This is a genomic window from Micromonospora sp. NPDC047644, assembly GCF_040704315.1.
Classification (GTDB): domain Bacteria; phylum Actinomycetota; class Actinomycetes; order Mycobacteriales; family Micromonosporaceae; genus Micromonospora.
Genome location: NZ_JBEYSY010000005.1, coordinates 1 through 57,671, shown reverse-complemented (window position 1 = coordinate 57,671; position 57,671 = coordinate 1). Strand labels below are relative to the sequence as shown.

The following is a 57,671-nucleotide window of genomic DNA, read 5'->3' as shown; positions in this document are numbered from 1 at the left end:
GGCCACCGACGGGTGGTTCGACGCCTGGGCGGTGCCCGGCGGCTTCGACCCGAGCGGCCTGCTCGGCGGTTGGGCCGTGGAACGGGCCGCCGAGCGACTGCGCAACGCCGGCATCCACGACTACGCCGTCCTCGCCGGCGCTGACCTCGTCGTCCGGGGCCGCGCGCCGCACGGCGGTCCCTGGCGGGTCGCGGTGCACCACCCGACCGCACCCGAACGGGCGCCGCTGGTGCTGGAGATGACCGCCGGCGCGGTCGGCACCTCCGGGGTGAGCGGACGGCAGGGGCACGTGGTCGACCCACACACCGGCGAGCCGGCCGGTCACCTCGTCGCCGCCACAGTGGTGGGCCCCGACCTGGCGATCGCCGACGCCTACGCCACAGCGCTCTACGCCGCCGGCCCCACCGGCCTGGCGTGGTTCCGGGGCAACTCCGGCTATCGCGCGCTCTTCGCCCACCGTCGCTGAGCGGATCGAAGTAGCGATCGGCCCCCACGGTCTCGGCAACGACAGTGGGGGCCGATCAGCGACGAGTGCGCGTGGCTCGCACAACCGAGGGGTGCGGACCGGTCGGGCCGGACGTCGACCGCGCCACCCGAAGACGGGCCGGCGCCTCGAACTCGGCCAGTGACCGCAGTGCGTACGCTAGCGAATCGACGCAACTCGACGCAAGAGTCTCCACACCGGACCGTCTTGACCGGGGACTGCGGCAATCGATGGTTGACCGGCGGCGAGGCAGTTTCGACATGATGAACGACGGATGGCACGCTATCCGCCGTGAGTTTCGATCTGAGCGTGTGGGCCCTGGAGGACGGGGCGACACCCGACGACGTGCGGACAGCGGTCAACGGTTGCCGGCAGGGACGGCACGTGGACCGCTACCCCGATCCGCGGGTGGTCAGCTTCTACCGGGCGATCACAGCCTCCTATCCGGACCGTCACCCCGGCCCGAACAGCCCCTGGGCGGTGGCACCGCTGCACGCGGCCCACGACCACGTCGAGCTGAACCTGCACCCGACCTGCGCGGACCAGGTGCTACTGGACATCGAGCGGCTGGCCGGCGAGCACGGGCTGATGCTCTTCGACCCACAGGATGGCTCGGTCTACCCGCCGCCGGCGCGGCTGCCCGGCTGACCTGACCGGCGGCACGAACGGGAAATGACGAGGGGCCCGGCGAATCGCCAGGCCCCCCACGGTGTTCGTCGGCTACTACTCGTCGCGCAGGTCGGCGGCGCTGGCCGCCGTGGCGCCGATCGACTCGGCGGCCGAGGTGAGCAGGTCGGCGCCGAGCGCCTGGTCGACGGTGAGCGTCATCAGCGTCTCACCGCCCGCCTCCCGACGAGCCACCTGCATGGCCGCGATGTTGATGCCGGACTCGCCGAGCAGGGTACCGACCGTGCCGACCACACCGGGCCGGTCGGCGTAGCGCAGGAAGAGCAGGATGCCCTCCGCACCGATCTCCACGTCGAAGCCGTCCACCTCGGTCAGCTTCAGCACGTCCCGAGCGCCGGAGTGGGTGACAGTGCCGGAGACACTGACCGTCCGGCCGTCCGGCAGCGCGCCGCGCACCGTGACCAGGGTCGGCTGCTCGGCCGTCTCGGCCAGCGTGGCCAGGGTGACCTCGACGCCACGCTCGGCCGCCAGGTGCGGGGCGTTGACATAGGTGACCTGCTCCTCGACCACGGAGCTGAACAGGCCCTTGGTGGCGGCGAGCTTGAGCACCGACACGTCGTGGCTGACGATCTCACCGCGAACCTCGACCGTGACGCTGGCGGCTACCCCACCGGCGACCGCGGTGAACGCCCGGCCGAGCTTCTCCGCCAGCGGCAGCAACGGCCGAACGTCCTCGGCGACCACACCGCCGGCCTGCACGTTCACCGCGTCCGGAACGAACTCGCCCTGCAACGCCAGCTTGACGCTCTTGGCCACGGCGAGACCGGCCTTGTCCTGCGCCTCGTGGGTGGAGGCGCCCAGGTGCGGGGTGGCCACCACGTTGTCGAAGGCGAACAGCGGCGACGACGTGCACGGCTCCTTGCTGTAGACGTCGACGCCGGCGCCGGCGACCCGACCCTCGGCGATCGCGTCCGCGAGCGCCTGCTCGTCGACCAGCCCACCACGGGCGGCGTTGATGATTCGGACGCCGGGCTTGACGAGCGCCAGCTCCTTCTCACCGATCAGCCCCACCGTCTCCGGCGTCTTCGGCAGGTGGATGGAGATGAAGTCGCTCTCCCGCAGCAGCTCCTCCAGGCCGACCAGGCGGACGCCGAGCTGCGCCGCGCGGGCCGGCTGGATGTACGGGTCGTACGCGATCAGCCGGGTGCCGAACGCGGCGATGCGAGACGCGAAGAGCACCCCGATACGTCCGAGCCCGACCACGCCCACCGTCTTGCCCTGTACCTCGACGCCGGTGTACTTCGACCGCTTCCACTCCCCCGCCTTGAGCGCGGAACTGGCGCTCGCGGTGTTACGGGCGACGGCGAGCAGCAGCGCGACGGCCTGCTCGGCGGCGGAGACGATGTTGGAGGTGGGCGCGTTGACGACCATGACGCCCCGCGCGGTGGCGGCCGGCACCTCGACGTTGTCCAGCCCGACGCCCGCCCGGGCGACCACCTTGAGGCGCGGCGCGGCGGCGACCGCCTCGGCGTCGATCTGGGTCGCGCTGCGCACGATGACGGCGTCGGCCTCGGAGAGCGCCGAGAGCAGGGCCGGACGGTCGGTGCCGTCGACGTGACGGACGTCGAAGTCGTGGGCGAGCACCTCGATGGCGGCGGGGGCGAGTTCTTCGGCGATCAGTACGACAGGATTCATCGGTCCTCGTAGAGGTCGTGTATGCGATCGGCCCGGGCGGCGGGGCGCCGCACTGCGCCCTGCGCTGATCCGTGCCGTGGCCGTCAGGTGCCGGCTGCTGCACCTACAGGCGATCGTAGGGGCCTCGCTGGTCGGCGTGTTCCGGTCTTCGGGGTGAGTGCCCTCACAGCCCGGCCATCGGCCGTTCATCGCACCGAAACGCGCCCCTCCCCGCGATCTTGCACTTTCTGTCGCGACCTGAGGGGCACCGCCCCGCAAATCGACATGCGGAAGTGCAAGATCGACGGGGGTGAGGGTGAGGGTCAGAGTGAGGGCACTGTTGACGGCCCCGGGTTGCGCTGGGGAGAGCGCGACCCGGGGCCGTCGGAGAGAAAGCGTGGGCGTGCTGTCAGGCGGTTTCGGTGATCGGGCGGTCGACCCAGCTCATCATGCCGCGCAGCTTCCTGCCGGTCTCCTCGATCGGGTGCGCCGCACCCTCGGCCTGCCACTTGGTGAAGTTGGGCCGGCCGGCCTCGTCCTCGGCGACCCACTCGCGGGCGAACTCGCCGGACTGGATCTCACCCAGGATCTTGCGCATCTCGTCCTTGACGCGGGAGTCGATGATGCGCGAGCCGCGGGAGAGGTCGCCGTACTCGGCGGTGTCGGAGATGCTGTAGCGCATCTTCGCGATGCCGCCCTCGTACATGAGGTCGACGATCAGCTTCAGCTCGTGCAGGCACTCGAAGTAGGCGACCTCCGGGGCGTAGCCCGCCTCGGTGAGCACCTCGAAACCGGTCTGCACCAGCGCCGAGGCACCGCCGCAGAGCACCGCCTGCTCGCCGAAGAGGTCGGTCTCGGTCTCCTCGGTGAAGGTGGTCTTGATCGCGCCGGCCCGGGTGCCGCCGATGCCCTTGGCGTACGCGAGGGCGAGCGCGAGCGCGTTGCCGCTGGCGTCCTGCTCGACGGCGACGAGACAGGGCACGCCCTTGCCGTCGCTGTACTGGCGGCGGACCAGGTGGCCGGGGCCCTTCGGCGCGACCATCGCCACGTCCACTTCGGCCGGCGGCTTGATCAGGCCGTACCGGATGTTGAAGCCGTGGCCGAAGAAGATCGCCTTGCCGGGGGCCAGGTGCGGCTCGATCGACTCGGCATAGATCTTGCGCTGGGCGGTGTCCGGTGCGAGCACCATGATCACGTCCGCCTCGGCCGATGCCTCGGCCGGCGTGAGCACCCGAAGGCCCTGCTCCTCGGCCTTGGGGCGGCTCTTCGAGCCCTCCGGCAGACCGATCACCACGTCGACGCCGGAGTCGCGCAGCGACAGCGCGTGGGCGTGGCCCTGGCTGCCGTAGCCGATCACCGCGACCTTCTTGGCCTGGATCAGGCCGAGGTCGGCATCGTCGTCGTAGTACACCTCAACGCTCATGAGAACTTCCCTTTCGTACGACGGCCGGGGCGGCCCGTCGTGGTCTGTGCGGATGAATTCGCCGTACGGCCGGCCGAGGGCCGACCGGTGGCGGGTCAGGCGGCCCGCAGCGCGGGACCGGCGGTGATCGAACGCGAGCCGCGCCCGATGGCCACCAGCCCGGACTGGACCATCTCCTTGATGCCGAAGGCTTCGAGGTCGCGCAGGAGCGCGTCGAGCTTGTCCGGGGTGCCGGTGGCCTCGATGGTCAGTGTGTCCGGTGCGACGTCGACCACGCGGGCGCGGAAGAGGTTGACGGTCTCCAGCACCTGCGACCGCGCGGCCCGGTCGGCGCGCACCTTCACCAGCAGCAACTCCCGGGCGACCGAGACCTGGGGATCCAGCTCAACGATCTTGAGGACGTTGACGAGCTTGTTCAGCTGCTTGGTGACCTGCTCCAGCGGGGACGACTCCGCGTTGACCACGATGGTGATCCGGGAGACGTCCGGGTTCTCGGTCTCGCCGACCGCGAGGCTGTCGATGTTGAACCCGCGCCGGGAGAACAGGCCGGAGACCCGGGCGAGCACGCCCGGCTTGTTCTCCACCAGCACGGACAGGGTGTGCATGGTCATGCCACGGCCTCGCTTCGCTCGGTCGCGTCACGACCATCGGTAAGGCTGAGCTTGCTGGTTCGTTCGCTGCGCTCACTCATGTCAGATGTCATCCTCGTCGAAGACCGGGCGGACGCCACGGGCGAACATGATCTCGTCGTTGCTGGTACCGGCGGCGACCATCGGCCAGACCATCGCGTCCTTGCCGACCACGAAGTCGATCACCACGGGGGCGTCGTTGATCTCCATGGCGGCGGCGATCGTCTTGTCCACGTCATCGGCGCTCTCGCACCGCAGCCCGACGCAGCCCAGGGCCTCGGCAAGCTTGACGAAGTCCGGGATGCGGTGCTTGTGGGTGCCGAGTTCGGTGTTGGAGTAACGCTCGTTGTAGAAGAGCGTCTGCCACTGCCGGACCATGCCGAGATTGCCGTTGTTGATGACGGCGATCTTGACCGGGATGCCCTCCAACGCGCAGGTGGCCAACTCCTGGTTGGTCATCTGGAAGCAGCCGTCTCCGTCCACCGCCCAGACCACGGTGTCCGGCTTGCCGACCTTGGCGCCCATCGCCGCCGGCACCGCGTAGCCCATCGTGCCGAGGCCGCCGGAATTCAACCAGGTGTACGGCTTCTCGTAGGAGATGAACTGCGACGCCCACATCTGGTGCTGGCCCACCCCGGCCACGAAGATCGCGTCCGGGCCGACGATCTCGCCCAGCCGCTTGATCACGTACTGCGGGGACAGGGTTCCGTCGACCGGCTCGTCGTAGCCCAGCGGGTAACGGTCACGCAGGTCGTTCAGCTGCGTCCACCAGTCACCGAGGTCGGCGGCGCGCCCCGCCGACCGCTCGGCGGTGACCGCGGCGATCAACTCGTCGATGACGTGCTTGGCGTCGCCGACGATCGGGACGTCCACGTGCCGGTTCTTGCCGATCTCGGCCGGGTCGATGTCCGCGTGCACCACCGCCGCGTCCGGGGCGAACGAGTCCAGTTTTCCGGTGACCCGGTCGTCGAAGCGTGCGCCGAGCGCGACGATCAGATCCGCCTTCTGCAGGCCGTAGACCGCCGCGACGGTGCCGTGCATGCCGGGCATCCCCAGGTGCTGCTGATGCGAGTCGGGGAACGCGCCGAGCGCCATCAGCGTGGTGACGACCGGAATGCCGGTCAGCTCGGCCAGCCGGCGCAGCCCGTCGGTGGCACCGGCCTTGAGGACCCCACCGCCGACGTAGAGCACCGGCCGTCGGGCTGCGGCCATCAGCCGCGCCGCCTCCCGGATCTGCTTGCCGTGCGGGTGCAGGGTCGGCCGGTAGCCGGGCAGGTCCAGGGTGGGCGGCCAGGAGAAGGTGGTCGGCGCCTGGAGCACGTCCTTGGGGATGTCGACCAGCACCGGGCCGGGTCGACCGCTGCTGGCCAGGTGGAACGCCTCGGCCAGCACCCGGGGGATCTCCTCGGCGTTCTGCACGAGGAAGTTGTGCTTGGTGATCGGCAGGGTGATGCCCTGGATGTCCGCTTCCTGGAAGCCGTCGGTGCCGATCAGCGGGCTGGCCACCTGCCCGGTGATGGCCACCATGGCCACCGAGTCCATGTACGCGTCCGCGATCGGGGTGACCAGGTTCGTCGCGCCGGGGCCGGAGGTGGCGATGCAGACCCCGACCTTGCCGGTGGCCTGCGCGTAGCCGGTCGCCGCGTGCCCCGCGCCCTGCTCGTGCCGCACCAGGATGTGCCGGACCGTCGAGTCGTACAGCGGGTCGTACGCCGGCAGGATCGCGCCGCCCGGAATGCCGAAGACGACGTCGACCTCAAGCGCCTCGAGGGACCGCACGAGCGAGCCGGCCCCGGAGATCGGGGTCGCGGCGGCGGGCCGTACCGCCGGGGGGGCCGGGGTGGCCGTGCGCGTGGCGGCCTGGTCGACGTCGACGGTCGGGTCGGCGGCCGCGCGGGCTCGGCGGGCGGTGTGGGCGAGGGTCTCGGGCGTGGGTCTCGTCATGGCGGTTCTGGCCTTCGGCTGGAGTGGCTGGTGGCTAGTCAAGCGATGCGACGCGGGCGGGGCCCGCCTCGCCAGGTTCCGATGGCAATAAAAACGGCCCTCGTGCAGATGCACGGGGCCAGCGCACTCTCGGTGAGGGAGAGTGCGCTCAGGTAAGTACTCGCAGCGACCGGTACGACGACATGCGGCTAAGCCTGACGCATCTCACGCGATGAGTCAACTGATCCCACATGTTGGTTAACGGAGGTCGGCGCGTCGGCCGGCGACGCGCCATCGGCGGGCGGGGTGAGCTGCCCGGACATGCCCGGAGGACGGCGTTGCGCTGGCACCGGGGCGGGACGCGCACCCGGTGACGTGGCCGCCTCCAGCATCGCCTCCAGATGCTCGGCCGGCACCCCCCAGCCGAAGAGCGCACCCTGACCGAAGCGGCAACCGGCCGCCACCACCGCGGCCAACTCGGTCGGGGTGGTCACCCCCTCGGCGATCACCTCCAGCCCCAACTGGTGACCCAGGCGCATGACGATGTCGACCATCGGGGCGAACGCCGGGCCGTCCTGACCGACCGGGCGGACCGGCTCGTGCTCGGCGACCAGGCTGTGGTCGATCTTGAGGATGTCGATCGGCAACCGGCGCAGCTGCCCCAGCGACGAGTAGCCGGCCCCGAAGTCGTCGAGCGCGATCCGGACACCGGTCAACCGCAGCGCGGTCAGCCGCCGGATCAGCTCGTCCAGGTCGGTGGCGACCGCGTGCTCGGTGACCTCCAGCACCAGCCGCTGCGGCGGCACGTGGTGGGCGCGCAGCGCCTCGGCGACCTGGACCACGTACTCCGGGGCGTGCAGCTCGCGCGGGGAGACGTTGACCGACACCCAGACGTCGTGCCCGTCCGCCAGCCACCGGGAGAGCTGGTAGCAGGCCTGATGCAGCACCCAGGCACCGAGAGGGGCGATCATGCCGCACTCCTCGGCCAGCGGGATGAACTCGTCCGGACGCACGTTGCCCAGCTCGGGATGGTGCCAGCGGAGCAGCGCCTCGGCGCCGACCGGCCGCACCGACGGCAGGGACGCCACCGGCTGGAACGCCAACCGCAGCTCGTCGCGGTCGATCGCGCCGCGCAGCTCGTGCTCCACCGTCGTACGCCGGCGCAGCAGTTGGTCGTACGCGGCGTCGTACCGCTCGATCCGGTTCTTGCCACGCTGCTTGGCGTAGCGCAACGCCAGGTCGGCGTGGCGCAGCAGCAGCTCCACGTCCGGCTCGTCGGCCCAGTCGGCCACCCCGATGCTCACCGACAGGAAGACCGGCCCCTCCGGCTGGTCGTAGGGGCGGTTGATCACCCCGAGGAGCCGCTCGGCGACCCGGTCCGCCTCGACCGGCCGGCCCTGCATGAGGACGGCGAACTCGTCGCCACCCAGCCGGGCGGCCACGTCGCCGGGGCGAAGGTTGCCGCGCAGCCGCCGGCCCACCTCGGCGAGCACGGCGTCGCCCACGTCGTGGCCTCGCATGTCGTTGACGTTCTTGAAGCCGTCCAGGTCCAGGCCGAGCAGCACACACGGGTTGTGGTCGGCGGCGTTGCGGTGCAGCGCCCGGAGCAGCCCGCGCCGGTTGGCCAACGACGTCAGCGGATCGGTGTGCGCCAGCTCACGGAAGTGCGCTTCCCGCTCGGCCAGGCGGCTCGCGTACCCCCGGACGTCGCGAAGGGTGAGGTACTGCCGTGCCACCAGGGCGAAGCCCTCCACGCTGCCGGCCACGATGCCCGCCGCGGTGAACCGGCCGTCCTGGGCGAGGTGGTACATGGCCGAGGCGGCCATCGCCAGCATCGGGGCGATCGCGTACTCGCCGTCGCTACCGACCAGGTCCAGATCGACCTGCCCCGGCCGGTCGGCCCGGTGGACGGTGAGCGCCACCGTCAGCAGGCCGGCGGCGAGCACCACCGCACCGGTCAGCGCCATCGTCGGCCCGGCCTGGCAGAGCCCGGCGCTCAGACCCAACCCGCCGCAGGTCACCGCGCTGATGCCGACGCCCAGCGCGGCGAGCCGTCGACGTGGGGTGGCGGCCCGGAAGACGACGATCACGACGAGCCCGGCGCTGAGCGCGGCGCTCACGGTGGCCACCAGGATCGCCGGGCAGGCCATCGGGGTGGCGGCACCGAGCAACCGGGTGGGCTCGGAGAAGAGCACCCAACCGACGAACCACAGCGCCGCCGCCATGACCAGACCGTCCAGGGCGAGCCGGGTCGTTCCGGCCGCGGTGGCGGCCACCCCGGGCAACCGGAGCAGACCAGCAGCGAAGGCCAGCCCGCTCACCGCCGTGCCGATCGCCACCATCGTCGCCCAACCGGTGCGCTGCCCCTGCTCGTGGGCCCAGTGGTCGTTCGCGCTGAGCGCGGCGGCCATCCCGGCCAGGAGGCTGAGCAGGGCAACTCCGGCGGCCGCCGCGAGCAGCACATGTGCCGGTCGACGCGGCACCGCCCGCCGCCGGGCGACGACGGTCAGCAGCACGACGGCCACCGTGGCGACGAGCCCGCTGAGCGCCGCGACAGCGACCATGCCCGGTGGAAAATGCACGCCTCCAAGAGTGCCGGATGGGCGCACGTCATGGGGGGCTGAGTGTGCATCTGTTGGGACACGGCAGACACGGGGGTGGGCCGGCGCGTCGACGGTGTCATGCTGGTATGCATGCCTGAGCTGCGGTCGAGGACTTCCACACACGGTCGGACGATGGCCGGCGCCCGGGCCCTCTGGCGGGCCACCGGGATGACCGACGACGATTTCGGCAAGCCGATCGTCGCCATCGCCAACAGTTTCACCCAGTTCGTGCCTGGTCACGTACACCTCAAGGACATGGGTGGCCTGGTCGCCGACGCGGTCGCCGAGGCCGGTGGGGTGGGCCGGGAGTTCAACACCATCGCCGTCGACGACGGCATCGCCATGGGCCACGGCGGCATGCTCTACTCGCTGCCCAGCCGTGAGCTGATCGCCGACGCGGTCGAATACATGGTCAACGCGCACTGCGCGGACGCCCTGGTCTGCATCTCCAACTGCGACAAGATCACTCCCGGGATGCTGCTGGCCGCGTTGCGGCTCAACATCCCGACCGTCTTCGTCTCCGGCGGCCCGATGGAGGCCGGCAAGACGATGGCGATCGAGGGCGTCGTGCACAGCAAGATCGACCTGATCGACGCGATGATCGCCTCCTCCAACGAGGCGGTCACCGACGAGCAGCTCGGTGAGATCGAACGCTCCGCCTGCCCGACCTGCGGTTCCTGCTCCGGCATGTTCACCGCCAACTCGATGAACTGCCTCACCGAGGCGATCGGCTTGGCGCTGCCCGGCAACGGTTCGACGCTTGCCACCCACGCCGCCCGCCGGTCACTGTTCGTCGAGGCCGGCCGGACCGTCGTGGAGATCTCCAAGCGGTGGTACGAGAGCGACGACGACTCGGTGCTGCCGCGTACCGTCGCCTCCAAGGCCGCCTTCGAGAACGCCGTCGCCCTGGACGTGGCGATGGGCGGCTCCACCAACACGGTGCTGCACCTGCTGGCTGCCGCCCGCGAGGCGGAGATGGACTTCGGCGTGACCGACATCGACGCGATCTCCCGCCGGGTGCCGTGCCTGGCCAAGGTCGCACCGAACTCGCCGAACTACCACATGGAGGACGTGCACCGGGCCGGTGGCATCCCGGCGATCCTCGGCGAACTCGACCGGGCCGGGCAGCTCAACCGGAACGTGCACGCCGTGCACTCCCCCTCGCTGGCGCAGTGGTTGACCGACTGGGACGTGCGCGGCGGCTCCCCCACCCCGACGGCTGTCGAGCTGTTCCACGCCGCGCCGGGCGGGGTGCGTACCGTCGAACCGTTCTCCACCACCAACCGGTGGTCCTCGCTGGACACCGACGCGGCCGGCGGCTGCATCCGGGACCGCGAGCACGCCTACTCCGCCGACGGCGGGCTGGCCATCCTGCACGGCAACCTGGCACCCGAGGGCAGCGTGGTGAAGACCGCCGGCGTGCCCGACGACTGCCTGACCTTCCGCGGCCCGGCGAAGGTCTACGAGTCGCAGGACGACGCGGTGACCGCGATCCTCGCCAAGCAGGTGGTCGCCGGGGACGTCGTGGTGATCCGGTACGAGGGGCCCAAGGGCGGCCCCGGCATGCAGGAGATGCTCTACCCCACCTCGTTCCTCAAGGGCCGCGGGCTCGGCCGCTCCTGTGCGCTGCTCACCGACGGCCGTTTCTCCGGTGGCACCTCGGGGCTCTCCATCGGGCACGTCTCACCCGAGGCGGCCTCCGGCGGGCTGATCGCCCTGGTCCGCGACGGCGACGAGGTCGTCATCGACATCCCGGCCCGCTCGATCGAGCTGAACGTGCCCGCCGAGGAGCTGGAGGCTCGCCGGGTGGCCGAGGAGAAGCGCGACAAGCCGTACACCCCGACCGATCGGCAGCGGCCGGTGTCGGCGGCGCTTCGCGCGTACGCCTCGATGGCCACCTCGGCCAGCGACGGCGCCTACCGCCGCGTCCCGGAGTAACCACCCGCCCGCACCGCCGCGCCGCCACTGCGACAAGATCAACACGAGTTCTGCGATATTGGGGTGTCCCGTCGACCGGGACACCCCGATTTCTGCAATCTCGTGTCGATCACCGCTGCATGGCAACCCTCAGGTCAACCGAAGGTCGCGCAGATCGGGACCTTCGGCGAGGAGGCGTAGGCCCTCGTCGTCGTGGCGGTGGACGGTGCAGCCGGCGCGGGTGAAGCGAACGCTGACCACGTGTCCGGCGTGCCGGGCCGCCAGGCGCACCAGGTCCTGCTCGGGGTCGACGACGTCACGCGCCCCCGAGCAGGGCACCGGAATGGACGCCCTCGGCTCGGTTGGGGCGGCCCCGGCGACGGCGTCGGGCAGGCACTCGACGCACCAGGAGAGCGCGGCGGCAAGACTCGGTCGGTAGGGGAAGTCGTCGGGACGGACAGGCGCATCGATCGGCTTCACCTCGACCGACCAGCGCAACCCGTCGGCCAGCAGTGGGTCTGCGGCGTTGTGCCGCAGGTCGCACAAGGCCACCACGAGAGCCAGGTCAAGGCCGAGGGCGAGCCGCAGCAACTCGGCCAGCGGTGGCGCGTCGGGAGGCGTCGCCACCACGATCAGACGGCCGGCCGCCGTGCCCCGGCCTGCGCTGTGGACGTGCTCCCCGACCGGGTCGGCCCCGGCCCAGGGCAGGATTACGTAACCGTCGCGGAGGTCTTTGCCGATCTGCTGCCCGCCGTCGGCGTCGGCCAGGTCGTCGGGCCGCGCACCGAGCACGGCCGCCCAGGAGCCGAGCCGGTAACGGTCGGGAAGCTGGACGACGGGTCTGCCGCCCGGTTGGGTGGCGACCAGCGGAGCCACTTCGGGCGTACCGGCCTGCCAGGCCAGGTGCACCACCCGGTGCCGCAGGTCGGTGACAGTGACCGACACGGTCTGATGCAGGCGCTGGGTGTCCCCACAGGTGAAGCAGTGCAGCGCGGACGGGCGCAGGCCGGCGCCGCAGCAGTGCGGGCAGTCGGGGTCGGCCGCGCGACCGCCGAGCCGGCAGTCGCAGGCGCGTAGTCGGCTGTGTGGTCGGCAGTCCGGGCAGGGGCGCCAACCGACGGGTTCACCCAGCCAGGGCGGGTCGGGCGGTTCGTAGCCGCGGCTCACCGGCACCCGCACCCGGCGGACGACCTGGCCGGTGGGCTGCTCCGCGAGGGTTTCCACCGGCTCGCCAGCGCGCAGTGTCGTGTGCCACCAGCGGCCGTCGCGCCACACTGCCTGCGCGCCGGGCAACTCGCCGCCGGCCAGGTCGACGCAGTCAGCGAGGACGCGCCGTTCGAGTTGGTCGACGTCCACGGCCGGGGCGGCGGGCGGGCGCGGCGAGTCGGGGCGCAGCAGCCGGGCAGGAGCGACCAGGCCGCGCTCGGCGAGGCCGCTGAGCGCCTTGGCCACGTCGGTGCAGGCCAACACCTCCGGCAGGTCCCGGCACCAGCCGGGCGACCCGAGCGGCACCGGGGAGCCGGGCACCTCGTACCGAATGGCCCAGCAGAACCCCGCATCCTGCCGACGGGCCTCGACGACCAGGTCGAGCAGCAGCAGGTCGGCCAGCGCGCACAGCCGGGCCAGTCGTGCGGCCGGGTCAACGGTCGGCGGGGCGGTGGCTCGGCCCAGCACCAGCCGCCAGGGGGCGTGATCGGCCCGCAGGATGGCGTGAGCCTCCAGCTCGTGTCGAAGCGCTGCGGGCAGGTCGGGTCGCCACTGCCGGTCCAACCACAGCGAAGGCACGTCGGCCTCGTCCAAGACCGCGCCGACGGTGGCGGCGAGTTCGCGTACCCGGGAAGAGAGGTCGACCACCCAGTGGCCCGCCGGGTCGGGTTGGGGGTCGAGGCCACCGGGCACGACCTGGTGGGACGCGACCGCGCCGGTGTCCAGGTTGGCGACGGTGACCACGAGCTGCGCCCGCCGCCGGCCGCGCCGGCCGCAGCGATAACAGGGGTACGCGACGGTGCCCCCGCCGCGACACTGCTCGCAGCTCCGGTACGCCTCCCGGCGCGGCCGGAGCACGTCGGCGTCGGCGAGGAACCGGTCGCCGTAGGTGGTGCACCGGCACGGTTCCAGCGTGAAGGTCATGCCGTCGCAGTCCGGGCAGACGACGACGGGCACGGTGGTCACCGACACCACCGGGCCGCGCAGTCACCGTCGTGTTCCACCCGCCGCACGCACCGCCGGCCACCGTCGAGTGGCAGGTCGCAGAACACCCGATGGCGTACGCCCTGGGCGTCCTCGGCGGACACGGTGGTCTCACCGGCGTCCACCTCGGACAGGAAGCTCAAGGAGCGGGCCAGGGTGCCGGCGAAGTGCTGGGCCGCCGGCAGGTCGGCGGCGGTGAACGGCAGGTGCGCCACCCAGCGGGCGCTCATCGGCGGGCCACCAGGTCCTCGCGGGCCCGCCGTGACTGCCAGCACCTCAGCGCGTCCTTGATCCGCTCGGTCTCCCGCTGGCTGCTGCCCAGCGCCGCGTACACCTGGGCGAGATCGTGGGCGACGCGGTCGAGGAACTCGGCGACCTCCACGGCGTCCACGCCACGTCCGCCGCGCCGGGTGAAGGTGCGCCCGCGGACCTGCCAGGGCTTCAGGGGTACGTAGTTGGCCGCCCGGTAGGACACCGGCCGGGGTGGCTCGGCCCGGAGATGACGGAGAAACGCGCGCACGAAACAGCACCACCCTTCCTCGCATCTGATCGGCATTAGCCGGCGCGGGAATTGCGCATCCATCGCGTTGTCGGACCAATCTTGTAAGGTCGGAAGCACCATCGCAATGAATGTCCACTCACACTGTTCGGCTAGTTTTGCGCAACATTCCCCTGTTGCAGAACGGCCGTCGGGATGTTGCAAAATTCAACAGGAAGGAGGGCCGGGTGGCCGACGACATGGGCTCGACGGTGCCCCGACGCCAGCTCGGCAGGGCGCTGCGTGACCTGCGCACCGAGGCGGGAGCGACCCTTGACGCGGTCGCCGAGGCGCTGGAGTGCAGCCGCCAGAAGGTGTGGCGGATCGAGAGCGGGCTCGGCTCGGTGCGCGGCGTCGACGTGCGAGCAATGTGCGAGCTGTACGGGGCGACGGGCGAGCTGACCCGGGCACTGATCTCCCTGGCCGGCGAGACGAGAGCCAAGGGCTGGTGGCACGCGTACGGCGACGCCGTCCCGGAATGGTTCGAGCTGTACGTCGGCCTCGAATCCGCCGCGTCCCATCTGCGCTTCTTCAACGAAGCAATGGTTCCGGGTCTCCTACAACATCGGGCTTACGCACTGGGCGTCTACCAACACCGAGCGGAGGTGAGCGACGAAGAGAGGGAGTGCCTTGTGCAGGTCCGCCTGCAACGTCAAGCCCTACTGAGACGCCGCCTGCCTCCACCACCGAAGCTGGACGTGATCCTCTCCGAGGCCGCCCTACTGCGGACAGTCGGCAGCCCCGAGACGATGACGGATCAGCTCAATCACTTGCTGATGTTGGCAAACACAGCGACCAACTCGATCCGAGTCCTGCCGCTCACTGCCGGTCTGCACCGTGGCGTCGAGGCCGGATCCTTCGTGATGCTCGACTTCCCGTTGGGCAACCGGGCCCTGCCGGAGCCTTCGGTGATCTACTGCGAGTCCTGGACGGGCGCTCTCTACCTTGATCGTCCGGAGGAGTTCGCAGCCTACGAGCAGGTTTGGTCAAGCCTGGATCAGCTTGCCCTCGATGAAGGACAATCAAGGCAGCTGATCAATAAGATCATCGGGGAGGTCCATCATGGTTGATCTGACCGGCGCCCACTGGCGCAAGAGCACTCGCAGCGGCAGCAATGGCGGCGAGTGTGTTGAGTTCGCCGACAACCTGCCTGGCATCGTCGCCGTGCGCGACAGCAAGGACCCGCACGGCCCGGCCCTCACCTTCTCCCCCACCGCCTGGGCAAGCTTCATGCGCTCGACCCGCATCTCCCGCTGAAGCTTCGGTGGGTGTTTCGGGGCCTTCCTGGGACACCCACCCGCCGCGAGGGCTGCGCTCGACGACCGGGTTCGGTTAACGTGCCGCAGTGACCATCGGCGATGTCAAGGTGACGATCCGGAAAGGCGATCAAGCACTCGACAACGCTCGGATGAGCGTCGAGAAGGCCAGCGTCAAGCTCGCCGACGCAACCGCTCTGGCGATCGCAGCCCTGCACAACAGCGGACGCGGCGAGGCGAGGCAGTCCCGCAAGGCCCTCCGTGAGGCTGCCGACGAGGTCGAGTTGGTGCTTCGCCGAATTGAGGCTGCCAAGGACCATGCTGCCGCCTACCTCGCCATCATCGGATGAGCGGAAGCATCGGCGAAGTTGTCGCCCAACTGAGAAGCGCCATCGACACCCTGCACAGCGCCGCCGTTGTCGCCCGACGCGCTCAGGCTGACGCGGAACAGGCCAATACGCACTACACCCATGCAGCGCAGGGCAGCAGGCATCCCGAACTCACCGGCGCTGTGACCGAGAGCAAGACCGCTGGCGAGAAGGCCGGCAAACTCGCCCGCCTGATCACCGAGGCGGCCGACCGCGTAGCCGCCTACTCCAATGCGGTCGCTCCCGGCTCCGCCCCGACCACGCAGCCATCCGACTCAGCCACACCCTCCGGCGAGGATCTGCTCGCCGAGACCGTCGAGCGCGATTCCGCACGAAGGAACGTCGCCTCCTTCCTGAGTACGATGACCAGGAAGGTCGAGGACGTCCAGGAGAACACCCAGAAGTCGGTGGCGGCGGCCAGGGAAGCATTCACGATCATTCGGGGTCCGCAGGGCCCACCAGGGGCGCAACAAGCCGGCACGGCAACCCCGGCGGTCGGCCCTACGGTAGGGCAGCGCCTCCTCAACGAAGCACCGGATGCGGCGGGACACCTCGTCGTGGTGGGGTTGGTGGCGAGCATCGCCGTCCACCGCTCCGTTCAATCAATCCGCAAGGGAATAGCGAGGTTACGAGATCGTGAGCGTACGGACCGAGTTCAGCGACCTGATTCGCGCGATGGCACGGCGTGACTGGGGCACCGTAGACCAACTCCTGGACGGGCTGGAGGCCTCCGGATGGCACGGCGGCAACCAGGTGATCGGCGCGGCGTTCGCCATCGCGGTCAACGACCGCTTCGGCGCCGCTCACTCCCCCACCGACGTCGCTCGCTTCGTCGCCGAGACTCGCACCCAGTTTCCGGGCACGGAGTCGCTGCCCACCCTGGAGATGGAAGGCCTCGTCCGCGCGGCCCTCGGCGAGGTCGGGCTGATCGACAATCTCAGCCCCGAGACCGCCCTCCAGATGCAGATCGTATTCCTCGGCAAGCTGCTAGAGGACCGCGATCCCACCGAATCGCAGCTTGAAGAGTTCATCGCCGACGTGGAGCGCACGGCCGCCGAATACCGCTAGCCAGCGGGGCTGCGTGCCGACTTCCTGTCCGATAGTGTCCGTCCGACCACGCAAACGTGAACTCGTTAGCGCGATCGTCAGACGGAGGCGGCATGGCCAGCATTGAGGAAGTCAAGGCGGCGTTGATGCAGGCCGCAGAGCAAGGCAACTCCACGATCAGCCAGATCCGGGCCGCCGCCGACAACACTGAGCAGATGCTGGCCCGGCTGCGCGCTATTTCCGCCGGCACCGGGCACCCGACCATCGCCGAGGCCATCGCCCGCGGCGAACAGAGCAAGCAGCGCCTGGCCGAAGCCATGGCCCTGGTGCAGGGCAGTTCGGAGGCGGCACGCCGCTACATCAGCGTCCTCGGCTGAAGCGCATACCCGCTGGGCGAAGGCGTCAGTAGTACTCGCGGATGTAGCCGAGGGCACGCTCGTACACGTCATTGTCTCGGATTTTGAACTTGGTCCAGAGCGTCTTGCGGAGGGACTGCTGGACCAGACGATCACCCTCGCGCGTGTCCTGCCAGCCGGTGAAGCGCACCGCCCGGACGACCTCGTCGACCTCGTCGACTATTTTCTCGGCGATGATGGGGGTGCCGTTGCCCCTGAGTGACTGGAACAGCTCCGTCAGCGCCGCCCTGCCTTGGTCCTCGCGGGGCACCTCGGCGGCGGCCTTCTCTGCGGCCACAGTGTCGCGGGCGAGGGCGAACAGTTCCTTGAGGAAGTCCAGGCTCGCCTGCTGGGAGTGGGCGTACTTCTCCCGCAAGGCAGTGAGCCGCTTGCCGAGTTCGATGAAGACAGGATTACCAATGTGCCTGGCGATACGGGCGGTAATCCACTTTTCGACCTCGACCGGGTCGACGTCCTTCCGCCGGCCCGCCATGAGGTCTTCGATCACCTGGGCGTCCAGGACGATCATGTCGAGGTCGCTGCGGGGCACCTCGACGGTGACGTGCTCGTTGATGAGTTCCAACGTCTTGGCGCCCAGGGCGTGCCACACGAGCCGACCGGCAATGTCCGACGGCCGCACCGACTCGTACACATCGGTGAGCCACCGGTAGTCGGTGGCATGAGTCGAGAGGATCGGATCCGGGCTGAGGGTCTCCCAGAGCTGGGCGACGACGCTGAAGGCCGCCCCGAAGTGGTCCCGGGCCTCGTCACTGCTGATCGCGGTCTGCGCAGCGATGAGCCCCTCATAGCCGCCCACGGTCCGGTCGACGCCGGGAAAGAAGGCCAACGCCGCCTCGATGGCCGGGCGGAGCTGACCGCGCAGGACGTCGATGTTGCTGATGGCCTGCTGGACGCTCTTCTCGTCGAACGCGAACGCCTTGGCTACGTCATCGAAGATGCCCAGGTAGTCGACGATCAGCCCGTGCGTCTTGGTCGGGGGATAGACGCGATTGGTGCGCGTGATCGCCTGGAGGAGGTTGTGCTCCTTGAGCGGCTTGTCGAGGTACTGCGCGTACAGGATCGGGGCGTCAAAGCCGGTGAGCAGCTTGGCCGTCACAATAATGATCTTCAGTGGGTCGGCGGGATCGTTGAACCGGGCGGTGATCCGCTCCAGCTCGTCCCGGCCTGGGGTATATTCCTTCCACTTTTTCGAGTCACCGGCGCTCATCACGACGGTCGACGCGTCCGGTCCGAGGATCTTGTCGAGTTCCGCCTTGTATGCGACACAGGTCGCCTTGTCGTAGACGACCACCTGCGCCTTGAGCCCTTGGGGCTCGACCTTGGCGCGGAAGTGTTCGGCGATGTCCGCGGCAATCCTGCGGACACGCTCGTCGGCCTTGATCAGCACCTCCAGGGAGGCGGCGCGCTTCGACAGCGTGGTCTTGTCGGCCTCGGTGAGTCGGTGCTGCTCGGCCAGCTCGGCGAAGGCGGCATCGATCGCGGCCGCGTCGAGGTGGATCTCCGACAGGCGCGGCTCGAAGTGCAGCGGCAGCGTCGCCCCATCCCGGATGGAATCCTGAAACGAGTACCGCGAGAGATAGCCACCTTCATCCGCCGTGGACCCGAACCACATGAAGGTGTTGCGGTCTCGCCGGTTGATGGGCGTACCAGTCAGGCCGAAGATGAAGGCGTTCGGCAGGGCCTCGCGCATCTTGCGCCCGTAGTCACCCTCCTGGGACCGGTGGGCCTCATCGACCATGGCGATGACATTGTCGCGGTCGTCCAGCACCCCGGGCGCTTCGCCGAACTTGTGCACCGTGGTGATAATGACCTTGCGAGCGCCGGCTTTGAGGAGAGCTTGTAGCTCCTTGCGGCTGTTAGTCGAGACGAGGTTCGGCACGTCCGACGCGTTGAAGGTGCCGGTGATCTGGGTGTCCAGGTCGATCCGGTCCACCACGATGATCACGGTGGGGTTCGTCAGACCGGCAGTCGCGCGCAACTTCTGCGCGGTAAACACCATGAGCAGCGACTTGCCCGAACCTTGAAAGTGCCAGATCAGGCCCTGCTTGATCTGTCCGTGCAACACTCGCTCGACGATGAGGTTCGTCGCTTGAAGCTGCTGAAAGCGGGCAATGATCTTTATCTTGCGGTGCTTCTTGTCGGTGGCGAACACCGTGAAGAACCGCAGGAAGTCCAGCACCGCCGCCGGCGAGAGCACTCCTTCCACGGCTTCGCGCACAGTTGCCAGGCCGGCCGGTACCGGGGCGGCATCGTCGGCGTCTTCACGCCATGGTCCCCACAGGTCGACCGGCATGCCGACCGAGCCGTACCGGAAGTCCTTGCCTTCGGTGGCAAAGTTGAACACGTTCGGAACGAAGAACGCCGGGACGTTGACCTCGTAGTCCTCGTTGATCTGCGCCGCCGCGTCGATCCACGTGTACGCCGGTCGGACCGGCGACTTCGCCTCCCCGATGACCAGCGGGAAGCCGTTGCACCACAGCACCAGGTCGAAGCGGCGCTCGACCTGGCCGACTCGGTAGGTCACCTCCGTGGAGACCATCCACTGGTTGGCACTCGGCTCGGGGTTATCGAAGTCGATGAGCCGGACAGTGACGTGCTCCCCAGCCGGACCGAACGGCATCGACTTCTGCCCGGTCAGCCACGCAGCGAACTGCTCGTTCGCCACCACCGGGTTCGGCGAACGCCGAGCAGACAGGATGATCGCCCGCAGGTGGTAGATCACCTCGTCGGCCAGCCGAGGGTCGGCCTCGATAACTGGGTTCAACCGGATCAAGGCCTCCTTGACCGGCCCCTCCAGCAGCACCTCATCCTCCCGGCGCGGCAGCTCTTTGCCGGGCGCGAACTGAATGTGAGGCGACGAAACGAGGTCCCGCACGAGATCCCGCACCGTGTTTGCTTCGTTAAAAATCACGCGTCGCCTCCAAATACTTTGGCCGACAAGGCTCGACCTAAGTCGATTGCCGCCTCATGTGAGGATTTCAGCGAATTAACGGAAACCGAGATCACCTTCGATTCGGCGACAAGCCGTTCTTCAGCCGATCTATCCGCCGGTATTGGGATTCGAATCTCGCGAAGCGCGCCAATATTTAGGCCCCTGACTGCAAGCCCTGTGATTCTGCGGCGCATTTGGGCCTGCACGAAGTCAGACTCCAGCGCTAGCCGTACATACTGACGATTATGCTCCTGATCAATACTAAGCCGCGCCGTGTCCTGAGTAATATTGGCCCCGTCCAGGGAGTCCGAAACCTCAGCCAGTCGCCCAACTGTCCCGCGAATTGACAGGAGCAAGTCCCCTGCCCGGAGGGTTGACCTCCGATACTCATAGGCAAGCTCTGTACTTGTTCGCAAAAGGTTGCCCTCGTGGACCCGACCATCCGGGAAGTCCTTTACTTTGACGACGGGAACACCGCCCTCAACCCCAGAACCAGGCATAAGGATCCCGTAGGTGATAGGGCGCCCTGGCTCGATCAGCGCATCAAGCGCGAGGGCGCCGGCCGTGGCAGCAATATCGCTCATTCGAGCTTGAAGGTGTTCGGCACGAACGGCCAGGCATCGATCAATCTGGGCGCCAACTGCCTGTCGGTGACGCTCTACAGCTTGGAGAAGGTCAGCGAGACGCCTCTGCTCATCGATAGGCGGCAGGTCAAACTCGTAACGCTGCATCGGTCCCCACAGCAACCGGGGGTTCATGGAACCGGTCGCTTGAGCGGTCGCATACTCAACGAACGCCTCTGACGAGAGCAGGAACGGCAGGAATTCCTGAAGCAACCCGTTCTCGCGGATTGTGTCGAGGACGTAGGTTTTGTCAGCGACAACGCCCGAGAAGTCGGGCACCCCGACCTTGCGCAGGTAAGGCCGCGCGGACACGAAGAGCACCTGTCCCGGCTTGAACACGTACCGGAAGGTGGAGCCCATCTGGCCGTCACCCACCTGACCCCACCGCTCGATCGTTACGCCTTCACTGTCGACGTGGCCTCCAGCGACGTAACGCTCCACACCACTACTCACCGGGTCGACCTGCGTCCGCGAGCGACGGATCACGTCACCCAGCCGCACCCGCTTCCAGGTGCTCTTGTCGAGGTTGAGACTCACTGGGCTACCTCCTGGCGCAGGAGCGCCAACACATCGTCGACGGCAACATCGGCTGCTGCTGCCGCATCGCGCCAGGTAGCGATCTTGGTCCCGACGTGGTCGCTGGTGGTCGCCCCCCGTCCACCGCCCGGCGGTTTGACGTACAGCGGAATGGCCAGGTTGTAGCCGTTGTCAGCAATCTGCTCGTTGCTTGCGACGGTCGCGAAGCCTTCTTCATCCTCGAACTCTTGGTACGAATCGAGGATCCGCTGCTGGTGCCGGTCGCTCAGGAAGGACTGCGCTTGCACGCGGGAAAACTCGCGCACAGCGTTGATGAACAAGACCTTGCCGCAGCGCTCAGCGGACTTGCGGGATCGGAGGACGAGCACGACCGCCTCCATCCCCGAGTTGTAGAACAGGCCTGGCGCCAAGCCGATGGCCGCCTCGATGAGATCCGAGCGAACCATCGCTTGACGGACCGCGGCCTCAGATACCCGGGTCAGGACGCCGTGTGGCAGCAGAACCGCCGCCCGGCCCGATGCCGAATCGAGACTCTTGGCGATATGTTGCAGGAAGGCGTAGTCGGCCGCGTTCTGCGGGGGCACTCCCCACACGTTGCGGCCGTACGTGTCGCTGGTGAACGCGGCACGGTTCCACGACTTGATGGAGTACGGCGGGTTGGCGAGCACCACGTCAAAGGTGCGCAGCCGGGCACCGTCAAGGAAAGCCGGCTTGGTGAGCGTGTCGCCGTGCGCGATGTCTCCGTCGGCGATGCCGTGCAGGAAGAGGTTCATCCGGGCGATGGCCGAAGTCCCGTAGTTCAGTTCCTGCCCGTAGAGGCGCAGGTTGCGCCACTCCTTGCCCTGCCGGCGCAGCTCGGCGGCGGTGGAGATGAGCATTCCCCCGGTGCCGCAGGTCGGGTCGTAGACCGACTCCCCTGGTTCGGGCTTGAGCATCATCGTCATCAGGTGGACGAGAGTGCGGTTGGTGTAGAACTCCTGCGCGGTGTGGCCCGAGTCGTCGGCGAACTTCTTGATCAGGTACTCGTACCCTTGGCCGAGTTCGTCCTCGGGAAGGTTCGCCACCGAGAGCGTCTTGGTAGAGAAGTGCTCGACAAGTTCCTTGAGGGTCCGGTCGGGCAGCAGATTCTTGTTGCCCCAGTCGCCGTCACCGAACACCCCGGTCAGGGTGTCGGGGTTGGCCGACTCGATCGCCCGCATGGCGGCGTGGATCGCCACGCCGACGTCGCTCGCAGCCTCACGAATGTCCTGCCAATGGGCACCGTCGGGGATAGCGAAGCGGTGATTCTCCGGAAGGTCGGCTGCCTCGTCGTCACCGTAGATGATTAGCGCCGCAGCGCGTTCCTCGTCGTAGACATCGGAGAGGCGCTTGAGGAAGACAAGCGGGAAAATGTACTGCTTGTAGTCGCCGGCATCGATGAGGCCGCGCAGCACAACCGCCGCGCCCCACAGGTAGGACTCCAGTTCACGCTGGGTGATGCGTGCTTTCACGCCGCCACCTCGCTCGGGCTGAAGCCCCACTTGGCCAGTTCGGCTTCCAGCGCGGCGCGGGCCTCGCGGGCGGCGGCGTGGGCCGCTTCGAGGTCGGTCAGGGCCTGCTCCAGCGTCCGGTGTTCGCCGTCGTCGACGGGTGCGACGTACAGCGGGATGTTGAGGTTGAAGGTGTTGTTCCTGATGTCGTCGAGCGTGGCGACCGCCGCCAAACCGGGCGCGTCGGCGAACTCCTGGATGATCCGCAGCAGGGTGTCCGCGTGCTCGCGTTCGAGACTGTTCTGGTTACGGCCGCGTTTGAACAGCGTCTCACCGTTGACGAAGAGCACCTTGCCTTGGCGGTCCTCGGCCTTGCGTCGGCGCAGGATCAGCACGCACGCGGCCAAGCCGGTGCCGTAGAAGAGGTTCGGCGCGAGGCCGATCACGGCCTCCACCATGTCGGCCTTCAGCACGAACTCGCGGATGCGCCCCTCAGCGCCCTGACGGAACAGCGCGCCCTGCGGGAGCACGACAGCGACTCGACCGGTGCCGGGTGCTGCGGAAGTGATCATGTGCTGGACCCAGGCCCAGTCGGCGTACCCCTTGGGCGGCACACCCCCGAGCCGATTCCGTCCCCATTGATCGGTGCACCACGCCACCTCGCCCCAGTTCTTGAGCGAGAACGGTGGGTTCGCAATCACGCAGTCGAACTGAGTGAGGCGCGGGCCGGTGAAGAACGCCGGAGCGCGGAGGGTGTCGTCGTGGGCGATGTCGAAGTCCTCGACTCCGTGCAAGAGGAGGTTCATCTTCGCGAGGCCAGAGGTGGCGAGCACCTTCTCCTGGCCGTAGAGCTTGCCCAAGACGGTCTGCGGTCGGCCACCCTGGCGCTTCACATGCTCGATGACTTCGATCAGCATGCCGCCCGTGCCGCAAGCCGGGTCGTAGACCGTCTCGCCCTCCTGCGGGTCGAGGATGTCGACAAGCAGTCGCACCACCGATCGTGGGGTGTAGTACTCGCCGGCCTTCTTGTTGGACTGGTCCGCGAACCGCTTAATGAGGTATTCGTACGCCTGCCCGAACACATCTGGCGGGACAACCGCGTTGCTCAACGTCCGGGTCGAGAAGTGCTCGATGAGGTCGCGCAGCTTGGCGTCGGGCAGCTTGTCCTTGTTCGTCCAAGCGGCGCTGCCGAAGATGCCGTACAGCACGTCCGGGTTGACCTTCTCTATCGCCCGGAAGGCCGTCACCAGAGCCTGGCCGATGTTCTCGGTGCGGGCGCGTACGTCTTCCCAGAGGCTGCCGGTGGGGATACCGAAACGGTGGTTCTCGGCGAACGACGCGTACTCGTGGTCGCCGTCTGACTCCGCCAGCGCGCGCTGGTACTCCTCGGTATAGACGTCGCTGATCCGCTTGAAGAACATCAGCGGGAAGATGTATGCCTTGAAATCCGCCTGGTCGATGCTCCCGCGCAGCAGATCCGCCGCCCTGGCGAGATACTGCTGCAACTCCGGCAGGGTGAGCGGGATGGGGAGCGTGTCATGGGCGGCGGCGGACGCCCGTGCATAACGATCAGTCACGCGCCGGTCCGGTCATAGGTCATGCTTGGTGCTGTCTCCTCGTGCGCGGCGGTCAGGTATCCGTACCGCATCACCGTAGTCGCCACTTGCCGCACCAAAGATTCCCGGCATCAGGCGAGTTTCGTCTGGCGAGTGCCTCGGCGCGCCACCACCTGATCCCACACAGCGAGCAGCAGCAGTCAGCTACCGGACAGAACCGCCCACCAGGGGCCGAACCGGTGACGGCCGCATCTCTGTCCGACAGCCCGGCTCAACCCCGGCGGGTCCCCTTACAACTGACCGGCCAAACTCCTTGGGGTCGTGCGTGCCTCCGTCAATCACCCACCAGGGCAGGCCAGAGTGTGACGCCCTCCAGCAAGGCCCGGCATCACCGGTCGAGCGTCGATCAACGTTGCGGCCGGGGCCCGATCCAAAGATCAGGACGGGGCCCGCGGTCCGCTGACGAACTGGCCGTTGCCGACGAACGGGCTGACGTTGGGCACGCACCCGCCCAGGCCCATCGTCTGGGTCATCATGACCGGGGCCGGTTTGCCGCGACCGCCGCACTTCATGTGGGCGAAGCCGAGGAAGTGGCCGAACTCGTGATTGATCACGCCGGCGTGGTACTCGTCGATGGTGACCGGGTATCCCGGTGACCCCTGGAGCCACCGCCGCAGGTTGATCATGATGGTCTTGCCGTACTTGCAGGAGTAGACCCCCTCGGTGTCGACGCCGCTCGCGCCGCAGAGTCGGTCCACTGTCCTCGGTGTCGCGAGCCGTACGTCGACGTCGACAGTCGAGCCGCCGACCCGCTGGAACGACCAGGACGCCCGGTTCAGGTCCACCGCCGCGTTCGTGACCGGGTGCTGCGCCGACGTGGCCCACCCGTTCGGTGCGGCCAACACCTGCTCGATGCTCGCGGCGAACCGGGCCGGCTTCCAGGCGGGGATGTCACCCCAGGCGATGCCCTTCTCCACCGAGACGCTGTAGCGCACCCGCTTCTTGCCCTTGCCGATCACGCGACCGTTGCCGGTGGCGGTGGTGAAGGTGCCGGCGGCTCTGGTGGGGATCTGCCCGTCGGTCGGGATGTCCGGGGTCGGGCTGGAGGTCGGCGTGTCGTCGGGGGTCGGAGCTGAGGTTTGCGTACTCGGGCCGGAACGTGGGACCTCGGCCTGCCCGGACGCCGGTGTCGACAGGCCACAGGCGGCGGTCGCCAGCATCGCTGCCAACGAGATCGGCGCGAGCAGCCGTCCGTTGATCCGCACGTCGGAACCTCCAGGAACAGTCACGGGTGAGTGAGGAACACCGGAAGGTTATGTGACTGCCTGTAAGGAAAATGTCAGGACGATCAGTGTCAAGGCACGCACAAAAATGCGTAGATCCGAAGACGCATCACCCTGGGTGATCGGCGCGGTCGCTCTGAGCGAGGTCAGGCGGCCGCTACGACGTGGTCGATCACCAGGTGGGCGGCACCGGTGATGCCGACGTCCTGGCCGGCGGCGACCCGTTCGATGAGCAGGGTCTGGGCGGCCAGCGGGAGGCAGCGCTCGTAGAGGGTGGCCCGCATACTGGCCAGCAGCGGCTCACAGTCGGCGAGCCGACCACCGATGGCCACCACCTGCGGGTTGAAGAAGTTGACCACCACGGCCAGGATCTCGCCGACGGCGCGCCCGGCCTGCCGGGCGAGGGCGGTGGCCTGCCGGTCGCCGTCGTCGATCAGGCGGATCACACCGGTCAGGTCGGAGACCGGCACACCCTGCTCCCGGAGCGCGGTGACCAGGGCGGCGCCACTGGCCACCGCCTCCAGGCAACCGGCGTTGCCGCAGGTGCACGGTGGCGCGGGATCGGCCACCACCCGGCAGTGGCTGATGTCCCCGGCCGAGCCCTGCGCGCCCCGGTGCAACCGTCCACTGGAGATCACACCGGAGCCGATTCCGGTGCCAGCCTTGATGTAGACGGCGTGGTCCAACTCGGAATGCGCGGTGCGGTGCGCGCCGAGTGCCATCAGGTTGGCGTCGTTGTCCACGACGACCGGCACGTCGACGCGGCCGGCGCAGAACGCGGCGACGTCGAAGCCGTTCCACCCGGGCATCCGCGACGGGCTGACGATCCGCCCGGTGGAGTGCTGCACCGGGCCGGGGATCCCGATGCCGATGCCGCGCAGCGCACCTGGTGCCGAGTCGCCGGCCACCGCCCGAGCGCCGGCCGCGGGATCGCGGTCAACCAGCGAGGCGACCTCGGCGAGTAGCGCGCCGAGCACCGCTTCGGGGCCGTCCTCGATGCGGACCGGCAGGGTGCGGGCCTGGACCACCCGCCCGGAAAGATCCAGCGCGCCGACGCGGGCGTGATGCGCGCCGAGGTCGATGGCGCCGACCACCGCGCCGCCGGTGGGCACGGCGAGTTGACGGGGCCGCCGTCCACCCCGGGACCGCCCGGCACCCGCCTCCTCCAGCAGCCCCTGGCTGATCAACGCCTCGACCCGCTGGGAAACCGTCGACGGGGAGAGCCCGGAGAGGCGGGACAGGTCGGCCCGACTGACGGCCGCACCGGTGGCCACCCAGCGCAGGAGCTCCCGGGGGCCGCCGCGGAGGGCATCGCGTGGCGCGTCGTCAATCGTCACGTCAGCTTCTTAGCACCCGCAGTTTGTTCAAGCAACCGGTTGACTTAGTTTGCTAGCTACCTTTAGATGGCGCTGTTGGTTCGATATGAAGCTGACTTAGTTTTATAGTCGAAGGAAGTGAGGCCGTCTGGTGGCACCGGAGACGACGGGTGCGGACCGACCCATGGTGTCGGTACGCGGCCTGAACAAGTGGTTCGGTCCGCTGCACGTGCTCAAGGACATCGACCTCACGGTGGCCGCCGGCGAGGTGGTCGTCGTGGTGGGGCCCTCCGGCTCCGGTAAGTCGACCCTGTGCCGCTGCCTCAACCGGTTGGAGACCGTCGGACAGGGCAGCGTCGAGATCGACGGTGAGCCGCTGCCCGCCGAGGGCCGCGCGCTGGCCCGGCTTCGCGCCGATGTCGGCATGGTCTTCCAGTCCTTCAACCTCTTCGGCCACAAGACGGTGCTGGACAACATCACCCTCGGCCCCACTCGGGTCCGCCGGATCCCCCGACCCGAGGCGCGGCAGCAGGCGTTGGCCCTGCTGGAGCGCGTCGGCATCGCCGACAAGGCGGACCACCACCCGGCCCAACTCTCCGGCGGGCAGCAGCAACGGGCCGCGATCGCCCGAGCCCTGGCGATGCAACCGAAGGTGCTGCTCTTCGACGAGCCGACCTCGGCCCTCGACCCGGAAATGGTCAATGAGGTGCTCGACGTGATGGTCTCCCTCGCCGCCGAGGGGATGACCATGATCGTGGTGACCCACGAGATGGGCTTCGCCCGTCGCGCCGCCGACCGGGTGGTCTTCATGGACGACGGCCGGATCGTCGAATCCGGCGCACCCGACGACTTCTTCGCAGCTCCGCGCACCGAACGGGCCCGCGACTTCCTATCCAAGATCCTCCAGCACTAGCCCCCAACGGGAGGGTGTCATGTCAATCCTCAAGATGAGCTTCACCGGGCGGCGGTCGCTCGCCCTCACCGCCACCGCCACCGCGGTGGCGGTGGCCCTCGCCGCCACCGGCTGCGGCGGCGACAGCGGCGGCAGCGCTCCGACGCTGCCCGGCAACCCCGGTCTGGGCGGCGACGGCGTGGTCGCCCAGTCGGTGTACGACGCGGCTCCGGTGGCCACCGACGCGGACATCCCGGCCGGTTCCACGATGGAGGCGATCCGCAAGCGCGGCTACCTGAACATCGGCGGATCCCTGGACGCGCCGCTGCTCGCCCAACAGAACCCGGTCAGCGGCACCATCGAGGGCTTCGACGCCGACATGGCGAAGTTGCTGGCGAAGTACATCATCGGCAAGCCCGAGGTGAAGACGACGACCATCGGCACCCAGACCCGGGAGGCCATGCTCCAGGCCAAGTCGGTGGACGCGGTCTTCCAGACGTACACGATCACCCCGCAGCGGGCCACCCAGGTCGCCTTCGCCGGGCCCTACCTCACCTCCGGCCTCGCGGTCGGGGTCCGCAAGGACGACACCTCGATCAAGGGTGTCAAGGACCTAGCCGGCAAGACCGTGATCGTCGGGGCGAACACCCCCGCCGTCACCGCGCTGCCCACCGCCGCGCCCGGCTCGAAGCAGATCGCCTTCGGCACCGACCCGCAGGCGTTGCAGGCGCTGCTGCAGAAGCGCGGCGACGCGTACGTGCAGGACTTCACGCTGCTCGCCTCGGGCGCCAAGGCGAACCCGGGGATGAAGGTGGTGGGCGAGCCGTTCACCACCGAGGCGTACGGCATCGGCCTCAACAAGCAGGACGCGCAGTTCAAGGAGTTCGTCAACAAGTGGCTGAAGAAGATCCAGGCCGACGGCACGTGGGCGAAGGTCTGGGAAGGCACCCTCGGCTCGGTGGTGGAGGGTGGGGCGCCCACCCCGCCCGCCCTCGGTTCCGCCGACGGCTCCTGAGCAGCCTCTCGTACCGATGGAAGCCCTCACCGCCCACCTGAGCGAGCTTGGCCACGGCCTGGTCACGACGGTCGAACTGACCGTCGTGACCACCGTCGGCGCGATGCTGCTGGGCATCGTCGTGGCCACTCTGCGGATCGCCCCCGTCCCGCTGCTGCGCGCCATCGGCACCGCGTACGTGGAGGTGTTCCAGAACCTGCCGCTGCTGGCGCTCCTGGTGCTCTTCGTGTTCGCGCTGCCGACGATCGGCATCACGTTCCCGCTGTTCACCTCCGCCGCGATCGTCATCGCGGTGTACGAGGGGGCGTACCTGGCCGAGGCGATCCGAGCTGGGATCAACACGGTCGGTGTGGGCCAGGCTGAGGCAGCCCGAGCCATCGGGCTCACCTTCGGCCAGTCCCTGCGGCACGTGATCCTGCCGCAGGGACTCCGGGCGGTGATCCAGCCGATCGGCAACATCTGCATCGCGCTGCTGATGAACACCTCGCTGGCCGCCGCCGTCGGCGTGGTCGAGCTGACCCAGGCGGCCAACAACGTGAACCTGGTCGAGGCTCAACCGATCGCTGTCTTCACCGGCGCGGGCCTCGCCTACATGCTGCTGGCGCTGATCATCGGTCAGGTGACCGGCCTGCTCGAACGAAGGCTGGCGATCGTCCGATGAACAAGACGCAGCAGATCCTCTTCGACGAACCCGGCCCGCGCGCCCAACGGCGGATCCGGATCGCCACGGTGCTGGGCGCCGTCGTCCTGGCCGGTGCCCTGGTCGCGGCGGTCTACCAGTTCGCCAGCCATGGCGAGTTGGCCGCCGCCCGGTGGGAGCCGTTCACCACCTGGCCCATCTGGCGGTACCTGCTCAACGGCCTGTGGGCCACGTTGCGCGCCGCCGCCGCGACCGCCGTGCTGAGCGCCGCGCTCGGGCTGTTGCTGGCGCTCGGCCGGCTGTCGACACATCGACCGCTGCGCTGGCTGGCCGGCGCGTACGTGGAGATCTTCCGGACCGTCCCCACCCTGCTGCTGATCTACGTGACGCTGTTCGCGCTGCCGCAGTACGGGCTGAACTTCCCGCTGTTCTGGAAGCTCGTGGTGCCGCTGGTGGTCTCCAACTCGGCGGCGTTCGCGGAGATCTTCCGGTCCGGCATCCTCGCGCTGGACCGGGGGCAGACCGAGGCCGGCCTCGCGGTCGGGCTGCGCCGCGGGCAGGTGATGGCGCTGGTGGTCCTGCCGCAGGCGCTGCTCCAACTTGCCCCGTCCCTGGTCAGCCAGCTGGTCGGGCTGCTCAAGGACACCTCGCTCGGCTTCGTGGTCAGTTACACCGAGCTGCTCTACAGCGGGCAGGTGCTCTCCTCGTACACCCACCTGCTGATCCAGACGTTCCTGGTGGTGGCGCTGATCTACCTGGTGGTCAACGCCTCGCTGTCGAAGTTCGCCCGCGTACTCCAGGCCCGTAACGGCCGCTTCGGCCCACGGCGCGGCCGGCGGACCACCGAGCTGCCCCCGCCACTCCTCGAAGGGAACACCCCCCGGTGAGCATCTTCCGCTACGCCGAACTGGCCCGGGTCGTGCGCAACGGCTTCGTCGAGAGCCGGCACTACGGCAGCGTCGTGGTGCTCGCCCCGAACGGCGCTGTCGCCCTCGCCGCCGGCGTACCCGACGAGCCGGTGCTGCCCCGCTCCACCCTCAAGCCGGTGCAGGCACTGGCCTGCCGGATCGCCGCCGGCGACGAGCTGACCGGCCCGGCGCTGGCCATCGCCGCCGGCAGTCACACCGGCGACGACCGGCACGTCGAGGTGGTTCGGGCGATGCTGGCCGGGGCCGGCCTGACCGAGGACGCGCTCGGCTGCCCGGAGGACTGGCCGGAGGACGAACCGACCCGGGACCGGCTGATCCGCGCCGGCGGACAGCGCGACCGGATCCGGATGAACTGCTCCGGCAAGCACGCGGCGATGCTCGTCGCCTGCGTCGCCAGGTCCTGGAGCACCCACGACTACCTCGACCCCGACCACCCGCTCCAGCGGGAAACCGCGGCCGCCGTCGCCCGGCTGGCCGGTACGCCGGTCGCGCACCACGCGGTCGACGGCTGCGGCGCACCGCTGTTCGGCCTGTCGCTGACCGGCCTGGCCCACACCTTCCAGGCGTTGGTCACCGCGCCCGCCGGCAGCGACGAGGCGCTGGTCGCGCAGGCCATGCGCCACCACCCGGAGTACGTCGGCGGCTGGAACGGGCACCCGAACACCGACCTGATGCGGGCGCTGCCCGGCTTCCTCGCCAAGGGTGGGGCCGAAGGCGTGCTCGCGGTGGCCGCACCGGATGGCCACGCGGTGGCGGTGAAGGCGATCGACGGTTCGCCCCGAGCCACCACCGCGATCAGCCTCGCCGCCCTCGCCGCCGTGGGCGTACCGGTGGGTGGAGCCGACGCGCTGCGCCAGGTGCCGGTGCTCGGCGGCGGCGTACCCGTCGGCGCCGTCACGGCCGTCATCGACTGGACTGCGGGATCTTCTCCCACCGAGCCGGCGTCGTTCCACGCCGAAGCGGCATCGTCTCCCACCGAGCCGGTGTCGATCCGCACGAAGAAGGAAGAGTCATGAGCACATTCGAGATCTGCATCGACAGCGTCGAGGGGGCGGTCGCCGCCGAGGAGGCCGGCGCCGACCGGGTGGAGTTGTGCTCCGCGCTCTTCGACGGCGGGCTGACCCCCAGCCTGGGCACCATCGAGACGACGATGCGCGCGGTCAGCCGGATCCGGGTACACGTAATCGTCCGTCCCCGCGCCGGCGACTTCATCTACTCGCCGTTCGAGATCGAGGCCATGGAGCGGGACGTCCGAGCCGCCGTGGCGGCCGGCGCGCACGGCATCGTGATCGGCGCGTTGACCGCCGAGGGTGACGTGGACGTGCCGACCACCCGCCGGCTGATCGCCGCCGCGGGCGACGCCAGCATCACCTTCCACCGGGCGTTCGACATGACCCGTGACCCGCACGCGGCGCTGGAGCAGCTGATCGAGCTGGGCGTGCACCGGGTGCTCACCTCGGGTCAGGAGGTCAGCGTGCTGGAGGGTGCTCCGCTCATCGCCGACCTGGTGCGCCGGGCCGCCGGCCGGATCGTCGTCATGCCGGGCGGTGGCATCACCCCGCGCAACATCGCCCGGATCGTCGAGGCGACCGGCGCCGACGAGTACCACTTCGCGGCCCTGGTCAGCTCGGACAGCCCGGCCGTGCACCGCAACCCGGCACCCCTGATGGGCGGCAGCCTCAACCGGCCCGAGTACGAGCGCTCGGGCACCTCGGGCACCCTGGTCGGCCAGGTGCTCGCCGCCGCCCGCGCCTGACCCGTCACATCGCGCCCGAGGGCGTGATGATCGCACTCGAACAGGGAAGTAGTGGCCTCCCCACGGTGGGAGGCCACTACTTCATGGATCGAGCACGACCTCCGTCGCCGACGACCCCCGCGCCCCTTGCGCCCCGCCCCGCCCCGCCCCGCCCCGCGCCCCGCGCCCCTTGCGCGGCGATCTTGCACTTTCTGCGCCGACATCGCGGGCATGCCACCCATATCGACAACAGAAACTGCAAGATCGGCGCGGAGAGGGCGGGGCGGGAGGGCGCGGAGAGGGCGGGGCGGGGCGGGGAGAGGGTGGGGAGGGGCGGGGCGGGGAGAGGGCGGGAAGGGCGGGGGGGGGGGTTAGGTCAGGTCGTTGACGGTGCGGAGCACTGGGCGGGCGACGAGGGCTGCCGGGTCCAGCGGCCTGGGGGTCTGCACCGTGAACGTGGTCGACTCGCCGGGCAGCAGGGTGACCAGGGCCGTGTCCACCTCGGCGGAGCCGTCGAGGCGGTCCGGGAAGAGGGTCAGGTCGCGCAGCACGGTGCGGGCCGTGACCCGGACCCGCTGCCCACCGTCGACCGGCTCGACCGTCGCGTCCCAGGCCGCCGCCGGCCAGTCCACCTCCCGGTCCTCGGCGAAGAACCACACGGCACGCTCCGCGGTGCCATCGGACTCCGCGACCAGCACCTCGCGCCGGGCATCCTCCGGCCGCGCCAGGTCCGCCGGCAGCACCAGCACCACCGAGGAGTACGCCGGGACGTCGAGGTCGACCGAGGTCTTCGCCCTCGGCTCCCCGGTGAGCGTGAACCGGGTGACCGCAGCCGGCACGGTCCACGCCTCGGCGGTCTCGTTGACCGCCACCAGCGCCAGGCCGCCGTCGCGGGGTTGCACGGTGAGCAGCCGGTCGGCGTAGGCGCGGCGCAGCGCGTACCACAGGGGTTTGCGGCGGCCGTCGCCGTCGACGGCCGACCAGGAGGTCACCGGCCAGCAGTCGTTGAGCTGCCAGACGATGGTGCCGGCGCAGACGTCCCGGTGGGAGCGGAAGTGCTCCACCCCGAGTTGGATCGCCCGGGCCTGGTTGAGCTGTGTCAGGTAGTGCCAGTCGTCGAAGTCCGCCGGGGCGGGCAGGTGCGCGTCGAGGCCGCGCTGGAGCTTGGCGTCACCGCCGGCCGCCTTCTGGTGGTGCGCCATGCCCGGTGAGTCGTGGGCCAGGGGTTCGTCGCTCAGCGCGCGGCGCAGCGTCGCGTACGCCGGTGGTGCCTGGTAGCCGAACTCGGCGACGAAGCGCGGGACGTACTCCCGGTACTTCGTGTAGTCGTCGGTGTTCCACACGTCCCAGATGTGGGTGGTGCCGTGCGCCGGGTCGTTGGGGTGCAGCGCCTCGCTGCCCGACCAGGGGCTGCCCGGCCAGTACGGGCGGGTGGAGTCCAGCTCGCCGACGATCCGGGGCAGCACGTCGAGGTAGTAGCCGCGCCCCCAGGTGCGCCCGGCGAGGGCCGCCTGCCAGTCCCAGTCGTGCCAACCCCAGATGTTCTCGTTGTTGCCGGTCCAGAGCACCAGCGACGGGTACGGCGCGAGCCGGGTCACGGCCTCGGCGGCCTCGGCGGCGACCTCGGTGCCGAATGGTTCCTCCTCCGGGTACGCGGCGCACGCGAAGAGGAAGTCCTGCTGGACGAGCAGGCCGCGCTCGTCGGCGAGGTCGTAGAAGTCCGCCGACTCGTACCGGCCGCCGCCCCAGACCCGCAGCAGGTTGACGTTGGCCGCGACCGCCTGGTCGAAGCGCTCGGCCAACCGGGCGCGGGTGATCCGGGTGGGAAACGTGTCGTCCGGGATCCAGTTGACCCCGCGGACGAAGACCGGAACGTCGTTGACGGACAACGCGAACGGGGTGCCGTGCGCGTCGGGGGTGGTGTCCAGCCGTACCGAGCGGAAGCCGATCCGGTGCGACCAGTCGTCCAGTGTGTCGCCGTCCGGCGCGTGCAGTGTCACTTCGATCGGGTGGCGGGCCTGCTCGCCGTACCCCCGGGGCCACCACAGCGCGGGCTCGCGGACGGTGAGGGTGAGCACGGCCGTGCGCTGCCCGGCCGGAACGATCACCTCGGCGCGGACGCCGGCCACGGCGGCGCGGACGGTCAGCGGGACGTCTGCGACCCGCTCGATGTCGACGTGCACCTCGATCCGGCCGTCGCGACCGTCCATGGTGACCAGCGGGCGGACGGTGGCCAGTCGAGCTGTCGACCAGGCGTGCAGGCTGATCTCCTGCCAGATGCCGGCGGTGACCAGTGTCGGCCCCCAGTCCCAGCCGAAGTTGCAGGCCATCTTGCGGATGAAGTGGAACGGCTCCGGGTAGGCGTTCGGCCGGTCGCCGAGCCGTTCCTGCTGTGCTTCGGCGTAGCGGTACGCGGAGTCGAACGTGACGACCAGGTCGTTGTCGCCGTCGCGCAGCAGCGGTCGCACGTCGAACCGGTAGCCGCGGTGCATGTTCGCGGTCCGGCCGACCTCCACCCCGTTGACGGTGAGCGTGGCGACGGTGTCCAGGCCGGCGCAGACCAGGTCGACGCGCTCCTCGTCGCCGGCCCGGTGGACGAAGGTGCTCTGGTAGACCCAGTCGGTGCGCCCGATCCAGGCCAGCGCCACCTCGTTGTCGTCGAGGTACGGGTCTCCGATCAGCCCGGCGTCGAGCAGATCGGTGTGCACGCAGCCCGGCACTGTCGCCGGCACCGACCGGCCGGCGATCTCCTCGGGCACCTGCGTTCCGGGGGCCGCCCGCACTGTCCAACCGTCGTAGAGTGCCTGTCGACTCACGATGTCACCGCACCTTCCCGCATCGAAAGATGCCGTACTGAACCGGATAAGCTGAGCCACGCTACGGTCCGGAATCAGGGCTGTCAACGGCCAACGAGCGAAGGAGCACGCCGGTGAAGCGGCCGACCATCGCCGACGTCGCCCGACGCGCCGGGGTGTCCAAGGGTGCCGTGTCGTACGCGCTCAACGGGCAGCCCGGCGTCTCCGAGGCCACCCGGCAGCGCATCCTCGCCATCGCCACCGAGATCGGCTTCAGCCGCAGCAGCGCCGCCCGCGCCCTCTCGGCCGCCACCGCCGGGGCGGTCGGCCTGGCCCTGTGCCGCCCGGCGCGAACCCTCGGCGTCGAGCCGTTCTTCATGGCGCTGATCAGTGGCGTCGAGGCCGAACTCTCCGCCCGCTCGTACGCGCTGACCCTTCAGGTGGTGGCCGACCCGGACGCCGAGATCGCGGTCTACCAGCGCTGGTGGGGCGAGCGACGGGTGGACGGGGTGCTCGTCTGCGACCTGCGCACCGACGACCGTCGCATTTCCGCACTCGAACAGCTGCACCTGCCGGCGGTGGTGATCGGCGGCCCCGGCGGCACCGGTGAGCTGGCAAGTCTCTGGTCCGACGACGCCGCCGCGCTGACCGAGGCGGTGGAGTACCTGGTCGCGCTCGGGCACCGCCGGATCGCCCGGGTCGCCGGCCTGCCCGAGTTGCGGCACACCGAGATCCGCACCGACGCCTTCGCGGCGGTCTGCCAGCGACTCGGCCTGGTCGACGCGGTCACCGTCTGGTCCGACTACACCGGCGAGGAGGGCGGCCGGGCCACCCGCCGGTTGCTCAGTTCGGCCGGCCGGCCCACGGCTGTCGTCTACGACAACGACGTGATGGCCATCGCCGGGCTCTCCGTCGCCCAGGAGATGGGCCTGACCGTGCCCGGCGACCTGTCCATCGTGGCCTGGGACGACTCACCGCTGTGTCGGTTGGTGCACCCGCCGCTGACCGCGCTGGGCCGGGACATCGCGGCGTACGGCGCGCACGCCGCCCGGCACCTGCTCGCCGTCGTCGCCGGGCAACCGGCCGGGCGGGTGCAGGACGAGACGCCCCACCTCACGCCGCGCGGCAGCACCGCACCGCCGCGACAGAGATGAACCGGTTCAGCGAGACGCTGAGGGGAATTCCTCGAAGTACGCCTCGACCCGCTCAGCGGTCGCCGGCCGGGACAGCGCGAACCCCTGCCCGTACCGGCAACCGCCCCGGCGCGCGCCCTCGACCTCCGTCGACGACTCCAACTCCTCGGCGACGATCTCGACGCCCAACCGCTCGCCCACGTTGACCACCACGTCGATCAGCGGCGGTTGCCCGTCCGACCGTGCGTCGACCAGCTCCGGGCCCACCTTGAGCAGGTCGATCGGCAGGCGGCGAAGCTGGGCCAGCGAGGCGTGCTCGGCCCGGAAGTCGTCCAACGCGGTGCGCACGCCCAGCGACCGCAGCCCGGCCAGCCGAGCCACCACCGTCGACAGGTCACCGGCGACCCTCGGTTCGCTCACCTCCACCACCAGTCGCTCCGGCGGCACCCCGTACGCGGCCAGCACGGCCGCGAGCCGCTGGACGAAGTCGGGGGTGGTCAGCTCCCGGGTGGTGACGTTGACCGCCATCCACAGCTCCCGGACACCCACCGACCAGTTGGACAACTGCCGGCAGGCGCGGTCCAGCACCCACCACTCCAACTCGCCGACCAGGTCCAGGTCCTCGGCGACCGGCAGCAACTCGGCCGGAAGCACAGTGCCGAGCACCGGGCTGCGCCACCGCAGCAGCGCCTCCGCGCCCACCGGCTGCCCGCCGGCCAGATCGACCACCGGCTGGTAGACGAGGTCCAGCTCCCCGCGCGCCACCGCACCGGGCAGCTCGCGCTCCAGGTCGAGCCGGCGTACCAGCTGTTCCTCCAGGAACGCGTCGTACCACTCCACCCGGTCCCGGCCCAGCTGAACGGCCCGTCGCCGGGCCAGCTCGGCCTGCCGGAGCACGTCCGCCGGCCCGGCGCCGCTCACCTCGGCCAACCCGATGCTCGTCTGCACCCGCAGCATCGCGCCGGCCAGCCGGTAGGGCGGGCCGAGCGCGCTCAACAGTCGGGTGCCCAGCGCGTACGCCAACACCGGGCCGGCGGCCGTGACCACCGCGAAGCCGGTGCCCGTGCAGCCGGTGACCAGATCATCGGGGGCGATGACCGCGCGGGCCCGGCGCACCGCCTCGGCCAGCACGTCCTCCCGGGCCGTCGGGCCGAACCCCTCGGTGCCGTGCAGGTCCACGAGCAGCAGCGCACCGGCCGGCGCCGGAACGTCGCCGATCGCGGCCAGGGCGTCCAGCAGGGCGGCCCGGTCACCGGGAGTGCCGCCCGCCGACGCGGGTGGCCGGTCGAGCCCCGACCACGAGGAACTGTGGTCCGGCGACCAGGTGGAGCCGGCACCGGTCGCGGTGGCCGCACCCTCCGGGACGCCAAGGTCCCGCTCGGGAGGCGACTCCGGCGTGCCCGACCAGCGCGGCGGCACCGCACGGCGGTGCCGCAGCGAACGGCCGGCCGGTCGCCGATGAGCGGCCCGCCGGACGGACCTGGACGCGTCACCGGCGCGCAGCAGCTCGCGCAGCACCAGGGGCGGCACCGCCGCCAGGGCCAACAGCACGCTCGTCCGATCCGGTGCGCGGCCGGCGCCCAGGTGCAGACCCGATGCCAGCAGCAGCACCGCCGCGGGGAGCACCGACCGGGGCCAGGCCGCGACGACCGGCTCCACCGACCCCGTGTCGTCAGCCGCGTCCGCCGCGCCGACCGCGACGAGCAACATCCCGAACACCAGCGGGGGTACGGCCAGCAGCGCCACCCGACCGGCCGGCGCGGGCGGCACCGTGGCCAGCAGCACCAGCCCGCCCAGGGTGAGCAGCACGCCACCCCGGCAGACCTCGGCACCCGAGCGCCGTCGTGGCCCCGCGAACGCGTTCAGGGCGGCCATGCCCAACCCGCCCAGCGTCAACGCGGCGACCAGCCGGACCGGGGCCGGTAGCCCGTCGGGGGGCAGCAGCAACCAGCCGGCGAGGCCCAGACCGACGGCCGGACCGGTCGACTCGACCAGCCACCGCAACCGGACCGGGGCCGCCTCCCGGGACCGGCCGGGGAGCCGGCGCAGACCGGCCGTCGAGAGAGCCGCCACGACCAGCGACCCGATCAGCACGGCGAAGGTGTGCCCGATGCCGGCCAGCGGCAACACGACGGCGGTGAGACCCGCCGCCACCACCGCCGCGTCGAGCAGCGCCCCCGCCGCACGCGGTGCCGGATCGGTGCCGTGTCGGGCGGCCAGCCGGGACAGTCGCAGCCCGGCGAGCGTGGCGCCGGCGCCGGCGGCCAACGCGATCACCACCGACGGCGGGACCAGGTCGACGGAACCGGCGAGAAGGAGCAGCGCCACCGCCACGGACGTGGCGGCCTCCGGTGCCGCACGGCGGGGGACGAGAACGCGGAACGGGTACGCGAGGAGCACGGCGGTCGCCTTCGTGAGGGGGCACGGGGGCGGTGCGGCGGTGCGGGACATCGGACGTTGCGAGTCCGCTACCCACGATTGGCAACGATGGACGGCCGAATTGGTTACTTGCCGGTCACTCAGGGGATACAACGACCTGTGTCACTGTACGGCGTACCGCACGCTGCCGGCACCGCCCGCCGCGAGCCGAAACAACCCGGAGTGGGATCATCGGAGGGTGAGTAAGCCCGACACGGTCCGCTTCCGGTACAACCAAGCCATCCTGGTGGCCGCGATCATCGCCTTCGTCGGCGCCCTGCCGCTGGCCAACGCCCGGGACTACCTGCTGCCGGTGCTGCTCGTCCCGCTCGCCGTCGCGGTGTGGGCCTGGCGGGCCGGCACCGACGCCGACGCGCGGCAGCTGCGCATCCGGGCGCTCGTCGGGCAGCGTCGGATCGACTGGGACCAGGTCCTCGAGCTGACCACCGACCAGCGTGGGCGCGCGGTGGCCCGGCTCGACGACGGCCACCAGGTCACCCTGCCGGCCGTCCGAGGAGCGGATCTGCCCCGACTGGTCGCGGCGACCGGTCAGCCGCTGCCGGACGCTGCGGCGGAAACCCCCGGTCAGTAACCGTCGATCACCGGGTTGATCAGGGGTTGCCCGGCGGCGAACCGGCGGACCTGATCGCCCACCAGTCGGTAGGCCCGCGGCAACAACCCGCGCACCGACCCGCCGACGTGCGGGGTGAGCAGCACGTTCGGCATGACCCAGAGCGGCGAGTCGGCGGGCAGCGGCTCCGGGTCGGTGACGTCCAACGCCGCCGAGATCCGACCGGTCCCCAGCTCGGCGACGAGCGCCTCGGTGTGCGCCACCGGGCCCCGGGCGGCGTTGACCAGCAGCGCCCCGTCGGGCATCGCGGCCAGGAACTTCTCGTCGATCAGGCCACGGGTCCGGTCGGTGAGCGGCACGATCACCACCACCACGTCCGCGTCGGGCAGCAACCGGGGCAACTCCTCGACGGCGTGCACCCCCTGCTCGGGCCGGGCCGTCCTGGCGACGAGGGTGAAGCTCACGTCGAACGGGGCGAGCCGGTCACGCACGGCCGCGCCGATCGAGCCGGCCCCGACGATGAGCACCCGCTTTCCGGTCAGCTCGTCGGTCGGGGTGTTCTCCGCGAACGTCCAGCGCCGCTCGGCCTGCGCCCGGACGAACGCCGGGAACGCCCGCAACTGGGTGAGGATCGCGGTGACGACCCACTCGGCGGTGGACGGGTCGTGCACGCCCCGGGCATCGCAGAGCGTCACCGCCGGCGGTGTCCGGCCGGCCCAGGCGTCCGCCCCGGCGGAGAGCAACTGCACCACCGCCAGGTCGGGCAGTTCCCGTAGCACCGCCGTCGCGTCCGAACCACCCAGGAACGGTGGCACCCAGAAGCGGACGTCGGCCGGCTCGGACGGCATCCGGTCGGTGTGCTCGAAGACCTCCACCGTCACGTCCGCGGGCAGCTCGCCCAGGAGGTTCAGGCCGGCCTGGTGCGGAATCCATACCTTCACGTCCGCCGACGATAGTCCCCGAGGCGGCGGCCGGTGCGGGCACGGCGGCGAACGGGTGTGCCGGACTGTGGTGCACGGGCCGGGACGGGCGAGACTCAGCACACCGATGTTCGGCACGGGCCCGTGCGAGGTATAAGAAAGGGTCGGAGGACCGGTCCGCCTCCGCCCGGCAGACAGGTGCACGATGACCGACGGCTCCCCCGCCACCAACCGGCGTCCGATCGCCCCACCCGCGGCGCTCGGCGATCCGGAACGCTTGCGCGCTCTCGCCGACACCGGGCTCGACGCCACCCCGGACGAGGCGCTCGACAGGTTTGCCCGGCTGGTCAGCGACCTGCTGGACGTGCCGGTCGCGTTGGTCTCCCTGGTCTCCGCCGACCGGCAGTTCTTTCCGGGCGCGGTCGGGTTGCCCGAGCCCTGGTCGCAGCGGCGGCAGACCCCGTTGAGCCACTCGTTCTGCCAACACGTGGTGGACATCGAGGCGCCGATGGTGCTGCCGGACGCCCGGCTCTACCCCCGCGTCCGGGACAACCTGGCCATCGACGACCTCGGCGTGGTCGCGTACGCGGGAATGCCGCTGACCGACCTCTCCGGCCGGGTGCTCGGCTCGCTCTGCGCCATCGACAGCAAGCCCCGCGCCTGGACGGCAGCGCAGCTGCGGACCCTGACCGACCTTGCCGCCGCCTGCTCGTCGGAGCTGCGGCTGCGGATCGCGCTCGACGGCGCACAGGAGGCGCAGCGGCGGGCCATGCAGGCACACGAGCGGCTGGAGCTGCTGGCCGGGGTGAGCGAGACGTTGGCCGGCACCCTGGACGTGGGCACCGCGCTGCGTCGACTCGCCGCCACCATGGTGCCGCTGCTCGCCGACTGGTGCCTGCTCACCCTGATCGGGCCGACCGGCCTGCCCCGCGAGGTGGTCTCGGTGCACCGCGACCCGGCGCGCACAACGGACATCGACCGGTTCGGCGAGCTGCTGCGCACGGGGTTGAGCCCCGAGTCGGTCATCCGGGCGGTGCTGCGGACCGGCCAGCCCCGGCTCGGCAGCGCGGCGTCCCTGGCCGACGTCACGAAGGGCACCACGAACCCGGAGATGACACTGATCGCGCAGCGCCTGGGCATCGCCTCCTACCTGAGCGTGCCGGTGCGGGCCGCCAGCGGCACGGTGCTGGGGGCGATCACGCTCGTCAACGGCGGCCAGCGTCAGCCCTTCGACGACCGCGACCTGCTCACCGCGGTCGACATCGGCCGCCGGGCCGGCCAGGCCGTCGGCAACAGCTCGATGTACGGCGAGCAGCGGCACGTCGCCGAGGTCCTGCAACACAGCATGCTGCCCCGGCTGCCGGTGGTGGCGGAGCTGGAGCTGGCGGCCCGCTACCAGCCGGCGGCCGACCGGGTGGAGGTGGGCGGTGACTGGTACGACGCCTTCGTGCAGCCCGACGGCGACGTGATCGCGGCGATCGGGGACGTGGCCGGGCACGACATCGAGGCAGCGGCGACGATGGGTCAGCTGCGCAACCTGGTGCGGGGCGACGCCTTCGGCCGGCCGGACGCGGTCGGGTCGCTGATGAGCAACCTGGACGGTGCCATCCGTGGCCTGCGGCTGCCGATCGCCGCCACCGCGACGCTGGTGCGGATCTGTCCGCAGCGCGCCGGTGTGCACGAGACGACCTGGTCCAACGCCGGGCACCCGCCGGCCCTGGTGGTCCGCTTCGGCGGGGCCGTCGAGGTCCTCCAGGGCACACCGGAGCCGCTGCTCGGCCTGGCCCGCCCGTCGCCGCGGAGCAGCCACCGCACCAGCCTGGCCACCGGCGACACCCTGCTGCTCTACACCGACGGGCTGATCGAGCGGCGGGACCGCTCGATCGACGAGGGGTTGGCCGAGTTGGCGGGCCGACTGTCCGACACCGACAGGCTGCCCCTCGACGACCTGTGCGACCTGCTGCTCGCCTCGATCCGGCACCGGGAGGACGACACCGCGCTGCTGGCCCTGCGGGCTCGGTGAAGAGCCCACGGGGCTCATCGGGTGGGTCCATCGGCATCCGTTGCATCTCGACGGGCCCGCCCGGGTCGCGCGGCGGGCTACCCTGGGCCGGGTGAGCGCCCGTCCCCCGTACCCCCGCATCCGCCGCCTCCGGGTGGCCCTCGCGGCGTCCTGCGCGGCGCTGCTGTTCACCGCCGGTTGCAGTTTCGGTGAGCCGGAGCCCGACCCGGCCGGCGAACCGCCCAACCTGCCCACCCCGTCCGCGTCGGCGGGCCCCGGTGGCGCCGGCCAGCAGGCGGTGGCGACGGTCCTCGCCAAGGGGCTGCGGGTGCCGTGGGCGATCGCCTTCCTGCCGGACGGCGGCGCGCTGGTCACCGAACGGGACAACGGCCGGATCCTCCAGGTCGGGCCCGAGTCCGGGCCGGACGGGCTGCGGGTCCGCCCGGTGCAGACGATCCCCGACGTGGCGGCGGCGGGCGAGGGCGGCCTGCTCGGCATCGCCGTCTCGCCCGACTACGCCCGGGACCGGACGGTGTTCGTCTACTACACCGCCGAACGGGACAACCGGGTGGCCCGACTGCAACTCGGCGGGCAGCCCACCCCGATCCTCACCGGCATCCCCAAAGCCAATGTGCACAACGGCGGAGGGCTCGGCTTCGGCCCGGACAAGCAGCTCTACGTCAGCACCGGTGACGCCGGCCGGCGGCCCCTCTCGCAGGACGTGAAGAGCCTCGGCGGCAAGATCCTGCGGGTCACCCCGGACGGCAAGCCCGCCGCCGGCAACCCGTACCCCAACTCCCCGGTCTGGTCCCTGGGGCACCGCAACGTCCAGGGTTTCGCCTGGGACGCCGCGAAGCGGATGTACGCCGTGGAGTTCGGCCAGAACACCTGGGACGAGATCAACCAGATCACCAAGGGCGGCAACTACGGCTGGCCGGAGGTCGAGGGCCAGGCCGGCGACAAGCGGTTCACCGACCCGATCGCGCAGTGGGCGACGTCGGACGCGTCCTGCTCCGGTCTGGCCGCGACGGACCGGCTGCTGGTCACCGGTTGTCTGCGCGGCAAGCGCCTCTGGGTGATGGAGCTGACCGACACCGGCACCCTGCTCGGAAAGCCCAGTGAGCTGCTCACCAACCGTTACGGTCGGCTGCGTGCGGTGGCCGCGGCACCGGACGGGTCGCTCTGGGTGAGCACCTCCAACCACGACGGCCGGGGCAACCCGGCGGGCGACGACGACCGGCTCCTGCGGGTGGTCTTCGCGGGTGGTGACGGCGGACGCAGCTGATTGCGTCACCATCCGTTCAGGTTTGCCAAGATCTTCCGACGGGCAGGTCAGACTCTCAGCATGGACGGGCAACGCGACGAGCGGCACGACGACGCCGATGACCGGGACGACCCGGTGACCGGTGACGATCGGCCACGCCCGACCGGTTGGTGGGTCGGCGCGGCCGGTCCGCTGCGCCGCCTCGGGCTGATCGTCGCCGTCCTCGCCGTGGCCCTGGCCGGGGCGGTGCTCGGGGTGCTGGCCGGTGGCCAGGTGAGCACCGACATCGGCCCGTTCCGGGCCAACCTCAGCATCTCCCCCGCCCGGGACGGCGGCACCACCGTCGACATCCCGCCGCTCGGCGCGCTGCTGCTCGACAGCCACAACGGGCCGACCCATCTCACCGTCCGGCTCGGCGCCCTCGACCAGGGGCGCACCGAGGCGCTGATCGACGACCCGGCCAGCATCAGCCGGGCCAGCCAGAGCGCGGTGGAGGACGTCCGCTCCGGGGTGATGCGCCTCGGTCTGCGTACCCTCGGCGCTTCGGTGCTCGTCACGTTGATCCTGGCCGGGCTGATCTTCCGCGACGTCCGGCGGACCGCCTGGGCGGGAGGGTTGGCTCTGCTGGTCACCGCCAGCAGCCTCGGCACGGCGGCGGCCACCCTCCGCCCGCAGGCCATCGAGGAGCCGCGCTACGAGGGGCTGCTGGTCAACGCGCCGGCCATCGTCGGTGACGCCCGCCGGATCGCCAACGACTACACCAAGTACGCGGAGCAGTTGCAGCGCCTGGTCGGCAACGTCAGCCAGCTCTACACCACGGTGTCGGCGCTTCCGCTGTTGGAGCCCACCCCGGGCACCACCCGGGTGCTGCACGTCTCCGACATGCACCTCAACCCGACCGGCTGGCAGCTGATCCGGACGGTCGTGGAGCAGTTCGGCATCGACGTGGTGATCGACACCGGGGACATCACCGACTGGGGCAGCGAACCGGAAGCCTCCTTCGTGGCCTCGATCGGGCTGCTGAAGAAGCCGTACGTCTTCATCCGGGGCAACCACGACTCCGGCAAGACCGCCGCCGCGGTGGCCCGTCAGCCGAACGCGATCGTGCTGAACAACACGACGACGACCGTCGCCGGGCTGACCATCGCCGGCATCGGCGACCCCCGCTTCACCCCGGACAAGAACACCTCCCCGGCCGGCAGCGGGTTGACCCAGCAGGTGGCCGACCAGGTGATCGGGGCGGGCAACCAGCTCGCCGCGACGGTCCGCAGCTCACCGCGACCGGTCAACATCGCGCTGGTGCACGACCCCGCGTCGGCCGGGCCGCTCGCCGGCACGTGCCCGTTGGTGCTGGCCGGGCACACCCACTCCCGGCAGGTCTCCGAGCTGCCGCAGGCGCCCGGGCAGCAGCCCACCACGCTGATGGTGGAGGGCTCCACCGGCGGCGCCGGGCTGCGCGGCCTGGAGGGCGAGAAGCCCACCCCGCTGTCGATGAGCGTGCTCTACTTCGACCAGCAGAAGCTGCTCCAGGCGTACGACACCATCACCGTGGGCGGCACCGGGCAGGCCCAGGTCAACCTGGAACGGCGCCTGGTGGAGAACCCGGCCGCCGGCGTTCCCGCCACGCCCACGCCGACCCCGAGCGGCGGCATTCCCGCCACACCCACGCCCACCCCGACCGGCTGAGCCGACGTCGACGCCGGCCGGCGGGTCAGCGCAGGGCGATGGCGGCCAGGGCGGCGTTGACGATGCTGCCGGGCAGCAGGTCGTGCAGTTCGTACAGCTCGGCGACGCTGCCGGACTGGCCGAACTCGTCCACACCGAGCGGCACCGCCGGTGCCCCGACCGCCGAACCGAGCCAGGCCATCGCGTGCGACGCGGCGTCGTGCACCGACACCACCGGCACCCGATCGGCGAACGCGGACCGCAGCGCGCCCGGCACGCTGGGCACCGTGGCCGTCCGCACACCCTGGCGAAGGGTGCGCTGCCAGGCCCGGTAGAGCCGGTCCAGCGAGGTCACGTCCACCACGTGCGCGGCGACGCCCTCGTCGGCCAGCTCCGCCGCGGCGGCCAGCACCTCGGGCAGCACCGCGCCGGAGGCGGCCAGCTGCACCACCGGGGCGTCGACCAGGTGCGGGTACGCCTGGTGCGCGTCGACCAGCCGGTACGCCCCGGCGACGACCTGCCGGCGCAGCACCGCGTCGCCGAGCCGCGCCCGGGCCGCCTCGAACGGCGACTGGTCCAGCGGTCGGGTGCTCAGCCGGAAGTAGTACGCGCCGTCCTCGGCGGGTGCGGCGGTGGCGGCCGGTGCCGACCCACCGGCGATCTGACCGAGCGCGTCGCAGAGCAGCCAGTCGAGCGTGGCCGCGTACGCCGGCTCGATGAAGGTCACCCCGGGCAGCTCCAGGCCGACCGACGCGGTGATCGTGGACTGGTGCGCGCCGCCCTCCGGAGCGAGGGTGATGCCGGACGGGGTGCCGGCCACCACGAACCGGGAGCCGGAGTACGTGCCGTACAGGAACGCGTCCAGGCCGCGCAGCACGAACGGGTCGTAGACGGTGCCCACCGGTAGCAGCGGCTGCCCGGACAGGTCCCAGGACAGCCCGAGCTGACCGAGCAGCAGGAACAGGTTCATCTCCGAGATGCCCAGCTCGATGTGCTGCCCAGCGGGGCTCTCGGTCCAGCGCAGCATCCGGTCCTCGGTCCAGGACCGCTGCTCGGTCGGGGCGAACACCCCGGTCTTGTTGATGAACCCGGCGAGGTTGGTGGAGGTGGCCACGTCCGGGGCTGTGGTGACCAGGTAGCGGCCCACCTCCCGGTCGCGCGCCAGGTCCACCAGCACCCGACCGAAGACCTCCTGGGTGGAGATCGGCTTGGTTGCGCGTACTCCCGTGCTTTCCGGAACGGTGACCCCCAGCGCGCGCTGGCGCGGCGCGCGGGACAGCGCCTCCCGGCGGGCGCCGGCCTGGATCCCGGCGGGTGACGCCGGGTCGAGGCGGTCCCACTCGGTCTCGGCGGTCAACCCCTGCGCGGCGCGCAGCGTGTCGACCTGCTCCGAGCTGAGCAGCGCGGAATGGTTGCGCGGGTTGCCGGCGATGGGCAACCCCCAACCCTTCACCGTGTACGCGAAGACGACGCTGGGCCGGTCGGTGACCGCGTCGCACTGGGCGTACGCGTCGAGCATCGCCTGGAGGTCGTGCCCGCCCAGGTCGGTGACGAGCGGGCCGAGGTCCTCGTCGTCGATGCCGGCGATCAGCTCGGCGATCCCGGCCGGCGCCCCGTCCAGGAACTGCTTGCGCAACGTGTCGCCGGCCAGCCCGAACAGCGACTGGTACTGCTCGTTGGGCATCGCGTCGATCCAGTCGCGCAGCGCCGCACCGCCCGGCCGGGCGTACGCCTCGGCGAGCTTACGGCCGTACTTGACCTCCACGACGTGCCAGCCGGCCGCCTCGAACTGACCGCGCCACTGGTTGATCCGGATGCCGGGGACCACCCGGTCCAGCGACTGGCGGTTGAAGTCGACGAGCCACATCACGTTGCCCAGCCCGGTGGTCGCCGGGTCGGCCACCGCCTCCCAGATGTTTCCCTCGTCCAGCTCGGCGTCGCCGATCAGCGCCACGAACCGGGAGTGCGGGCGGGCCCCGAAGTGCGCGTCGACGTACCGCCGGGTGGCGGCGGCGAACAGCGGCGCGGCAGCGCCCAGGCCGACCGAACCGGTGGAGAAGTCCACGGCGTCCGGGTCCTTGGTGCGCGACGGGTACGACTGGAGGCCGCCGCGGGCCCGCAGCCGGGGCAGGTAGGAGCGGTCCAGGTTGCCGAGCAGGTACTGGATGGCGTGGAACACCGGGGACGCGTGCGGCTTCACGGCGACCCGGTCCCCGGCGTCCAGGTGCGCGAACCAGAGCGCGGTCATCGCCGTGACCAGCGAGGCGCTGGATGCCTGGTGGCCGCCGACCTTCACACCGTCGCCGGTGGCCCGGTCGTGATTGGCGGCGTCCACGATGCGGGTGGCGAGCCAGAGCACCCGCCGCTGGATCTCGTCGAGGACATCAAGGTCGTGCCGGGTCACGGTAACTCCATCCAGGCGTCGCCGTTGACGCCCTCGCGAGGGGTGCGGTACATGTTGATCATGAGGTTGACGGCAGTAGTCGATCTCTGAAGCGCCGTCAACCTCATGATCGACGCTGGGCGTCGGGTCAGCCCTGGACGCCGAGGCGCTCCAGGATCAGCTCACGCAGCGTCTTCGCGTCGGCCTGACCACGGGTGGTCTTCATGACCGCGCCGACCAGCGCGCCGACCGCCGCGACCTTGCCGCTGCGGATCTTGTCGGCGATGCCGGGGTTCGCGGCGATCGCCTCGTCCACGGCGGCGGTGAGCGCGCCGGTGTCCGACACGACCTCCAGGCCCCGGCTGGTCATGATCTCGGTGGGCGAGCCCTCACCGTCGACCACGCCCTCCAGCACCGTACGGGCCATCTTGTCGTTGAGCTTGCCGGCGTCGACCAGACCCTGAAGCTCGGCGACCTGGGCGGGGGTGGCACCGATCTGGGCCAGCTCCACACCGCTCTCGTTGGCCCGGCGGGACAGCTCACCCAGCCACCACTTGCGGGCCGCGGCCGGGGTGGTGCCGGCGGCCACGGTGGCCTCGATCAGCTCGACCGCGCCCGCGTTCAGCACCGACTGCATGTCCAGGTCGGAGAGGCCCCACTGCTCCTGGAGGCGACGCCGGTGCACCCGGGGCAGCTCCGGCAGGGCGGCCTTCAGCTCGGCGACCCAGGCCGGGTCCGGGGCGATCGGCACCAGATCCGGCTCGGGGAAGTACCGGTAGTCGGTCGCGGTCTCCTTCGAGCGGCCCGGGGTGGTGTCACCGGTGTCCTCGTGGAAGTGGCGCGTCTCCTGGGTGATCCGGCCGCCCGCGTCCAGCACCGACGCCTGCCGCAGCATCTCCGAGCGGACCGCCCGCTCCACCGACCGCAGCGAGTTGACGTTCTTCGTCTCGGTACGGGTGCCCCACTCTGCGCCCGGCAGGTTGAGCGAGGTGTTCACGTCGCACCGCAGCGAACCCTCCTCCATCCGCACGTCGGACACGCCGAGGGTACGGATCACGTCCCGCAGCTCGGCGACGTACGCCCGGGCCACCTCGGGGGCGAGCGCACCGGTGCCGGTGATCGGCTTGGTGACGATCTCGACCAGCGGGATGCCGGCCCGGTTGTAGTCGACCAGCGACTCCGTCGCGCCGTGGATGCGGCCGGTGGCACCGCCGACGTGCAGCGTCTTGCCGGTGTCCTCCTCCAGGTGCACCCGCTCGATCTCGATCCGCACCGTCTCGCCGCCCACCTCGACGTCCAGGTAACCGTCGACACAGATCGGCTCGTCGTACTGGCTGATCTGGAAGTTCTTCGGCATGTCCGGGTAGAAGTAGTTCTTCCGGGCGAACCGGCACCACTCGGCGATCGAGCAGTTCAACGCCAGGCCGATCCGGATGATCGCCTCGATGGCCGCCTTGTTGGCCACCGGCAGCGACCCGGGCAGGCCCAGGCACACCGGGCAGACCCGGGTGTTCGGCTCGCCGCCGAAGTCGGTCGGGCAACCGCACCACATCTTGGTGTTCGTGCCCAGCTCGACGTGGGTCTCCAGGCCGATCACCGGTTCGAAGCGCGCAACGACCTCGTCGTACGCGGGCAGTGTCGTGGTCATGAGACGCTCCAGGCGCGATCCGGACAGAACCTGTCCAGCCTAATGGGGTTGTCCGATCAATCCTCGGGCGGGTTTCGTCAGGGGCGCGTGGCGTCGTCGGCGGCGGGGTAGGGAACGGCGATGACGAACACGGGGAGAGAGTCAGGAGCGCCGGCCCGACCAGCCACGGAGGCCCGACGGCGCTCAAGCCGGATGACCAGGGCCGCGATGGTGCTGTTGGCGGCCACCGTCCCCGCCACGTTCGCCATCGGGATGCTGATCTCCGACGGAAAACGGGACGCCGACGACTCGCTGATCCAGCTGCTGCTCCTGCTGGTGACCGCGGCGTTGGGCGTCGCCGTCGTCCTCCTGATCAACGCGTGGATGACGAGGAACTCTTCGGTGTCCGACGGTGCCGACCTGGCCAGCCGCCGGCGGGTGAAGGCGGCACTGCGCGACGGGTCGACCACCGACCCGCGAATCGACGCGCTGGCCCGCAAGGAGGCCGAGCAGCAGGTACGTCGACGGTGGGTGTTCTGGGCCCTCGGTGCGGTCCTGGCGTTGCAGACGCTGAACGCCGTCAGCACCGACCGGACGTCCACCCGCTGGACGGCCGGGCTGGCCGCGCTGGTCTGGGCTGTGCTGCTCTACCAGCACTGGCGCACCACCCAGCGGGCCCGCCGCTACCTCGCCGGTCGGCCAACCGCCGAAACAGCCGAGGCGGGTCACGGACCGGCGTGAACCGCCCGCCCCGACCCGCCTCGGCCCCGCTCGTGTCTACAGCGCCGGCGGGGTGAACGTGCCGATCGCCGACTCCAACGCGGCGGCGACCCGGTACATCCGGTCGTCGGCCATCGTCGGGGCCATCACCTGCAGACCGACCGGCAGCCCCTCGGAGAGCCCACAGGGCACCGAGATGCCCGGCCCGCCGTACAGGTTCGTCGGGATCGTGTAGAGGTCGGCCAGGTACATCTGGTACGGGTCGGCGGTCCGCGCACCGATCGGGAACGCCACCGACGGGGTGGTCGGCGAGATCAGCGCGTCGACCCGCTCGAACGCGGCAGTGAAGTCCCGGGTGATCAGCGTCCGGACCTTCTGCGCCTGCCCGTAGTACGCGTCGTAGTAGCCCGACGACAGCGCGTACGTGCCGATCATGATGCGGCGCTTGACCTCCGGGCCGAAGCCGGCCTCCCGGGTCAGCGACATGACCTCCTCCAGCGACCGGTTGCCGTCGTCGCCGACCCGCAGGCCGAACCGGACACCGTCGAACCGGGCCAGGTTGGAGGAACACTCGCTCGGGGCGATCAGGTAGTACGCCGGCAGGGCGTACGCGAACGTCGGGCAGGACACCTCGACGACCTCGGCACCCATCTTGGTCAGCGCGTCCACCGACTCACGGAACGCGGCCATCACGCCCGGCTCCGCACCCTCGCCCACGAACTCGCTCACGATGCCCAGCCGCACACCGGTCAGGTCACCGGTAGCGCCGAGCTTCGCCGCCGCCACCACGTCCGGCACCGGCTGCGGGATCGAGGTGGAGTCACGCGGGTCGTGCCCGCCGATCACCTGGTGCAGCAGCGCCGCGTCGAGCACGTTGCGGGCACACGGGCCCGGAGTGTCCAGCGACGAGGAAAAGGCCACCAGCCCGTACCGGGACGTGCCGCCGTAGGTGGGCTTCGCGCCCACGGTGCCGGTGACCGCGCCGGGCTGACGGATCGAGCCGCCGGTGTCCGAACCGATCGCCAGCGGCGCCTCGTACGCGGCCAACGCCGCAGCGCTGCCACCACCCGAACCACCGGGGATCCGGCTCAGGTCCCACGGGTTGCGCGTCGGGCCGTACGCCGAGTATTCGGTGGACGACCCCATCGCGAACTCGTCCATGTTGGTCTTGCCGAGCATCACCGTGCCGGCCTCCCGCAGCCGCTGCACGATCGTCGCGTCGTACGGCGGGCGCCAGCCCTCCAGGATCTTCGAGCCCACGGTGGTCGGGATGCCCCGGGTGGCCAGTACGTCCTTGACGGCGACCGGCACCCCCGCGAGCGGGCCCAACTCCTCGCCGGCGGCCCGGCGCTCGTCCACCGCGCGGGCAGCGGCGAGCGCGCCCTCGGTGTCGACGTGCAGGAAGGCGTGCACCCGGTCGTCGACCGCGGCGATCCGATCCAGGTGCGCCTGGGTCACCTCGACCGCGGACGTCTCGCCCCCGGCGACCAGGGCCGCGATCTCCGTCGCGGTCATACCAATGAGATCGCTCATGCCGTCACTCCGCTGCCGCTCGCTCATGAGGCCACATCCTCGGTCAGGATCCGCGGTACGCGGAACCGCTGGTCCTCGGCGTCGGGCGCGCCCGACAGCGCTTCCTCCGGGGTGAGGCACGGCGTGACGACGTCCTCGCGGAAGACGTTCGTCAGCGGCACCGAGTGCGAGGTCGGCGGGATGTCCGCGGCGGCGACCTCGCCGACCTGGGCGACCGCCTGGAGGATCACGTCGAGCTGGCCGGCGAACGTGTCCAGCTCCTCCTCGGTGACGGCGAGCCGCGACAGGCGCGCCAGGTGCGCGACCTCCTCGCGGGAGATGGCGGCCATCCGTGCCCCCTTCTGAATTCCTGCTGGTCGGGCGGTGTGCCGGCCGCGCGACAGGTGGAGCGTGACACGCGGTGACCGGAGCGAGTCTATTGTTCCGCTCCGGTGCCGCGTCCCCGACTCCCCCTCCGGTGGCCAGCGTCCCCGGGTCAGCGGGTGGGGCGGCGAGCGGGGTCCGGCTGCGGGTGCCCGCCGGTCGGGCGGACCGGCCGGTACCGGGTCAGCCAGGTGACCAACTCCTCGGCCGGCATCGGCCGGGCGTAGAACCAGCCCTGCGCGGCGTCGCAGCCGGCGGCGTGCAGCATCCGCCAGGTCCGTTCGTCCTCGACTCCCTCGGCCACCACGCGCAGCCCCAATGCCCCGGCCAGCTCGATCATCGACCGGACGATCGCCGCGTCGTCGGTGTCGTCGGCCATGCCGAGGACGAACGACCTGTCCACCTTCACCTCGGACAGCGGCAAGCGGCGCAGGTGCTGAAGCGAGGAGTAGCCGGTGCCGAAGTCGTCGAGCGCGATGGCCACCCCGATCCGGTGCAGCCGGGAGATGGTGGCCAGCACCCGACGCGGGTCGGCCATCAACGCGCCCTCGGTGATCTCGACCTGGAGCCGTTCGGCCGGCACCCCGTAGCGGGCCAGCCGGTCGGCGATCTGGTCGGCGATCTCGCCGGTGTGCAGGTCGCGCACGCTCACGTTCAGCGCCGCGCGCAGGCCGATGCCGGCCGCCGACCACTTGGCGAGCTGCTCCACCACGTCGTCGACGACACGACGGGTGAGCAGTCGCATCACGGCGCTCTGCTCGGCGACCCGGATCAGCTCCTCCGGGTCGACCATGCCCCGGCGGGGGTGCCGCCACCGCAGCAGCGCCTCGACGCCGACCACCTCGCCGGTCGCGATGGCGATCTGCGGCTGGTAGTACATGGTGATCTCCCCGGCGTCGTCGGCCGGCTCCTCGTCCGCGTGTGCCCACCCGGTCGGTTCGAGCGGCTGCCCGGGGGTGCCGGGCCCGACGTCCCGCCGCGCCCCGCTGCGCCCCCTGCCCACCGCGCTCCCGTTCGGGGACCGCCGGCCGATTCCGCCACCGACGCGCCGCTCCCGGGCCGGACCGGAACGCGTGCCGGCGACAGTGGTACGGGCGTTGCGGCCCCGGATCGGGTCGGCTCCGGTGGCGATCCGGTTGATCAGCTCATCGGAGTGCACCAGGTCGGCGTCGGTGCGCCGTCGCCGGGCCCACCACCGGGCAGCTCCCGGCCGTGCGGTGCCGACCGCCGACGCCGGGTCCGCCGTTGACGCGGACCGGTCCGACGCCGCGGTGGGCAGCGCCCCCTCGGCCGGCGCGCCGGTGGGCAGCGCCGCCCCGTCACCGCCGCGCACCTCCGCCGCCGCCACAAGGGGTACGTCGGCAGTCCGCTCGGGGTCACTCGACACGCTGTGCCGCCCGTCGCCGTCCGGCTGCGCGTCCTCTTCGTCGGCTGCCGCTTCGACTGTCGACGGGCTGGCTTCCAGTACGCGCCGCAGGTCGGCGAGGAGACCGAGCCGCTCGGCGGAGTTGTGGTCGGACTCCGGGGCGTACACGGCCACCGTGTCGTTGCGGTGCTTGGCGTCGTACATCGCCACGTCGGCGTGGCGCATCAGGGTGGCGAAGTCCTCGCCGTGCTCGGGGAAGAGAGCGATCCCGATCGACCCGCCCACGTCCAACGGCAGCCCGTCGAGCGGCACCGGCTCGGCCAGCGCCTGGACCACCCGCTCGGCCAACTCCCGCGCCTGCGCGACGTCGGTCAGCCCGGTCATCACGATGGCGAACTCGTCGCCGCCGAGCCGGGCGATCATCTGTGGTCGGGGCTGCATGTCGGTGAGCCGGGCGCTCACCTCGACCAGCAGCCGGTCGCCCACAGCGTGCCCGAGGGCGTCGTTGACGTTCTTGAAGCGGTCCAGGTCGATCAACAGGAGCGCGAGTTGCCCGTCGGGTTCGCCACGGGCGGTCCGCTCGGCGTGCAGGTGCACCTGCTCGGCCACCTCGGCCAGCAGCGCCTTACGGTTCGGCAGACCGGTCAGCGGGTCGGCGGCGGCGAGGTGCTGCTGTTCGTTGGTCAACCGCGCCATCCGGTAGACGGCGAAGAGCGGCACCAGCACCAGCGGGATCAGCGCGGCGCTGACCCGCGCCGCCGCGACCAGCACCGGGGCGAGCAGCAGCAGCGAGCCGGTGGAGAGCAACTCGAAGCCGAGGCCCTGGCGGACGGTGGGCCACCAGCGGTCCCCGAAACGCAGCCGCACCGCCCAGCTGACCAACCCGTAGTTGACGACGAACCAGGCCAGCACGGCACCGCCGACGGCGGCCACGTCGGTCCAGTGCAGCCGCCCGCCGGAGAAGATGGTGCCCGAGCCGAGCTGGATCACCCCGTACGCGGCGGCGAGGGCACACGCGTACTGGCCGACGTTGAACGCCGTGCGCCACGCGGCGTGCCGCATCCGCCAACCCGAGACGACGACGCCCACCGCCTGCACCAGCACCGCCGGCCCGAGACCCCAGCCGAGCAGGATCGCGAAGGTGAAGCAGGTGGACGGGAACACCGCCGACGTCTGCCGCCGCCCCGGCGGCACGAACGGGCGCGCGTCGCAGACCACAGCGAGCGCGGCCATCGTCCAGAACGCCACCGGCAGGTCGGCCAACTCACCGGGGAGCGACGCGAGTGGAACGGCGGCGGTCAGCGCGGCGACCGCCAGGATGCCGGCGACGAAGGCGGCGAACGGTGCGACCCGTCCCGCAGGAAGCGAGTTGCGTGGGTCGGCGACCTCCACCACACCTCCCGACCGACCATCGGCGTGCCGGTGCGCGCGCCGTGACCCAATGAAACGCCCTCGGCCCCCGGTTTCCCGGTATGACAGTCACGAATCGGTCGTAGTCGTAATTAAGTTGGTATACGCGGGTCAGTCGCCGCGCCCAGCTACCCGCCGGGTCAACCCCCGAGCTGAGCGACCTCGCGCGCGGCGTCCGGGCCCGCCTCCAGCAGGAGCCGGAACCCGTCCTCGTCGAGCACCGGCACCTTGAGACTGACGGCCTTGTCGGCCTTCGACCCGGGGTTGTCGCCCACCACCACGAAGCTCGTCTTCTTGGAGACCGACCCGCTGACCTTGCCGCCCCGGCTCTGCACGGCCTCGGCGGCCTGGTCGCGCGAATAGCCGGCGAGGGTGCCGGTCACCACCACTGTCAACCCCTCCAGCGGGCGCGGCCCCTCGTCGACGGCCTCCTCCGCCATCCGTACGCCGGCCTCGGCCCACTTGCGGACCACCTCGCGGTGCCAGTCCACAGCGAACCACTCGCGGATGCTGGCGGCGATGGTCGGCCCGACGCCGTCGACGGAGGACAGCTCCTCCTCGGTGGCCGCGTCGATGGCGTCCATCGAGCGGAAGTGCCGGGCGAGCGCCTGGGCAGCGGTCGGGCCGACGTGCCGGATGGAGAGCGCCACCAGCACCCGCCACAGGTCCCGTTCCCGGGCGACCGCGAGATTGTCCAGCAACTTGGTGGCGTTGGTGCCCAGGCTGCCGTCCTTGTTGACGAAGAACGGCGACCGGGACAGCTGATCGGCGTCAAGGTGGAAGAGGTCGCCCTCGTCGCTGATGATCTCCGCGTCGAGCAGGGCCGCCGCGCCCTTGTAGCCGAGCACCTCGATGTCGAAGCCACCCCGACCGGCGAGGTGGAACACCCGCTCCCGCAACTGCGCCGGGCAGCTGCGGGTGTTGGGGCAACGGATGTCCACGTCGCCCTCCTTCGAGGGCGCGAGCGGAGTGCCGCAGGCCGGGCAACTGGTCGGCATGACGAAGGGCCGGGCGTCGGCGGGCCGCAGATCGACCACCGGGCCGAGCACCTCGGGGATCACGTCGCCGGCCTTGCGCAGCACCACCGTGTCGCCGATCAACACCCCCTTGCGCTCCACCTCGCGGGCGTTGTGCAGGGTCGCGAGCGCGACTGTGGAACCGGCCACGCGCACCGGCTCGAGCACGGCGAACGGGGTGACCCGGCCGGTGCGCCCCACGTTGACGTCGATGTCGAGCAGCTTGGTGGTGACCTCCTCCGGCGGGTACTTGAAGGCGATCGCCCAGCGGGGGGCACGACTGGTCGACCCGAGCCGGCCCTGGATGGAGACCGGGTCGACCTTGACCACCACGCCGTCGATCTCGTGCTCGACGTCGTGCCGGTGCTCGGCGTAGTAGGCGATGAACTCCGCCACGCCGCTCAGATCCGGGACGACCCGCCACCGGTCGCTGGTCGGCAGCCCCCACGACCTGAGCGCCGCGTACGACTCGGACTGCGCGGTGGGCTGGAACCCACGGCGGGCGCCGATGCCGTGCACCACCAGGCGCAGCGGCCGGGTGGCGGTGACCCGTGGATCCTTCTGTCGCAGGCTGCCGGCGGCGGCGTTGCGGGGGTTGGCGAAGGGCGCCTTGCCCTGCTCCACGAGACCCGCGTTGAGGTCGGCGAACGCCGCGATCGGGAAGTAGATCTCGCCCCGGACCTCGACCAACTCGGGAACGTCCGGGAATTCGGCGGACGCGACGAGCTGGCTGGGCACGTCCCGGATGCTGCGCACGTTTGCCGTGACGTCCTCACCGGTGCGCCCGTCACCCCGGGTGGCGGCCCGGACCAGCCGGCCGTTCTCGTAGGTCAGGTTGATCGCCAGCCCGTCGACCTTCAGCTCGCACAGGTAGGGCACCGGACCGCCCGCGTCCCGTTCGACCCGCTCGGCCCAGGCTGCCAACTCCTCGTCGGCGAAGGCGTTATCGAGCGAGAGCATCCGTTCGGCGTGGGTGACCGGGGTGAAGTCGGTGGAGAACGTGCCACCCACCCGCTGGGTCGGCGAGTCGGGCGTCCGCAGCGCCGGGAACTCCTCCTCCAGTGCCTCCACCTCGCGCAACTGCCTGTCGAAGTCCGCGTCCGGGATGGTCGGCGCGTCCAGCACGTAGTAGCGGTACTGGTGCTCGGTCAACTCCTGACTGAGCGCGGCGTGCCGTTCCCGGGCCTGCGGCGTCGGCTCAGCCCCGGCCACCGCCTCCTGCGCCGGGCTGACCTGCTGACCGATCTGCTCCTCGGACACACCGCCACCTTCGGACACGCCTGCGACCTCCCTGATCACGCTACTCCGGCACCGTATCGGGCCGGTGGGACAATCCGCCGCCCACCCGCACCCGAAGCGACCCCGCCCTCAGCCGCGTCCGGTGATCACGTGACGCTCGGTAGCCGTCGACCGGCCGTTCCCGCCACCGACCCATCGAGTCACGGCCGGCGTGGCGTCGTCGATGTGTGCGTGCGGCGCGGCGCTGGGGCGGCGGTGTGGTTGGCGGGCGGCGCGGGTGGCGGCAGTGTGGTTGGCCGGCGGCTTGCGCAGCCGCGGTGTGGTCGGCCGGCGGCTTGCGCAGCCGCGGTGTGGTTGGCGGGCGGCGCGGGCGGCGGCGTGCAAGGATCGCCGGACGGTGCGACCGGCGGGTCGCCGGAACGCGGAGGTACGGATGCCCGAGGCACTGCTCTGGGCGGTGGCGATCCTGCTGGCCGTGGCTGCCGGCTGGGCGTGGAACAGTTGGCGGCACCGGGTGGCGAACCGGCCTCCGGGCACCCGACCCGATCGGGGCGACGCCGGTGGCCGTCGTTCCACCCCGCCGCGGCCCCGTGGCGCCGAACGTCCCTCCACCAAACCCCGCTCGGGCGGCACCGACCGGCTCGACGACGCCCCGGCGCCCGGCGACATCTGGTGGGCCGACGTGCCGTATGCCGACGGCAGCGGGTCCAAGGTGCGCCCGTGCCTGGTGCTGCGCGTCGACTCCCGGGGCGCCGACGTCCTGAAGATCACCAGCCAGGACAAGAGCGACCGGGACGACCATGTGCGGATTCCCACCCGGGACTGGGACCCGGGCGCTGAGCACGACAGTTACCTCAGCCTCACCGAGCCGATCCGGCTCAATTCGGCCGCCTTCGCCGACCACGCCGGCCGCTGCGACGCCGATCTGTGGCGAAAGGTCCGCAGCCTGCGCCACCTCCCCACCTCCTGACCACCCCTGGTGGCCGCCCGCCGACCACCCTCGACCGCCTGCATGCCCGCCAGCCCGCCATCATCGACTCGGGTTCCTGAAAGTCGCGGGGTCCTGATCTCCCGGATGCCCTGGTTTCCAGGAACCCGAGTTGATCATGAGCCGGCCGCGCGGGACCGCGCCGGTCGGGACGGGCTGCGCCGGTCGGGCCGGACCACGCCGGCCGGGCCGGACCACGCCGGCCGGGCCGGACCACGCCGGCCGGGCCGGACCAC

45 protein-coding genes (1 of these 45 running past the window's edge) are annotated in these 57,671 nt (G+C 70.8%); 22 read left to right on the top strand and 23 right to left on the bottom strand.

Annotated features, from left to right (window positions below; all coding sequences use genetic code 11):
• Together AB0877_RS09755 and AB0877_RS09750 are read left to right on the top strand one after the other, a co-directional pair.
• Positions 1 to 466: the 3' portion of an FAD:protein FMN transferase gene (locus AB0877_RS09755; protein WP_366608190.1), read on the top strand. Its footprint begins 377 nt before the window's first position; 466 of the gene's 843 nt are visible here — the last part of the coding sequence; the start codon falls outside the window, past its left edge; the stop codon is at positions 464 to 466.
• A gap of 309 nt (positions 467 to 775) precedes the next feature.
• The gene (locus tag AB0877_RS09750) at positions 776 to 1,132 is read left to right on the top strand and encodes a hypothetical protein (protein ID WP_366608189.1); all 357 of its coding nucleotides are present in this window, start codon (positions 776 to 778) and stop codon (positions 1,130 to 1,132) included.
• Positions 1,133 to 1,207: 75 nt separating this feature from the next.
• Here the strand turns inward: AB0877_RS09750 and serA are convergent, their stop codons facing one another.
• From serA to AB0877_RS09725, 5 genes are all read right to left on the bottom strand, one after another.
• Entirely contained in the window at positions 1,208 to 2,806 is a 1,599-nt protein-coding gene (gene serA / locus AB0877_RS09745) for a phosphoglycerate dehydrogenase (RefSeq protein ID WP_112582056.1), read from the bottom strand.
• A gap of 388 nt (positions 2,807 to 3,194) precedes the next feature.
• On the bottom strand, positions 3,195 to 4,208 hold the full coding sequence (ilvC, locus tag AB0877_RS09740; RefSeq protein ID WP_366608188.1) for a ketol-acid reductoisomerase: 1,014 nt from the start codon (positions 4,206 to 4,208) through the stop codon (positions 3,195 to 3,197).
• 95 nt (positions 4,209 to 4,303) lie between these two features.
• A complete protein-coding gene (ilvN, locus tag AB0877_RS09735; protein ID WP_088991111.1) occupies positions 4,304 to 4,819 on the bottom strand; it encodes an acetolactate synthase small subunit in 516 nt (171 codons plus the stop codon).
• A gap of 81 nt (positions 4,820 to 4,900) precedes the next feature.
• Complete coding sequence (locus AB0877_RS09730) at positions 4,901 to 6,781, bottom strand: acetolactate synthase large subunit (protein ID WP_366608187.1); 1,881 nt, start codon at positions 6,779 to 6,781, stop codon at positions 4,901 to 4,903.
• Positions 6,782 to 6,969: 188 nt separating this feature from the next.
• Entirely contained in the window at positions 6,970 to 9,342 is a 2,373-nt protein-coding gene (locus tag AB0877_RS09725) for a bifunctional diguanylate cyclase/phosphodiesterase (RefSeq protein ID WP_366608186.1), read from the bottom strand.
• 111 nt (positions 9,343 to 9,453) lie between these two features.
• Here AB0877_RS09725 and ilvD point away from each other — a divergent pair, with 111 nt between their 5' ends.
• Positions 9,454 to 11,301, top strand: a complete 1,848-nt coding sequence (gene ilvD, locus AB0877_RS09720; protein WP_366608185.1) for a dihydroxy-acid dehydratase — start codon at positions 9,454 to 9,456, stop codon at positions 11,299 to 11,301.
• A 129-nt stretch (positions 11,302 to 11,430) separates the two neighbouring features.
• On the opposite strand, the gene AB0877_RS09715 is transcribed toward ilvD, so the two are convergent.
• From AB0877_RS09715 to AB0877_RS09705, 3 genes are read right to left on the bottom strand one after another with little or no spacing between them, the layout of a single operon-like run.
• On the bottom strand, positions 11,431 to 13,452 hold the full coding sequence (locus AB0877_RS09715; protein ID WP_366608184.1) for a hypothetical protein: 2,022 nt from the start codon (positions 13,450 to 13,452) through the stop codon (positions 11,431 to 11,433).
• A complete protein-coding gene (locus AB0877_RS09710; protein WP_366608183.1) occupies positions 13,449 to 13,700 on the bottom strand; it encodes a hypothetical protein in 252 nt (83 codons plus the stop codon). The genes AB0877_RS09715 and AB0877_RS09710 overlap by 4 nt, the downstream gene beginning before the upstream one ends.
• Positions 13,697 to 13,990: a DivIVA domain-containing protein gene (locus AB0877_RS09705; protein ID WP_366608182.1), complete on the bottom strand. Its 294-nt coding sequence runs from the start codon at positions 13,988 to 13,990 to the stop codon at positions 13,697 to 13,699. The genes AB0877_RS09710 and AB0877_RS09705 overlap by 4 nt, the downstream gene beginning before the upstream one ends.
• 206 nt (positions 13,991 to 14,196) lie before the next feature.
• Between AB0877_RS09705 and AB0877_RS09700 the strand changes: the two genes are divergently transcribed.
• The 6 genes from AB0877_RS09700 to AB0877_RS09675 all read left to right on the top strand — a co-directional run bounded on the left by AB0877_RS09700 (position 14,197) and on the right by AB0877_RS09675 (position 17,056).
• Positions 14,197 to 15,078: a helix-turn-helix transcriptional regulator gene (locus tag AB0877_RS09700; RefSeq protein WP_366608181.1), complete on the top strand. Its 882-nt coding sequence runs from the start codon at positions 14,197 to 14,199 to the stop codon at positions 15,076 to 15,078.
• Complete coding sequence (locus AB0877_RS09695; protein WP_366608180.1) at positions 15,071 to 15,265, top strand: DUF397 domain-containing protein; 195 nt, start codon at positions 15,071 to 15,073, stop codon at positions 15,263 to 15,265. The genes AB0877_RS09700 and AB0877_RS09695 overlap by 8 nt, the downstream gene beginning before the upstream one ends.
• An 88-nt stretch (positions 15,266 to 15,353) precedes the next feature.
• Positions 15,354 to 15,614 carry a hypothetical protein gene (locus AB0877_RS09690; protein WP_366608179.1) on the top strand — a complete coding sequence of 87 codons (261 nt, stop codon included), beginning with the start codon at positions 15,354 to 15,356 and terminating at the stop codon, positions 15,612 to 15,614.
• Positions 15,611 to 16,321 carry a hypothetical protein gene (locus tag AB0877_RS09685; protein WP_366608178.1) on the top strand — a complete coding sequence of 237 codons (711 nt, stop codon included), beginning with the start codon at positions 15,611 to 15,613 and terminating at the stop codon, positions 16,319 to 16,321. The genes AB0877_RS09690 and AB0877_RS09685 overlap by 4 nt, the downstream gene beginning before the upstream one ends.
• Positions 16,269 to 16,700, top strand: coding sequence for a hypothetical protein (locus AB0877_RS09680; protein ID WP_366608177.1), 432 nt, complete (start codon positions 16,269 to 16,271; stop codon positions 16,698 to 16,700). Before AB0877_RS09685 ends, AB0877_RS09680 begins: the two co-directional genes overlap by 53 nt.
• 92 nt (positions 16,701 to 16,792) lie before the next feature.
• Positions 16,793 to 17,056 carry a hypothetical protein gene (locus AB0877_RS09675; protein ID WP_366608176.1) on the top strand — a complete coding sequence of 88 codons (264 nt, stop codon included), beginning with the start codon at positions 16,793 to 16,795 and terminating at the stop codon, positions 17,054 to 17,056.
• A 25-nt stretch (positions 17,057 to 17,081) separates the two neighbouring features.
• Here the strand turns inward: AB0877_RS09675 and AB0877_RS09670 are convergent, their stop codons facing one another.
• The 6 genes from AB0877_RS09670 to AB0877_RS09645 form a co-directional block, all read right to left on the bottom strand.
• The gene (locus AB0877_RS09670) at positions 17,082 to 20,006 is read right to left on the bottom strand and encodes a type I restriction endonuclease subunit R (RefSeq protein WP_366608175.1); all 2,925 of its coding nucleotides are present in this window, start codon (positions 20,004 to 20,006) and stop codon (positions 17,082 to 17,084) included.
• On the bottom strand, positions 20,003 to 21,187 hold the full coding sequence (locus AB0877_RS09665) for a restriction endonuclease subunit S (RefSeq protein ID WP_366608174.1): 1,185 nt from the start codon (positions 21,185 to 21,187) through the stop codon (positions 20,003 to 20,005). Before AB0877_RS09665 ends, AB0877_RS09670 begins: the two co-directional genes overlap by 4 nt.
• The gene (locus tag AB0877_RS09660; protein WP_366608173.1) at positions 21,184 to 22,677 is read right to left on the bottom strand and encodes a class I SAM-dependent DNA methyltransferase; all 1,494 of its coding nucleotides are present in this window, start codon (positions 22,675 to 22,677) and stop codon (positions 21,184 to 21,186) included. Before AB0877_RS09660 ends, AB0877_RS09665 begins: the two co-directional genes overlap by 4 nt.
• The gene (locus AB0877_RS09655) at positions 22,674 to 24,233 is read right to left on the bottom strand and encodes a class I SAM-dependent DNA methyltransferase (RefSeq protein WP_366608172.1); all 1,560 of its coding nucleotides are present in this window, start codon (positions 24,231 to 24,233) and stop codon (positions 22,674 to 22,676) included. Before AB0877_RS09655 ends, AB0877_RS09660 begins: the two co-directional genes overlap by 4 nt.
• A 416-nt stretch (positions 24,234 to 24,649) precedes the next feature.
• The gene (locus AB0877_RS09650; protein WP_366608171.1) at positions 24,650 to 25,477 is read right to left on the bottom strand and encodes a DUF3152 domain-containing protein; all 828 of its coding nucleotides are present in this window, start codon (positions 25,475 to 25,477) and stop codon (positions 24,650 to 24,652) included.
• A gap of 164 nt (positions 25,478 to 25,641) precedes the next feature.
• A complete protein-coding gene (locus tag AB0877_RS09645; RefSeq protein ID WP_366608170.1) occupies positions 25,642 to 26,832 on the bottom strand; it encodes an ROK family transcriptional regulator in 1,191 nt (396 codons plus the stop codon).
• Positions 26,833 to 26,995: 163 nt separating this feature from the next.
• On the opposite strand from AB0877_RS09645, the gene AB0877_RS09640 reads away from it, so the two are divergent.
• From AB0877_RS09640 to AB0877_RS09615, 6 genes are read left to right on the top strand one after another with little or no spacing between them, the layout of a single operon-like run.
• A complete protein-coding gene (locus AB0877_RS09640; protein WP_366608169.1) occupies positions 26,996 to 27,724 on the top strand; it encodes an amino acid ABC transporter ATP-binding protein in 729 nt (242 codons plus the stop codon).
• Between the two features lie 19 nt (positions 27,725 to 27,743).
• Positions 27,744 to 28,718 carry a glutamate ABC transporter substrate-binding protein gene (locus AB0877_RS09635; protein ID WP_366608168.1) on the top strand — a complete coding sequence of 325 codons (975 nt, stop codon included), beginning with the start codon at positions 27,744 to 27,746 and terminating at the stop codon, positions 28,716 to 28,718.
• A 16-nt stretch (positions 28,719 to 28,734) separates the two neighbouring features.
• Positions 28,735 to 29,379, top strand: coding sequence for an amino acid ABC transporter permease (locus AB0877_RS09630; RefSeq protein WP_357710966.1), 645 nt, complete (start codon positions 28,735 to 28,737; stop codon positions 29,377 to 29,379).
• Complete coding sequence (locus AB0877_RS09625; RefSeq protein ID WP_366608167.1) at positions 29,376 to 30,245, top strand: amino acid ABC transporter permease; 870 nt, start codon at positions 29,376 to 29,378, stop codon at positions 30,243 to 30,245. The genes AB0877_RS09630 and AB0877_RS09625 overlap by 4 nt, the downstream gene beginning before the upstream one ends.
• Positions 30,242 to 31,303, top strand: a complete 1,062-nt coding sequence (locus tag AB0877_RS09620; RefSeq protein WP_366608166.1) for an asparaginase — start codon at positions 30,242 to 30,244, stop codon at positions 31,301 to 31,303. Before AB0877_RS09625 ends, AB0877_RS09620 begins: the two co-directional genes overlap by 4 nt.
• A complete protein-coding gene (locus AB0877_RS09615) occupies positions 31,300 to 32,043 on the top strand; it encodes a copper homeostasis protein CutC (RefSeq protein ID WP_366608165.1) in 744 nt (247 codons plus the stop codon). The genes AB0877_RS09620 and AB0877_RS09615 overlap by 4 nt, the downstream gene beginning before the upstream one ends.
• A gap of 350 nt (positions 32,044 to 32,393) precedes the next feature.
• On the opposite strand, the gene AB0877_RS09610 is transcribed toward AB0877_RS09615, so the two are convergent.
• The gene (locus AB0877_RS09610) at positions 32,394 to 34,838 is read right to left on the bottom strand and encodes a glycoside hydrolase family 2 protein (RefSeq protein ID WP_366608164.1); all 2,445 of its coding nucleotides are present in this window, start codon (positions 34,836 to 34,838) and stop codon (positions 32,394 to 32,396) included.
• Positions 34,839 to 34,951: 113 nt separating this feature from the next.
• Between AB0877_RS09610 and AB0877_RS09605 the strand changes: the two genes are divergently transcribed.
• Positions 34,952 to 35,971, top strand: a complete 1,020-nt coding sequence (locus AB0877_RS09605; RefSeq protein ID WP_366608163.1) for a LacI family DNA-binding transcriptional regulator — start codon at positions 34,952 to 34,954, stop codon at positions 35,969 to 35,971.
• A gap of 6 nt (positions 35,972 to 35,977) precedes the next feature.
• Here the strand turns inward: AB0877_RS09605 and AB0877_RS09600 are convergent, their stop codons facing one another.
• Positions 35,978 to 38,350 carry a GGDEF domain-containing phosphodiesterase gene (locus tag AB0877_RS09600; RefSeq protein WP_366608162.1) on the bottom strand — a complete coding sequence of 791 codons (2,373 nt, stop codon included), beginning with the start codon at positions 38,348 to 38,350 and terminating at the stop codon, positions 35,978 to 35,980.
• Positions 38,351 to 38,567: 217 nt separating this feature from the next.
• On the opposite strand from AB0877_RS09600, the gene AB0877_RS09595 reads away from it, so the two are divergent.
• Complete coding sequence (locus tag AB0877_RS09595) at positions 38,568 to 38,960, top strand: PH domain-containing protein (protein WP_366608161.1); 393 nt, start codon at positions 38,568 to 38,570, stop codon at positions 38,958 to 38,960.
• Here the strand turns inward: AB0877_RS09595 and AB0877_RS09590 are convergent.
• A complete protein-coding gene (locus tag AB0877_RS09590) occupies positions 38,954 to 39,880 on the bottom strand; it encodes a 2-hydroxyacid dehydrogenase (RefSeq protein WP_366608160.1) in 927 nt (308 codons plus the stop codon). The two genes, AB0877_RS09595 and AB0877_RS09590, sit on opposite strands and share 7 nt — an antisense overlap.
• A 184-nt stretch (positions 39,881 to 40,064) precedes the next feature.
• Between AB0877_RS09590 and AB0877_RS09585 the strand changes: the two genes are divergently transcribed.
• From AB0877_RS09585 to AB0877_RS09575, 3 genes are all read left to right on the top strand, one after another.
• Entirely contained in the window at positions 40,065 to 41,882 is a 1,818-nt protein-coding gene (locus AB0877_RS09585) for a SpoIIE family protein phosphatase (RefSeq protein ID WP_366608159.1), read from the top strand.
• A 91-nt stretch (positions 41,883 to 41,973) separates the two neighbouring features.
• Entirely contained in the window at positions 41,974 to 43,146 is a 1,173-nt protein-coding gene (locus AB0877_RS09580) for a PQQ-dependent sugar dehydrogenase (protein WP_366608158.1), read from the top strand.
• Between the two features lie 60 nt (positions 43,147 to 43,206).
• Complete coding sequence (locus AB0877_RS09575) at positions 43,207 to 44,811, top strand: metallophosphoesterase (protein ID WP_366608157.1); 1,605 nt, start codon at positions 43,207 to 43,209, stop codon at positions 44,809 to 44,811.
• A gap of 25 nt (positions 44,812 to 44,836) precedes the next feature.
• Here AB0877_RS09575 and AB0877_RS09570 read toward each other — a convergent pair whose 3' ends face one another.
• Together AB0877_RS09570 and gatB are read right to left on the bottom strand one after the other, a co-directional pair.
• The gene (locus AB0877_RS09570; RefSeq protein ID WP_366608156.1) at positions 44,837 to 47,194 is read right to left on the bottom strand and encodes a pyruvate dehydrogenase; all 2,358 of its coding nucleotides are present in this window, start codon (positions 47,192 to 47,194) and stop codon (positions 44,837 to 44,839) included.
• A 127-nt stretch (positions 47,195 to 47,321) separates the two neighbouring features.
• Entirely contained in the window at positions 47,322 to 48,821 is a 1,500-nt protein-coding gene (gatB, locus tag AB0877_RS09565; protein WP_366608155.1) for an Asp-tRNA(Asn)/Glu-tRNA(Gln) amidotransferase subunit GatB, read from the bottom strand.
• Positions 48,822 to 49,013: 192 nt separating this feature from the next.
• Here gatB and AB0877_RS09560 point away from each other — a divergent pair, with 192 nt between their 5' ends.
• Positions 49,014 to 49,541 (top strand): hypothetical protein, encoded by a 528-nt coding sequence (locus tag AB0877_RS09560; protein ID WP_366608154.1) that lies wholly within the window; start codon positions 49,014 to 49,016, stop codon positions 49,539 to 49,541.
• Positions 49,542 to 49,577: 36 nt separating this feature from the next.
• Here AB0877_RS09560 and gatA read toward each other — a convergent pair whose 3' ends face one another.
• The 4 genes from gatA to ligA form a co-directional block, all read right to left on the bottom strand.
• A complete protein-coding gene (gatA, locus tag AB0877_RS09555; protein WP_366608153.1) occupies positions 49,578 to 51,053 on the bottom strand; it encodes an Asp-tRNA(Asn)/Glu-tRNA(Gln) amidotransferase subunit GatA in 1,476 nt (491 codons plus the stop codon).
• A gap of 23 nt (positions 51,054 to 51,076) precedes the next feature.
• Positions 51,077 to 51,382, bottom strand: coding sequence for an Asp-tRNA(Asn)/Glu-tRNA(Gln) amidotransferase subunit GatC (gene gatC, locus AB0877_RS09550; protein WP_354889995.1), 306 nt, complete (start codon positions 51,380 to 51,382; stop codon positions 51,077 to 51,079).
• 146 nt (positions 51,383 to 51,528) lie between these two features.
• Entirely contained in the window at positions 51,529 to 54,174 is a 2,646-nt protein-coding gene (locus AB0877_RS09545) for a bifunctional diguanylate cyclase/phosphodiesterase (protein ID WP_366608152.1), read from the bottom strand.
• Positions 54,175 to 54,332: 158 nt separating this feature from the next.
• Positions 54,333 to 56,468: an NAD-dependent DNA ligase LigA gene (gene ligA / locus AB0877_RS09540; RefSeq protein ID WP_366608151.1), complete on the bottom strand. Its 2,136-nt coding sequence runs from the start codon at positions 56,466 to 56,468 to the stop codon at positions 54,333 to 54,335.
• Positions 56,469 to 56,880: 412 nt separating this feature from the next.
• On the opposite strand from ligA, the gene AB0877_RS09535 reads away from it, so the two are divergent.
• Complete coding sequence (locus AB0877_RS09535; RefSeq protein WP_366608150.1) at positions 56,881 to 57,417, top strand: type II toxin-antitoxin system PemK/MazF family toxin; 537 nt, start codon at positions 56,881 to 56,883, stop codon at positions 57,415 to 57,417.
• Positions 57,418 to 57,671: the final 254 nt, after the last annotated feature.

Coding starts and splice junctions, on each gene's coding strand:
- serA (WP_112582056.1), bottom strand. CDS start 2,806: ATGAATCCTGTCGTACTGATCGCCGAAGAACTCGCCCCCGCCGCCATC.
- ilvC (WP_366608188.1), bottom strand. CDS start 4,208: ATGAGCGTTGAGGTGTACTACGACGACGATGCCGACCTCGGCCTGATC.
- ilvN (WP_088991111.1), bottom strand. CDS start 4,819: ATGACCATGCACACCCTGTCCGTGCTGGTGGAGAACAAGCCGGGCGTG.
- AB0877_RS09730 (WP_366608187.1), bottom strand. CDS start 6,781: ATGACGAGACCCACGCCCGAGACCCTCGCCCACACCGCCCGCCGAGCC.
- ilvD (WP_366608185.1), top strand. CDS start 9,454: ATGCCTGAGCTGCGGTCGAGGACTTCCACACACGGTCGGACGATGGCC.
- AB0877_RS09710 (WP_366608183.1), bottom strand. CDS start 13,700: ATGAGCGCCCGCTGGGTGGCGCACCTGCCGTTCACCGCCGCCGACCTG.
- AB0877_RS09695 (WP_366608180.1), top strand. CDS start 15,071: ATGGTTGATCTGACCGGCGCCCACTGGCGCAAGAGCACTCGCAGCGGC.
- AB0877_RS09685 (WP_366608178.1), top strand. CDS start 15,611: ATGAGCGGAAGCATCGGCGAAGTTGTCGCCCAACTGAGAAGCGCCATC.
- AB0877_RS09675 (WP_366608176.1), top strand. CDS start 16,793: ATGGCCAGCATTGAGGAAGTCAAGGCGGCGTTGATGCAGGCCGCAGAG.
- AB0877_RS09640 (WP_366608169.1), top strand. CDS start 26,996: ATGGTGTCGGTACGCGGCCTGAACAAGTGGTTCGGTCCGCTGCACGTG.
- AB0877_RS09635 (WP_366608168.1), top strand. CDS start 27,744: ATGTCAATCCTCAAGATGAGCTTCACCGGGCGGCGGTCGCTCGCCCTC.
- AB0877_RS09630 (WP_357710966.1), top strand. CDS start 28,735: ATGGAAGCCCTCACCGCCCACCTGAGCGAGCTTGGCCACGGCCTGGTC.
- AB0877_RS09625 (WP_366608167.1), top strand. CDS start 29,376: ATGAACAAGACGCAGCAGATCCTCTTCGACGAACCCGGCCCGCGCGCC.
- AB0877_RS09615 (WP_366608165.1), top strand. CDS start 31,300: ATGAGCACATTCGAGATCTGCATCGACAGCGTCGAGGGGGCGGTCGCC.
- AB0877_RS09585 (WP_366608159.1), top strand. CDS start 40,065: ATGACCGACGGCTCCCCCGCCACCAACCGGCGTCCGATCGCCCCACCC.
- AB0877_RS09575 (WP_366608157.1), top strand. CDS start 43,207: ATGGACGGGCAACGCGACGAGCGGCACGACGACGCCGATGACCGGGAC.
- gatB (WP_366608155.1), bottom strand. CDS start 48,821: ATGACCACGACACTGCCCGCGTACGACGAGGTCGTTGCGCGCTTCGAA.
- AB0877_RS09560 (WP_366608154.1), top strand. CDS start 49,014: ATGACCAGGGCCGCGATGGTGCTGTTGGCGGCCACCGTCCCCGCCACG.
- gatA (WP_366608153.1), bottom strand. CDS start 51,053: ATGAGCGATCTCATTGGTATGACCGCGACGGAGATCGCGGCCCTGGTC.
- gatC (WP_354889995.1), bottom strand. CDS start 51,382: ATGGCCGCCATCTCCCGCGAGGAGGTCGCGCACCTGGCGCGCCTGTCG.
- AB0877_RS09535 (WP_366608150.1), top strand. CDS start 56,881: ATGCCCGAGGCACTGCTCTGGGCGGTGGCGATCCTGCTGGCCGTGGCT.